Source organism: Phytobacter cepae (genome assembly GCF_054165735.1).
In genome coordinates this window covers 4,007,673-4,065,343 of record NZ_CM135107.1, presented here as the reverse complement: position 1 = coordinate 4,065,343, position 57,671 = coordinate 4,007,673, and the positions used below count along the sequence as shown (strand labels likewise).

The window sequence follows — 57,671 nt, the reverse complement described above, 5'->3', positions numbered from 1 at the left end:
GGCGCGGATAATCTGCTTACCGTCGTAGAGATATTCCGGCCCGATAAACCCGACCACCGTGTTGACCAGCAATGGGCTGAAGTGGCGCGCCACGGCGTAGGCGCGGGCTTCACAGGTTTGTTGGTCGACGTCGTAATGAGCATTGGCCGACAGGCAACTGCCCTGACCGGTTTCAAAATACATTACGTTATGACCGAGCGTGCCGCGTTTCAGGCTGAGCGCGGCTTCCTGGGCCTCTTTCAGCATCGCCAGATTGATGCCAAAGCCACTGTTTGCCGCCTCGGTCCCCGCCACCGACTGGAACACCAGATCGACCGGCGAGCCGCGCTCAATCAATTGCAACGTATTAGTGACATGGGTTAACACGCAGGATTGTGTGGGGATGCTGAAACGGTTGATGATGTCAGCCATCATATGGTTGAGCCTGTCCAGCACCGGCAGGCTGTCACTGGCCGGATTAATACCGACCACCGCATCGCCGGCACCATACAGCAGGCCATCAAGCATGCTGGCGGCAATGCCTTTTAAGTCGTCAGTCGGGTGGTTGGGCTGCAGGCGCACGCTGAGGTGGCCGGGCAGGCCGATGGTGTTACGAAAGCGGGTTACCACGCTGCATTTGCTGGCGACCAGAATCAAATCCTGATTACGCATCAATTTACTCACCGCAGCCGCCATTTCCGGCGTAATCGCTGGCGCCACCGCGCTCAGGACGGTGCTGTCGGTGGCATCTGCCAGCAGCCAGTCACGAAAATCGCCCACCGTCAGGTGGCGAATTGCGCTGAAGGCATCGGCGTTGTGCGTGTCGATAATCAGCCGGGTGACTTCATCGCTTTCATAAGGAATAAGCGGGTTGTCGAGGATCTCGCGCAGCGGGAGATCGGCGAGGGCTATTTTGGCCGCCATGCGTTCTTCCGCCGACTGCGCGGCCACGCCGGCGAGCACATCCCCGGAACGTGCCGGGGAGGCTTTTGCCATCAGTTCTTTCAGGCTGGCGAAACGGTATGTCCGGTGCGCCAGAGTTGTCTTGTACATTCCGTCTCCTCAGGAGAGAGCACGCAACTGCGGGTCCAGCGCAGCCCGTTCACGGGCGGACGCCGTTTTACGGAACCACATATAACCGCCGAGCATCATCAGCGCGAAAATTAGCGCCAGTAGCGTGTTGTACCAGACCATCGCCACCAGGCAGAGCACCGCCATGCCCAGCGCAAACGCCGGTGCAATCGGGAACAGCGGCGCTTTGAACGGGCGCACCAGGTTTGGCTCGCTGCGGCGTAATTTGAACAACGCGGCCATTGAGGTGATATACATAACAATAGCGCCGAATACCGACATCGTCACAATGCATGCGGTCAGTGGCATCCCGCTGATGGTAATCAGAGAGTCGGAGAAGATGGCGGCAATACCGACCACGCCACCGGCGAGAATGGCCAGATGTGGGGTGCGGGTTTTGCGGTTCAGGTTCGCAAGACTGGCCGGGAGATAGCCTGCGCGGGCCAGCGAGTAAATCTGTCGTGAGTAGCCCATGATGATGCCGTGAAACGACGCCACCAGACCAAACAGCCCCAGCCAGACCAACATATGCAGCCAGCCGCTGCTGTCACCCACCACGACTTTCATCGCCTGCGGCAGAGGGTCGTTGATGTTTGACAGCGTGCGCCAGTCGCCCACGCCACCGGCAAACATCATCACGCCCACTGCCAGTACGGTGAGAGTCAGGATGCCGCCGCCCAGTGCCCGAGGAATAGTGCGCTGCGGATCTTTGGCTTCTTCTGCCGCCATCGACGCCCCTTCAATGGCGAGGAAGAACCAGATAGCAAACGGAATAGCCGCAAACATGCCCGGCAGGGCCAGCCCGCTGAAACTGTCTGCGCCTGCCCAGCCGTGAGCGGTGAAGTTATCCCATGAAAAGCCCGGTGCGACCACGCCCATAAAGACCAGCAGCTCGAATATGGCAAGCAGAGTGACTATTAATTCAAACGTTGCCGCTATCCCAACGCCCAGAATATTTAACGTCATGAAAATCACGTACGCGCCGCAGGCGACCCATTTGGGATCGAGTGAGGGAAACTGCACGTTCAGGTAAGCCCCAATCGCCATCGCAATAGCCGGAGGGGCAAACACAAACTCTATTAAGGTCGCGAAGCCGGCAATAAATCCGCCGGTGGGGCCAAATGCCCGATAAGCATAAGCGAAAGGGCCGCCAGCATGGGGGATAGCCGTCGTTAATTCGGTAAAGCTAAAAATAAAAGCGCAGTACATGGCGGCAATCGCCAGCGCGACAATCAGGAAGCCCAGCGTCCCCGCCTGCGACCAGCCATAACTCCAGCCAAAATATTCGCCTGAGATTACCAGCCCAACGGCAATACCCCACAAACGGAAGCTGCCGAGTGTTCTTTTTAGTGTGGTTGATTCGGTGATCATCATTTACTGCCTCGCCATTAAACACAGTAATGGCGTAGGTGCAAAGGCGATGCCAGATTCAATAAATCTTGAATATTCATTAGGTTGTTTTTATTTAACTGGCGCTGCCAGGTAAAACAGGAACAGGATGCACCGCAGGCAGTCAGCGCCTGGTGCAGCGCGCCCTGAATTGGTGAAGGGCTTCCATCATCAATATTATGTGGGATGGGGGATCGTTTTGTGCGGTTTGTCAGTGCTTCTCTCCCTCACGTTTTACAGCGATAACATTGCTCAATGAGAATGAAACAGCCACCGCGATGACAGGGTCCGGCTGAAAATCGATGAAGCGTATCCGTAAGGCCGGGGCGACGCGCAGGGATGCGCGGCGAGGGCGACTTTACAGGGACGTTACCTTCGCCCGTCCCCGATAAGCCTGAAGGCATACGCTGACAAAATTGCCTGGAGCAATTTTGAATAGCGCTTGCGCTAGCCCTGAAAGGGTGAGCCCCAGGGATGGGGCGAATAGTGGACCGCGCCAGCGGCGATTTTCCTGGCCGGGAGCCCGGGTCGCCAGGGTGGTGGCGGTGAACCACCCTGGCACGTTCACGGGTTCTGGCGTGACAGAAAAGCAAAGAACATAAAGTGAACGGAACGACCCTCAGAGCCGCATGTTCCCCTTACCCTGGCGCTGCCAGGATAACTACACGCTCTCCGCCAGCTCGAACATACCGTAGGGGTGGATTTGCAGGTAGTAGCTATCCCCCACATCGGGTTGCAGACGCGTAGCATTCACCTGCAACAAAATACGCTGACCGTGCCACTCCACAATCACCTCATACTGCGGTCCCATATAGGCGACGTGCTGAATGACGCATTTCTGGCTCTCCTCGCCGTGCTCGCCAAGGGTGATGGCCTCCGGGCGTACGCCCACCGTCCCCGTACCCTGCGCGGCAAAATGGGTAGGCTTCGGCAAACGGTAACCGTAAATATCCACACTATCCTGCTGGAAGGTCGCCGGGAACAGGTTGGCATCGCCCATAAAGCTTGCCATAAAGCGCGATGCGGGCTGGCGGTAGAGATCCTGCGGCGAGCCCATCTGCATAATCTTGCCTTTGTTCATCACCAGTACGGTATCGGACACCGCGAAGGCCTCGCTCTGGTCGTGGGTCACATACAGTGAGGTGATGTTGAACTGCTTTTGCAGCTCGCGAATTTTATCGCGCATGCTGCGACGCAGGTTGGCATCGAGGTTACTCAGCGGCTCATCAAACAGGAGCACTTTAGGCTTCAGAATTAACGCACGGGCCAGCGCCACACGCTGTTGCTGCCCACCGGAAATCTGATCCACAAAGCGGTCTTCGAAGCCTTCCAGATCCACCATCGCCAGCGCCTCTTTGACGCGGGTTTTGATCTCTGCGCGCGGAACGCCAAGCATCTTGAGGCCATAACCGACGTTCTCGCCCAGCGACATATGGGGAAAGAGGGCGTAGGACTGAAACACCATGCAGATGTCACGCTGTTGAATAGAACGGTGTGTGACATCTTCGCCATCAATGAGAATTTGCCCGCCGGTGGGTTTTTCCAGCCCGGCGACCAGGCGCAGCACGGTGGTTTTTCCGCATCCCGAAGGGCCAAGCAGGCTGACCATCTCACCTTGTGGAATGGCGAGATTGATGCTTTCAATCACCGTGTTGCTGCCGAATTGCTTATTAACGTTGCGCAATTCAACGAAATGTTTTTGTGTCATGGTCATGCTCCGTTACGCCTGGTTCTTGGCTTTAGAACGGGAGATACGCGCCTCACCGATCAGCCAGTCAAAAATGAAGATGATGGCGAGCATCACCACAATAAGGATTGAGCCATAGGCAATGGCCACGCCATACTCGCCGTCTTCCACACGGTTCAGGATGTAGGCCGTTGCCACGCGGGTGTCCGGGGTGACCAGGAAGACGATGGCGCTGACGGTGGTAATGGCGCGAACAAAGCTGTAAATCAGCGCGGACAAAATGGCCGGGCGCAGCAGCGGCAGCAGGATCTGCGTAATGGTACGCAGTGACCCGGCGCGCAGGCTGAGCGAGGCTTCATCCAGCGATTTGTCTATCTGACCGAGGCCCGCGATACCGGCACGAATCCCCACCGGCACGTTACGCATCACCATCGACATAATCACAATCGCCGCGGTACCGGTGATGTAAACCGGCGCACTGTTAAAGGCGAGGATGTAGGAGACGCCTGCCACGGTGCCCGGTACGGCAAAGCACAGCATGGTGGTGAACTCGATGGTCTTTTTACCTTTGAACTGCTGGCGCACCACAATCCAGGCGATCAACAGACCAAACGCGGCGGTGATCGGTGCGGCAATACCGGCATAAAGCAGCGTATCAAGCAGTGAAGGCCATGCCCCGTCGCTCATTCCCTGGCCGAACAGTTTGATGAAGTTGTCCAGCGTCAGGGTGTAATCCACGCCCCAGTTGACGGTGAAGCTGCCGTAGAAAATGCTGCCGTAAAGCAGGGCATTAAAGGCCACCCAAATCGTCAGCAGCGCAATCACGGTCCAGACCAGGGTGACCGGCAGGGGCTGCACATCGCCACGGTAGGATTTCCCGGAGACCGTCACGTAAGAGCGTTTGCCAATCCACATGTACTGCACGCAGAACACCAGCAGAGAGAAGAGCAGCAGGAAGGCACCCAGCGTGCTCGCCGCCTGATAATCAAGCTGCGAACCGGTGATGTAGAAGTAGATCTGCGTTGCCAGTACGTCAAAGTTTCCGCCCAGTACCAACGGGTTACTGAAGTCGGCCAGCGACTGCACCACCACGATCAGGAAAGCGTTCGCCAGCGCCGGTTTCAGCAGCGGAACGAAAACGCCGTTAAAGGTCTGCCAGCGGCTGGCGCGCAGCGTGTAAGACGCCTCTTCCAGTGAAGGGTGTATCGTTTTGATGGCCCCGTCGATGATCATAAAGGCCATCGGGGTAAAGGCCAGCACCTGCGCCAGCCAGATGCCGGTAAAGCCATACAGCCAGTTGGTGTTGGTCAGTCCAAACCAGTCGACCATCAGCTCGGTCACGTAGCCGGAACGCCCCATCATCAGCGTCACGCCTAAGCCCACCACGAACGGCGGGGTGACGATAGGCAAAATGGAAAACACGCGACCAATAATGGCGCTGCGTTTGGCAATGCGCGTGGTGTAAATCGCCAGCACCAGACCGAAGAAAGTACAGCCGACGCCAACGGCCATCGCCAGCCAGATGGAGTTGAGGATCACCTGAATGATGTGCGCCTGCGAGAGCACGCTCATAAAGGCCAACGGGGCAAACTCGCCGCTGTCGGTGGTGAACATCGGAATAAATATGGCGATGCTCGGCCAGACGATAAAGATGCTGATCCCCGCCACAATCGTGATCAGCGAGCCAATGACGAAACGGTCACCGCCAAGCCACTCCAGACGGGTCAACGCCAGCGTCATCACCGCGCCTAACGCGACGAACAGCACGATGCTGGCATAGCCCAGCCCACGGCCTTCAACCGTGGCGCTGATCGCCACAAAGGCGATGCACAGCAGTGCCCAGGCAGCATCAAAGTAGTGGCGGCCGCGCTGCTCACGTTTCGCTTCACTGAGCGGGCGCAGCACCAGCACGGTGGGGAGCAAGTACCATAACCAGCTAACGTTAAGGTGTGACCAGCCGTAGGCCGCGAGAATTTCATCGGACGTTGAGTCGGTCAGGCCGTAATCCAGGCTCCAGCTCGGCAGCAGGGCAAACGCCAGCCAGCCGAGTAAAACCCAAAGGAAGACCGCATCCCGTTTTTTGGCGGGATGGAGAGTGAGTGTGTGTGACATAAGCGTTCCGGTGTTGTAGGCCGGGTGGGGCGGTTGCGCCTTCACCCGGCAAATGCTGCAGGTGTGGGTTTATTTGCCCATCTTCACATCGCTAACCCATTTATTAATCAGCGCCTTACGTACGTCCGTGGAGCCGTATTTATCCATGTCGTAACTGATCAGTTTCAGGTCATCGAGTTTCAGTGAGTTCGGCGACGTCTCTGCCGTGGTGTTGGTCAGAATCTGGTAAGACTTGCCTTTTTTCCACGCCAGTTCCTGTGCTTCTTTGGAGAGCGCCCAGTCAACAAACAGTTTGGCGTTATCAATGTTACGCGCCCCTTTCAGGATACTGATACCGCCGATTTCATAGCCGGTGCCTTCACAAGGCGAGATCAGCTCCAGCGGTGCGCCTTGCTCTTTTTCCAGTGAGTAATCATGCAGGAAGCCGATACCAATTGCCGTTTCACCACGGGCGGCGTTGCGCGCCGGGGCAATGCCGGATTTGGTGTACTGTGAGACGTTGCTGTTGAGCTGTTTCAGGTAATCAAAGGCCTGATCTTCGCCCCACAGCTGGACAAAGGTCGCCAGTGCGGTGTAAGCGGTGCCGGAGCTTTGTGGATCGGCAATCTGAATCTCGCCTTTGTATTCCGGTTTGGTCAGATCTTTCCAGCATTTTGGCACCGGCAGGTTTTTCTCTTTCAGGCGCTGAGTGTTCACGCCAAAGCCGAGAATACCAACGTACACCGCTGAGGAGAGGTTGCCTTTCACTTTCGCCGGGTCACGGAATTTTTCCATCACCTGATCAAGGTTCGGGGATTTATAAGCCTGCAGCAGACCCATTTCTCCTGCCTGAGATTGAGGGTCGAGGGTGCCACCGTACCAGACGTCAGCCTGCGGGTTTTTCTTCTCAGCATCGACCTTCGCCAGCGTGCTGCCAGAGCCGTTACGAATGAATGAGGTTTTGACGTTGTACTTTTCGCCAAAGGCCTGCGTTTCCGTTTCACACATTTCGTTGGTGGCGCTGCAATAAACCACCAGACGACCTTCTGCTTTGGCAACGCCGCTAAAGGCGGAAAGCGCAAGGCCGGTTGCAACCAGGGTAGAGAGTAGGGTGACTTTCATTATCTTTTCCTTCTTATGAGGTACCAGGACTGCGTGATGTTGCAATGCCCGCCATCAACAGCGGCATCAGTAATAAACCCATCAGTACGGCGGCGATGGAGAGCAAACTGAACATCCCCGACCAGCCGTAGTGTTCAATAATTTGTGACAGCGGCCAGCCCGCCAGTGCGGCCCCCAGATAGGCGAAAATGCCAAGAAAGCCGGTTATCGAGCCTGCCGCAGCCTTGTGTCCGCATTCGACGGCGGCAAGACCAATTAACATTTGCGGCCCAAAAACAAAAAAGCCCACCGTGAAAAAGCACATTGCCAACAAGGCATAGTGGTGTACCGGCGCCAGCCAGAGCGCGGTTACTGAGACAATCAGCCCCAGGGTAAAGAGCAAAATCATCGGTGCGCGCTGCCCGCTGAACAGCAGGTCAGAGCCCCATCCGGCAAACAGCGCCCCCAGCAGGCCGCCGATTTCAAACAGCATCACCGTGGCGTTGGCGCTCAGTAAGTTGACGCCGTGGCTTTCCGACAGCCAGAGATTGCCCCAGTCATTGAGCGCAATACGGATCAGATAGACCAGTACATAAGAGAAGCCCAGCAGCCAAATCAATGGGTTTCGCAGCACCGTCTCACGCAGCATCTGCCATAAGCCCATCGGTGGGCTTTGTTGCTCCTGGCGCAGCTCCAGCGGGTCGTGCCGCCATTCGCCTACGCTCGGTAGTCCCTCTTCCTGCGGTGTCCCCCGCAGTTGCATGGTTAACCACACGCCGAGTGCCATGCTGATAATCCCCGGTGTCAGCATCGCGGCCTGCCAGCCCCACCAATGGGCGGAAAAGGCACATATCAGCGGAATAATGGCTCCGCCAATGTTGATCGACATGTTCCAGCAGCCCCACCAGAAACCGCGTTCATTGCGCGAATACCAGTGGGTCAACAGTCGTGCGCAGGGCGGCCAGCCCCAGCCCTGGAAAAAGCCGTTTAACGTCCAGACAACCAGCAGCAACGGCAGTGAATCCCCAAAGGCAAACACCACGTTCAGCAGCCCGGTGGCAAACAGCCCGCAGCCCATAAAAGCGCGCTGCCCGTGACTGTCATGCCACAATCCTGCGGCAAATTTCGACAGGCCATAGCTCAGATAAAACAGCGACCCCAGCAGGCCGATGTCGCCTTTGTCGAGACCCAAATCACTTTGCAGCGCCGGCAGCACGTAGTTCACGCTTTTGCGCGTGAGGTAAAACGCGGCGTATCCCACCACCATGGAGAGCAACAGACGCGAGCGCTGCGTTCGGTAACGGTGGTCAATGTCAGTTGGCGAGATGGCGTGCATAACGGTCTCCAGTTGCGCTGACTATAGGTAAGCGCAGATGAAAGGGGATGAGAGAAACTCCCCAGGTGACTAAGACTTTTTCCTGGTCAGCGTGGGGTTTGTTGCAAAATTGTGGGCAAGTTAACAGTTACGCATGTTCCCTGGCGGGATTCGAGGGTCAGTTCACCGCCGAGAGCATGGACGCGCTCGCGCATGCCCTGAATACCAAAACCGGGCATTTTCTCGGCCGTGATGCCGATGCCGTTGTCATGCACTTCAAGGCATAAGCGGCCATCTTGTTCGCTAAGGCGGATGCGCACCTGGCTGGCGCTGGCGTGTTTACAGACGTTATTGAGCAACTCTTGCAACAGTCGATAGAGGGTAAAGACCAGGGTCTCGCTGGTGGGTGGGGCACTGAGTCGGTAATCAAAATGACAGTCAATGCCGCGCTCGGCGAAAGCAAACTCGTTAACCAAATGGTGCAGCGCTTCCTGTAAGGAGAGTTCATCCAGTACCGGCGGTCGGAGCTGGCGCAGTAACTGGCGGGTGGAGTGGTGGATGCGCCGGGCCAGCGCATTAATCTGTTCGGCGGCTTCCAGCGCCTGAGGCGTGTCGCCGGCTCGTTTCACTAACTGCGACTGGATTTGAATGGCGGTGATGTTCTGACCGATTTCATCGTGTAACTCACGGGCAAGGCTTTTGCGCGTATCCTCTTCCGTGTGAATCAATTTTTCCGCCAGGGCCTGGCGTGCGTGCAGTTCGCCTTCCAGCCGGCGGCGATAGTGGTCGAGATTAAGAGCCAGATGCTGCTGGCGGCTGATGGCGATCCCAAGCCCAATACCCAACAGCGCCTGGGTGGCGAGGAAAATCTCCAGCTCCAGCAAATCGGTAAAACCGACCCCGACCTGACGGGCAAGGGTAATGAGCATGCTGCCGAGCAGGCCCGACATGACGCCGCCCTGCCAGCCAAATTTCCATGCCATCACCACGTTGGGCAAGAACACCACAATCAGCAACAGGCGTTCTATCTGCGGTGAGAGCACCATCTGGGTGCCAATACCGATGATGAAAAAGAGGCTGCACCAGATAATCAGCGAGGTGCGCAGCGGCGGCGCGAGGGTGTCGAGCCCCAGCAGATGATGGCGATGCTGCTGGCGCAGGAACTCGAAAATCAGATAGGTAAAAGGGGTAAGCAGGACGCCGCCGGTAAACGAGGCCAGCCCGGCAAGCAGTATGGGGCTATGTAGAAACGGGGCCAGTAGCAGCGTATGAAGCAGCGCAGTCACGGTCACTGCTGCTAACACCAGAGTGAGTCGCTGCCAGTAGAGCGGGAATCGGTGCCAGTACCGCTGGGTGAAGAACGCCGGCAGCAAACTGATAAAGGGGGCGGCGAGCATCGTGAAACCGTTTATTAACTGTTCGCTGTAAAGCCAGAAAATCAGCGCCAGTTGCGGGAGCAACAGCGCAGGCCAGAAGCGGCGGGAAAGCAGAATTAACAAAGCCAGATAGACGCCATGGGGCAGGAACAGCACAGCCTGTTGACCGTTATGGGTCAGGTAGAAGCTGAGCGTCCACAGCATCAGCCAGCCCGGCCCCCAGGCCAGAATGATAAACAGCGATATGACGCCGTGACGCAGCGATCGCGACATCAGTGGCTGGCCAGAAGGTTATTGTTGAGCGCGAAATGCACCAACTCGATGGTGCTGTTGCAACTGAGTTTGCCGAGCACGTTAGCCCGATGGACATGCACGGTTTTGTGGCTCAACGCCAGTTTGAAGGCGATCTCTTTGACGCTGTCACCTTTCACCAGTAAATCAAACACTTCTCGCTCGCGAGGAGTAAGGGTTGAGAGGACTTTAACCGGTTGGACGTCACCACGTAGCGCTTTAAGGGCGTCGGCGCAGAGATAGTGACCGCCGAGGCCGACAGAACGGACCGCACGCACCAGCTCTTCGGGGCCACAGCGTTTTGTCAGATAGCCGCTGGCACCCGCGTCCAGTGCACTTTGCACAAAGGCGGGGGTGTCATAGATACTGAGAATGATCGCGCGAAAGTTTGGCCGCTGCTGACGCAGACGTTTTAGCAGGCTGAGGCCATTTTCATCCGGCATGGCGACATCCAGCACCGCGACATCAACATCGTCTTTCAATAACGCAGGCCAGGCGTCAGCGGCAGTGCTGTATTGTCCGCTGACGGTGAGATCGTCCTCAAGGCCCAGTAACTGAGCAAACCCGGATCTCACTACAACATGATCATCCACCAGAACCACACGTACCATAACGCACTCTCGCCAGCCGAAAGCTTTATCATGCCGTCTGGTTCAGGGCTGGCAACGTTCAGGTCTGCGATATGCAATCGATGTAACATAATTGCAATATTTACCGCTTCTTATACGGTAATAAGACCGCCCTCAGGCGGCCGTCTCGTCAAGATGCACGCCGATATAACGCTCATAGCGATTGGCTTTCAGGCGCGTTAAATCCACCAGTACCAGGCCATCTACACAATTATTGAAATCCGGGTCGCAGCCAAAGTCGATAAACTGCACGCCACCGGGTTCGCATAATTCAGAATACTGTTTGTACAGCGGCGGGATTGCGCAGCCAAGATTGCCCAACATCGATTTCAGACGGGTGAGATCTTCGGTGTAATCTTCGCCAGTAAATTGCGCCAGTACGTCCGGGAGGGTGGCAGGCCAGGGGCGGCGAGAAGCTGCCAGCGGCCAGCTTGCCGGGAACCAGAGGCGATAGAAGGCCACTAACAAATCCCGTGCGGCAGGCGGGAAGCCGCCGGATATCGACACCGGGCCGAACAGATAGCGATACTGCGGATACCGCGCCAGGTAAGCGCCAATGCCGGACCATAAATAGTCGAGGCCGCGACGGCCCCAGTAGCGCGGTTGAATAAAGCTGCGCCCCAGTTCGATACCGTGCTCAAGGACGTCGGACATCCGCTCGTCATAATGGAACAAGCTGTGACTGTAGAGACCCTCCGGACCGCGTTTTTCTACCTGACGCGCGGTCGGCATAAAACGGTATGCGCCGACGATTTCCAGATCGGTTTCGTCCCACAGGATCAGATGCAGATAATCATCATCATACTTATCCGTGTCGCGACGCTTGCCACTGCCCTCGCCAACGGCACGGAAGGCGATTTCACGCAGGCGGCCCAGTTCGCGCAGCAGCGGCACATCTTCCTGGCCCTGACGTTGCCAGAGGTAAATCATTTTGCCATCAGCGGTGCGGCCAAGGCACTCCGCACGGCTTAGCTCCCGACGCAATGTCGCTCTGTCTTCCGGGCGTGCAATCGCACACTCGGTTTTGAAGACGCCCGGCACCTTTTTGCCCAGTCGACGCACGTGTTTGCGGCATTTATCCGCTACGTCGCGCGCGGACAGGGAAGGGGACTGCCAGCTGTCCCAGGGAATGCGCTGGCCGATGGTAATCGGTAAGGGGGTGCCGCGGCGGCGGAACATCTGTTGCATGAGCAGCAGCATCGGCAGCGTATCGGAAAGCAATGCCGCGCCATAGAACAGCGGACTGTTACGCGCGTTGATCCACATCGGCAGCAACGGCGTGCGGAATTTTTTTGCCAGTTTCACAAAACCCGGATGCCATTTACCGTCGCGGATCCCTTTGCGGGTCAGACGTGATACTTCACCAGCCGGGAAAAAGATCAGCACGCCGCCGCTTTGCAACTGGTTTTCCATTTGCTGAAGAGAGGCTTTGCGCGTGCGTCCGCCCATGTTGTCGACGGGAATAAACAACGAACTGAGGGGTTCAAGATGGCTGAGCATCCTGTTGGTTACCACTTTCACATCCCGGCGCACGCGTGAAACGGCATACAGCAGCGCCAGTCCGTCCAAAGTGCCTGTCGGATGGTTAGAAACAATCACCAGTGGGCCATGCTCGGGGATCTGTTCGATGTCGTGGGCGGGGATGGTGCAGCGGATCTGCAAGTGCTCCAGGACCTGCTCAACCATATCCAGACCTTTCAGGTGCGGGTGGCTGGCGGCAAACTGCTGAAACTCTTTTTCGTATAACAGATGTCTGAGCAGATTTTTTTGCCAGGGCGCGGGTTTGGCCTGGGGCCAGAGGTCATCAAGAACGCTATCGAGACTAAACATGGTATCTCCTCCTGCCGTCTTGCGATGACAGTAGAAGCTGCGGATGACACTTACATTTCACCTTTGTGAATAAATGACCATCTCGTTAACCACATTAAGATGGCCCGACAGGTCCCGTCGGGCCTGAGGGCTTACAAAATCTTACGTTCGGCGAGGTCGAGGGCGAAGTAGCTGAAGATAAGATCCGCACCTGCGCGTTTGATGGCGCCGAGGCTTTCTAGGATCACTTTGTCTTCATCAATGGCGCCCGCCTGGGCGGCAAATTTGATCATCGCGTACTCGCCGCTGACCTGATAGGCCCCCAACGGTAAGGTGGTGCGTTCACGGATATCGCGCAGGATATCCAGATAGGCACCTGCCGGTTTCACCATCAGACAGTCTGCGCCTTCGGCTTCGTCAATTAGCGACTCGCGAATGGCTTCACGACGGTTCATCGGGCTCATCTGATAGGTTTTGCGATCGCCCTTCAGCGCAGTACCGGCCGCTTCACGGAACGGGCCATAGAAGGAGGAGGCAAATTTTGTGGAGTAGGACATGATGGCGGTATCGGTAAAACCGGCTGCGTCGAGCGCCTGACGAATGGCCTGTACCTGGCCGTCCATTGCCGCTGACGGAGCGATAAAGTCGGCACCCGCCGCTGCCGCTACCACGGCTTGTTTGCCGAGGTTTAACAGGGTGGCATCATTGTCGACGCCGTGGTCGCAGAGCACACCACAATGGCCATGCGAGGTGTATTCGCAGAAACAGGTATCGGACATGACGATCATCTCCGGCACCGCATCTTTGGCAATGCGCGACATACGCGCCACCAGCCCGTTTTCCTGCCAGGCGTCACTCCCCGTTTCGTCCGTGTGGTGAGAGATACCAAAGGTCATTACCGAGCGGATACCGGCATTAGCGATACGTTCAATTTCACGCGCAAGATGCTTTTCGGGAATGCGCATCACGCCCGGCATGGCGGTGATCGCTTTGTAATCATCAATCTCTTCTTCAACGAAGATCGGCAACACCAGGTCGTTCAGGCTCAGCGTTGTCTCTTCAAACATGGCGCGCAGCGAGGCGGATTTGCGCAGGCGGCGCGGGCGGGTGATTAAGTCTGTCATGATTTGCCTGAAGTCTTAGGAAACGTGGGGGATAGTGTATCTGAAAAAAGAAGGGTGTGTTTTACCAAAATCGCCTTTAACTGCGAGCAGGCTCGAAGGAATTGGCAGTGGCAGAATTATAGATTAGTGTGATATTTCTGTCTTGAATTAATGATGGTTTTTTATTTTTATTACAAATTACATTTATATATTAAATGCTTTTTGGTTTTAATCGGGTTTGCTTTGATATGTGTTTCGTTTTTATTAATTCATAAAGCCAGGGTGTTTCTTTTTATCTGCATGATAAATATGAGTTTTGTTATTTAAATTGCCAGTATTAATGACGGGTAAATGTAATTTGTCCGAATTCGGACTTTACGTGAACTTTAATTGAACCATTTGGTTTATGTACGGCATAATTTTCTCCGCAACGAAACTTGATTGTATTTGATGCATTAATAATTGATGGACCAACGATAATATCCCTGAGGAGGGATGACAAATGCACTCCTGGAAAAAGAAACTTGTAGTATCTCAATTGGCATTAGCCTGCACTTTGGCAATCGCTTCTCAGGCAAATGCGACGACTTACGATACCTGGAATTACATTGATAATCCTAAAACCGCTCTTGACTGGAGCAATATGGATGCGCCAGGTACAGCTAATGGCAACTATGTGAATTATAGTGGTTTTGTTTACCACAATAATGCTAATGGTGATTTTGATCAGACGTTCAACGGCGATACCGTGAATGGCACGATTTCTACCTATTATCTGAATCATGACTATACAAATGGTACTGATGGTTCAGATAACACATTGAACGTGACTAATTCAGTTATTCATGGCTCTATCACATCTCATCTGCCTATTGGGGTTGGCACTGATGGTAGTGCTTATCAGTACTCTGAATATGGTAGCGATCGTGTCATTGATGAAAACTGGCATGATGGCGATGTATTTACGCTGAATATTTCTAACTCTATCGTTGATGACGACTATGAAGCACTTTACTTCACTGATTCTTATCTTGATGGTGACGTCACGAAATCTACTCATGAAACGTTCACTACTGCGGCAGGTGAAGGTTATCCATATGAGTCAGGTCTTGGCCTTGCAGTAAATCTTGATGTTGAAAGCAATATCAATATTTCTAACAACTCTCGTGTGGCTGGTATCAGCCTGACTCAAGGTAATACAGTTAACAATACCTACACGACTGAATCCCATACCTGGGATAACAACATCAACGTTTCCAATTCTACTGTAACCTCTGGCTCAGTGACTTCACTGGAGACTTCAGGCTTCTACGGTCACTCTGCTGAACCAAGTGAATATAGTGGTAACGGTACCGCTAATGACGTTGCGCTGTATTTCAGCGATAGCGCAGCATCTAACTATTCAATGAAAAACAACGTTAACTTCGACAACTCTACGCTGCTTGGCGATGTTGTTTTCCAAAGCACCTGGAATGCGAATTTCTATCCTCAGGGTCATGATAGCAACGCTGATGGCGCGAAAGACACCAACGGCGGTTGGGCTGATGATGCGCTGAATGTTGATGAACTGAATATTACGCTGGATAACGGCTCTAAATGGACGGGTTCTGCAACTTCCGATTATGAAGCAATCGCTTCAGCGAACTGGTATGACGTTACAGGCAATAGCATTTATCCGAACTCTGTTATCGAAGGAAATGCCTGGAACCGAGTTATTGACAATGAAGTTTTCCAGAGTGGCGTATTTAATGTAGCATTGAAGAACGGCTCAATTTGGAACACCGTCAATGCGTCTAATATCGATACGCTGACTATCGATAGCGGATCTAAAGTTAATGTTGGTGATTCCTCACTCGTTTCCGACAGCATTAAATTAACAAATAACTCTCTGCTGAACATCGGCGAAGATGGTCATGTTGCGACCGATAGCCTGTCTATTGATAACAGTACCGTAAAACTGGCCGACGATATTGCCTCTGGCTGGAACTTTGATTCCGCAGCTCTGTACGCCAACACCATCACCGTAACAAATCACGGTGTTCTGGATGTGAATGTCAATGAGTTTGATGCTAATCCGTTCCAGGCTGATACTCTGAATCTGACCAGCACCACTGACACTCATCGTAATATCCATGCAGGTGTGTTCGATATTCATAGCAGCAACTATGTCATGAATACTGACCTGGTCAACGACCGCACCAACGGCAAAACCAAAGCTAACTATGGCTATGGTGTCATTGCAATGAACTCCGATGGTCACCTGACTATCAACGGCAACGGAGATATCAATGGCGGTAATGAACTGGATAACAGCGCTACTGACGACGTAACCGCTGCCAAAGGCAACTACAAAGTTCGTATCGATAACTCCACCGGTGCAGGCCGTATCGCTGACTATAAAGGTAAAGAAATTATCTATGTCAACGATAAGAACACCACTGCGACCTTCAGCGCGGCTAACAAAGCCGATCTGGGTGCTTACACCTACGAAGCTCAGCAGAAAGGTAACACCGTTGTTCTGCGTCAGCGTGAGCTGACCGACTATGCCAACATGGCGCTGAGCATTCCTTCTGCAAATACCAATATCTGGAATCTGCAACAGGATACCCTGTCTACTCGTCTGACTAATGGCCGTCATGGCATGACAGATAAAGATAACGGTGGTGCGTGGGTTAACTACTTCGGTGGTAGCTTCAACGGCGATAACGGCGTGATCGAATACGATCAGGACGTTAGCGGCATCATGGTCGGTGTTGATACCTTCGTTGAAGGCAACAATGCTAACTGGATCGTCGGTGCGGCGGCTGGTTTTGCGAAAGGTGACGTAAGCGATCGTTCTGGCAAAGTTGATCAGGATAGCCAGTCCGCATACATCTACTCTTCTGCACGTTTCGACAACAACATCTTCGTTGATGGTAACCTGAGCTACAGCCGTTTCAGCAATGACCTGTCTGCAACCATGTCTAACGGTCAGTATGTTGACGGTGATTCCACTACGGATGCATGGGGCTTCGGTCTGAAAGCCGGTTACGACTGGAAAGTTAACGACAAAGGCTATGTTACTCCGTACGCTGCTATCTCTGGCCTGTTCCAGTCTGGTGATAACTATCGTCTGAGCAACAACCTGAAAGCGGGCGATCAGGATTACGATAGCCTGCGTTATGAACTGGGCGTAGATGCGGGTTACACCTTCACCTACGGCAGCGATCAGGCTCTGACCCCGTACTTCAAACTGGCTTACGTCTACGATGACTCCAACAACACTGCGAAAGTGAACGGTGATTCTATCGATAATGGCGTTGAAGGTTCTGCGGTTCGTGTTGGCCTGGGTACGCAGTTCAGCTTCACCAAAAACTTCAGTGCTTACACTGATGCAACCTATCTGGGCGGCGGCGACGTTGAACAGGATTGGGGTGCTAAAGTTGGCGTGAAATACACCTGGTAATAAAAACTGGCAGGGAAGTTCATTTCCCTGCTATTTTCTGTTTATCAAATTCCCGCTACGGATTAGCGGGAATTTTATTTACAAGGAACGTAAATGATCTCATTAAAAAAGCCGCTTGCGGAATTCTATTCATTAGATAAATGCTTTTCCCCTCATGGCACACATTTTGAAATGCCAGAAAACACGCAGCTCTCTTTTCCAGATCGTAAACCTGACGATGTCACTCTTATTCTCTGTCAGGGTGAAATGACGATTGGCCGAAAATATAACGATATCCTTATTGGTATTGCTCAGGCCCCGTTTATCGATGGATTGAGCGCAGGTATGATTGAACGCCCCACGGAATATATTTACACCACACAAAGTTTGTGCACCGGTTATTATTTGTCTTCTCAGCGAGTGATGACGTTGCTGGATGAACATCAGCTCTGGCGCGAAGCATTTTCCTGGCTTACCTGGTGGCACCGTCTGGCGGAGACGCGAGACAACCAGCTTATTGGCAGCAGCTCATACGATCAGATTCGCTCAACGCTATTAACCATGTCTGACTGGGATGAGAATTTACGTTCACGCGTGGGAGTGATGCACTATATTCAACGTCGGACCGGGATTTCTCGCTCGGTCATTGCCGAGGTGCTTTCTGCATTACGCAAAGGCAATTACATAGAAATGTATAAAGGCAAGCTATTAAAAGTAAACCGCTTGCCTTTCGATTATTAAAATCGATGATTTAGTCAGGATGCAGGAACCACGATGGGTTTGTTGCTGCTCATTTCACTCACCAGATCGTTAACCCCATCGCTCATATTGGTAAATTTCGTCAACGGCGAGCGAGTGACGACCACAAATACGCCGACATTACTTTGCGGGATCATCGCCATATAAGTAATGAAACCACCACCGCCGCCGGTTTTCTGAATAATGCCAGGACGCCCGTCTTTGGGGGCCATATAGACCCAGCCCATCCCTAACGCGTCAGCCCTGCCCGGCACATCCATCCCAATAACACGCGTGAGTTGATGACGTTGATAAATCAGGGTCTGCATGCGGTCAGCCTGATTATTGCGATGGTAAAAGTCAGATGAAAGGAACTGTTGCATCCAGCGCATCATATCGCCTGGCGTGGAATACACTCCGCCGCTGCCAACGGCTGCCAGCGTGTTGTTACACGGGCTCGCGCCTTTTTCTGCAACCATCAGGCGCTTACACTGATCGGGAGACGGCGTAAAGGTGGTGTCCTTCATGCCCAAAGGGCGGGTGATTTGCTCTTCAAACAGCTGTGTATAGGGTTTGCCTGCCGCTTTTGCTAACGCATCCGCCAGTAGGTCAAACGCCAGGTTGGAATAGGCGGCCTGGGTGCCAGGACCGACCTTAAGTTTAGCAGTAGAAAGCCAGTTCCAGCGCTGCTGCTGCGTTGGCCAGACAAACACGTCTCTATGTGCAGCCCCGCCGGGCTGTTCACGCGGTAATGCACTGGTATGCGTCGCCAGGTTTAACAGCGTGATAGGAGATCCCTGCCAGGTCGGTACTACCGCACCGGGCGGCGCATATTTGCTTAACGGATCGTTCAGCTTGACGATGCCTTGATCAAACATTTTCACCAGCATTTCGCTGGTCATCAGTTTTGAAATCGACGCGATACGGATGACGGAATCCAGCTGCGGGCGAACGTTGGTCCCGGGTCGCGTTTCGCCAAAACTTCTGAATACTCGCTGGTTACCATCTATGGCAACCAAAGCCATACCGGTAGCGCCGCTGCCATAGAAAATATGATTGGCGTAACGATCGACAATTTCGGACGCAAAAGCCGGATCAGGGGACGTCTGCGCAGCATGGGTTGGCGTTAGCGCGCAGGCAAACAGCATGGCGGAGAAAAACAAACAACGTTTCAACGAAAGCATCCGTATCAGAAAGAGAGAGATAGAGCGTATTTATACTACCTGGCAGCGTATTGCAACGCACCGAAAAAGGCATATTTTCCGGAAATTACGTAACGATGCGTAAACATGAACTTTTTTCCTGAACATCATAGGGGCAGAGGCGTGTGGTAACCTCTTTTATTGGCAATAGAATGACGAACGGGAGCAAAAATGTCAGCTAAGCGAGTGGTGATGGTGGTGGATATGCAGCAAGGGGTGTTTGCGACCCCGCGCATTCGACGTGAACAGTGTGTAGAACTGATCAATAAACTGACGAACGCTGCGGACACGGTGATATTTATCCAGCATATCGAAGAAGGTGGACTGGAGGAGGGAAGTGCGGGTTTCCAGTTACTTCCAGAACTCTATCAGCCCGCCAGCGCGCTCTACGTCACAAAAACGGCTTGTGATAGCTTTTACAAAACGCGGCTTGAAGATGTGCTGCATGAACATAACATCACCGGGTTTGTCATGTGTGGTTGTGCGACGGACTACTGCGTCGATACCACGGTCAAAAACGGAGCCAGTCGGGGCTATGCCATAACCGTTGCCGGGGATGCCCACACCACGGCCCATCGTCCTGCGGCACAGGCTGAAACACTCATCGCCCATTACAATGATGTCTGGCGTAACCTTACCGTGCCGCAAAACCCCGTTTTTGTGAAATCCGTCGAAACAATTCTTAACGAGTGGCAGACGAACTAAGGCGCTACGCTCAGGTCTGATTATCCGTCTCTACTATGCTGGCTCCGGGTATTTTTATATCCGGGGTGAGCTTTGTCGTGTAAGCAATGCAAAAATAAGAAAGAGCAGGAGAGCATTATGTTTAAGTCTTTTTTCCCAACGCCGAAACTGTTTTTCCTCTCGGCTTTTATTTGGGCAATGATCGCCGTGGTATTTTGGCAGGCGGGTGGTGAAAGCTGGCTATTGCGCATCACGGGTGCGTCAGCGGATGTACCAATCAGCGCCGCCCGATTCTGGTCGCGCAATTTTTTGTTATTTTATGCGTATTATGCGTTATGCACCGGCTTGTTTGCGTTTGCATGGTTTTTCATCTCACCACACCGTTGGCAGCGTTGGTCCATTCTCGGGACCGCGTTGATCATTTTTGTCACCTGGTTTTTAGTCGAAGTGAATGTCGCCATTAACGCCTGGTATGCCCCTTTTTACGATCTGATTCAGACTGCCCTCAGTGCGCCTAATAAGGTCAGCATCGGCCAGCTTTATGGCGAAATAGGTACTTTCCTGTGGATAGCATTAATTGCCGTCACCGTGGCGGTGTTAAACAATTTCTTTGTCAGCCACTATGTCTTTCGCTGGCGCACGGCAATGAACGAATACTATATGGCGCACTGGGAGCAACTGCGTCATATCGAGGGCGCTGCGCAGCGTGTGCAGGAAGATACCATGCGTTTTGCGACGACTCTGGAAGATATGGGCGTCAGCTTTATCAATGCCGTCATGACCCTGATTGCGTTCCTGCCAGTGCTGGTGGCCCTCTCTCCACACGTGCCTGAGCTGCCGCTGGTCGGGCATGTTCCTTATGGTCTGGTGATTGCGGCGATTACCTGGTCATTGCTGGGGACATTTTTGCTGGCGGCGGTAGGGATTAAATTACCGGGGCTGGAGTTTAAAAACCAACGTGTGGAAGCGGCATATCGTAAAGAACTGGTCTACGGTGAAGATGATGCTGATAGAGCGAAACCGAACACCATGCGTGAACTGTTTGCTGCCGTACGTCGCAACTATTTCCGCCTCTACTTTCACTATATGTATTTCAACATCGCGCGTATTTTGTATCTGCAGGTCGATGTGGTTTTCGGCCTGATTGTGCTTTTCCCGACTATTGCGGCCGGCGCGATTACCTTTGGTTTAATGCGCCAGATAACCAACGTCTTTGAGCAGGTTCGTAGCTCGTTCCAGTATCTGATTGCCTCCTGGACAACGCTGGTTGAGTTGATGTCTATTTATAAACGTTTGCGCAGTTTTGAACATGAGCTGGATGGCCAGCCGGTCGCGCAAATGACCAACCATTTTAGCTAACGCAAGGAACACGAATGTCAGTTTGCGCGCCGCGTCTTCTCGCGACCACAATGACCCTGCTGGCGGGATGTATTCTCGCCGGTTGTACCACCAGTAAAAATACCACCACAACGCGTCCGGGGAATGCAGATCTCCCGGCGGCGCAAAGACCCCAGGACGTGGCGAGCGTGGTCCGGCAAAAAATGCCTGCCAGCGTAAAAGACAGAGAACAATGGGCAAAAGATTTGGCGACCACGTTCGACAGTCAGGGGCTGGATCCTACCCTTGAAAATATCTGTTCGGTGCTGGCCGTCGCGCAGCAAGAGTCAAACTATCAGGCCGATCCGGCTGTGGCAGGGCTGAACAAAATTGCCTGGAAAGAGATAGACCGCCGGGCCGCCAGGCTCCATATTCCGCAGTTGCTGGTCCATACCGCACTGCAGATTGAATCGCCGAATGGGAAGAGTTATAGCGAGCGCCTCGATAACGTGCGGACGGAAAAGCAGCTGAGTGAGATTTTCGACGATTTGATCGGCACGGTTCCCCTGGGGCAGAAGCTCTTCGGCTCTTACAACCCGGTGCATACCGGTGGGCCGATGCAAATCAGCATCGCTTTTGCTGAAAAGCACACCCAGGGTTACCCCTGGACGATGTCCGGAACCGTGCGTCAGGAGGTCTTTACCCGTCGCGGCGGATTGTGGTTCGGGACATGGCATCTGCTCAACTACCCGGCCAATTACAGTGCCCCTATTTTCCGTTTCGCCGATTTCAATGCGGGCTGGTACGCCAGCCGTAATGCGGCATTTCAGAATGCTGTAAGCAAAGCGACGGGAACAAAACTCGCGCTGGATGGCGACGTCATTTTGTATAACAGCAGCGAGGCAGGAAGCACGGAACTGGCCGTCAGAAAACTGGGGACTAAACTGGGCATGAGCGATCGGGACATCCACAGGCAGCTCGCCGCTGGGGACAGTCTCGCCTTCGAGAAAACAGCGTTGTACCAGGGTGTCTATCGACTGGCGGAACAGAAGACGGGGAAAAAATTACCGAGGGAAATGCTACCTGGCATTCAACTGGAAAGCCCGAAAATCACCCGCAACCTCACAACCGCCTGGTTTGCGAAGCGCGTCGACGATCGTCGGGCGCAGTGTATGGCCGGTCAGTGATGACGTCGCCAGCGCAGCACCAGGCCAATAACGCCTAAGATTGCGCTGCCGACCAAAAATGGCACCAGGCCAAAAATGGTACCAACGCCAAAGCCGATCTCAACCTGCGGTCGGCTGGCATCCTTTACCTGCATCAGGTGGTCAAAGACACCTGGCGCATGGACCAGCAGATTAAGCAGTTGCGCGCCCGCCCAGAAGCAGAGAAGAACAAATATCGCATAAGCAATGTTACCTGGCGTGGAGGCGTCGCGCGTTTTTTTACCCGTAAAGGGTTTCGACATTGTAAAGTCAGCCATAGAGACCTCCGCTTTATTCATTTTCCCGGCGCAAAGCCAGTGACACCTTGTCATTTTGACAGCACATAGAAATTGTCAACATCGGAATGGTGATAATTTCATTGCGGGAAGGTTTCCAGTTGAGTAAATTTTGTGAGTGCTCACATTTCCGTAATATTTTGATTACGTATTTAACATTTCAGAATTTCCGTATGCGACACAGACGGAACAGTGGAAATGTGCGACGATATTTTTTTTATTGCCGGAGTTGTCATGAAGCTACCCGCGAAAATACGCCGTGACTGGCACTATTATGCGTTCGCTATTGGTTTGATTTTTATTCTGAATGGAGTGGTGGGGCTTTTAGGATTTGAAGCAAAAGGTTGGCAAGAATATGCCGTGGGCCTCGTCACCTGGGTCATCAGTTTCTGGTTGGCCGGATTGATTATTCGCCGTCGTCCTGAAGAAGACGGCGAAGAGCCCGCAGTTAAAGAAGAAAAACCGTTGGACTAACCGTTCATCGAGCTTTTAAGTGCGCTGTCAGCCTGATGGCGCGCCAAAGCCAGTTCTATCAGGCGAGTGATTAAATCGGTGTAACCGATCCCGCTCGCCTGCCATAACTTCGGATACATGCTGATATTGGTAAATCCAGGCAGCGTGTTGATTTCGTTAATAATGACTTCATTTTCGGGGGTCAGAAACACGTCGACGCGCGCCATTCCTGCGCAGCCCAGCGTCTGATAAGCCTGAACGGCAATCTCGCGGATACGGTCATTAACCTCAGGCGTAAGGTTCGCCGGCACCACCACTTGTGCCCCGTTATCATCAATGTATTTGGTGTCGTAGGCATAAAACTCGCTGTTCAACACGATCTCACCGCAGGTACTGGCCACGGGATCGTCATTGCCTAACACCGCACATTCGATCTCCCGGCCGTTGATCCCGGTCTCGACCACCACCTTATGGTCGAACTCAAATGCGAGGTCTACCGCTGCGGCATATTGCGCTTCGTCAGTGACCTTACTGACGCCCACGGAGGAACCCTGGTTAGCCGGTTTAACAAATAATGGCAGCCCCAGTTTTGCCTGAATGTCCTGGAAAGAGAAACGGCGACGGTTGCTGCGCGTCAGCGTGACAAAGGGGGCGATCGCCAGACCGGCATCACGTAGCAGGCGTTTGGTAACATCTTTGTCCATGCAGGCGGCTGAACCCAGAACATCGGAACCCACGAAGGGGAGATTCGCCATGCGCAGCAAACCCTGTAGCGTACCATCTTCGCCCTGGGTGCCGTGGACGATAGGGAAGATGACATCGACCTGGGCGAAAGGCGAACCGTTATGGGCGTTGATCAACTGATGTGTTGTTTGCCCGGGAACCAGAGACACGCTCTCTTCTGAAGGATTCAGGGCAATGTGCGCGGGATCGCTGGCATTTTGCAGGTAATTATTCGCGTCATTGATATGCCATTGTCCCTGCTTGTCGATGCCCAGCAGCAGCACCTCAAAGCGCGACTTATCCATTGCATCGACAATATTTTTCGCCGATTGCAGCGACACTTCATGCTCAGCCGACTTACCGCCAAACACGACTCCTACCCGCAGTTTTGCCATCACATTCTTCACTCACATCAATCAGAAAGCACATACCATATCACTTCTGCCATACTGTTTTTAGTGATTAATGGAGGGGATGCGTGAAAGGAAAAAGCCTGATTGTGGTCTGCGTTTTGCTTGTTGCGGGGAGTGTGGGCTACCGCTATTTGCCGTCATATTACAACCCTTTTATGCCGCTCCGGTTAGACGATCCGCCAGGGCGAATCACGCAATATAAATTACGTCGACTGGCGCCGCACGAGTGTGCCGCCTTACTTGAACAGGCTAATCAAAGGCAAATGATCGCCTCAACACCCGTGGCTGACAGCCAGGGAGAGTGCCCGCTGACGGACGTAGTGCGGGTTCGAAACTTTGGACCCGTAAAGCTGAGCAGTAGCTTTTTAGCCAGTTGCCCGCTGGCGCTCAGTTCGGCGCTCTTTGTCGAGCAGCAGGTGCGTCCGCTTACCCGGCAATTTACCGGTCAGACGCTAACGCGTATCGATCATCTGGGCAGCTATGCCTGTCGCAATATCTACAATCGTGCCGAAGGGCGGCGTAGCGAACATGCCAGTGCAGATGCGCTGGATATTAGCGGTTTTCGACTCTCCAACGGTAATGTTGTCACCGTACTGCGCGGTTGGCCTGACTCAGCAACGCAGCCCTGGCTACGGGCCATGCTGAGCGCAAGCTGCGGTTATTACGGCAACGGTTTAGGGCCAGAATATAACGCCGCTCACGCCAACCATTTTCACCTCGGCATGCGTGGTTTTGGACTCTGTCGTTAAAGCATAACCTGCCGTTATAATTGGTTTTTTTGTTTGCGACGTCCGTCTGTTACAAAACACGAGGGATAAAACACTGAAATAACGGTAAACGCACCCCGTGTATGCTTTCCTGTCCGTCTTCTTGTTACTCTGTCTCTTCTTTACCAAAAACTGAAATATTGTTGCTGTCTATGGAATCCTGGAAGGTCAATCTTATCTCTGTCTGGTTCGGCTGCTTCTTTACCGGCCTTGCGATCAGCCAGATTTTGCCGTTTTTGCCACTCTATGTTGCCCAGCTTGGCGTCACCTCGCACGAGGCACTGTCAATGTGGTCGGGGCTGACGTTCAGCATCACCTTTTTGATTTCTGCTATCGTTTCGCCGCTATGGGGAAGTCTGGCGGATAGAAAAGGGCGCAAGTTAATGCTGCTTCGTGCCTCACTCGGCATGGCGGTTGCCATTCTCCTGCAAGCATTCGCCACCAATGTCTGGCAGTTGCTGATTTTGCGTGGCGTGATGGGATTAACGTCCGGTTATATTCCTAATGCGATGGCGCTGGTTGCTTCGCAGGTTCCGCGCGAGCGCAGCGGCTGGGCGCTCAGTACGCTTTCCACCGCCCAGATTAGCGGCGTGATTGGTGGTCCGCTGATGGGCGGCTTTCTGGCCGACCACTTCGGCCTGCGCACCGTCTTTTTTATCACCGCTATTTTGCTGGTAGTGAGCTTCCTCGTGACGCTGTTTCTGATAAAAGAGGGGGCCCGGCCTAAAATCAGTAAGGCGCAGCGGTTGAGCGGCAAAGCGGTGTTTTCCACGCTGCCCTATCCGGGCCTGGTGATCAGCTTGTTTGTGACCACGATGGTCATTCAGCTGTGTAACGGCTCTGTCGGACCAATTCTGGCGCTATTTATCCAGTCAATGACTCCGGATAGCAGCAACATTGCCTTTCTCAGTGGATTGATTGCCGCTATCCCCGGCGTCTCAGCGCTGATGTCCGCCCCACGACTGGGTAAACTGGGCGACCGTATCGGAACGGCACGTATCTTGATGGCGACGCTCGTTTGTGCCGTGGTGTTGTTCTTTGCCATGTCATTTGTGACATCGCCCCTACAGTTAGGCGTATTACGTTTTCTACTGGGTTTTGCCGATGGCGCCATGCTACCGGCAGTGCAAACGCTTCTGCTTAAGTACTCCAGCGATCAGGTCACCGGGCGCATTTTTGGTTATAACCAGTCGTTTATGTACCTTGGAAATGTGGTGGGGCCGCTGATGGGCGCATCGGTATCCGCTATGGCGGGATTCCGTTGGGTCTTTGTCGCCACGGCGCTGGTCGTACTGTGTAATATATGGCAGCTTGCCACCGCATTACGCAAAGCAAAACGCTAATCTAACCGGCTGGTCGGGAGACGCACTTCCGGCCAGACGATAAGTTTTCTTTATATCAAGAATATATTCTCGCTGAAATTTCCCTTCTTCCTTTTGATAATTCAAACGCGTTACAGCGAGAGAAACGTTTCGTTGAAAATGTTTTCATTTTGCGTATTTGCATCGGTCAAATTTTTGCTAAAAATAATAGTTGCATCTACTTTGCAACAACTAATGAGAGTGATAACGTCAGCGAATACCCCATAAGGAAATTGCGCTATGAAAAACCTCATTGCTGAACTACTGGTTAAACTTGCGGAGAAGGAAGAAGAATCCAAAGAGCTGGTCGCACAGGTAGAGGCGCTGGAGATCGTCGTCACCGCGCTGCTACGCCAGATGGCGCAACCGGAACAGCAGGCGCTTATTCAAAGTATCGAAGGCGCCCTGGACGGAGTGACCCCAGACTCAGATGTTTCCCTCCAGGATACGGAGTTACTGCAACAGTACGTAAAAAAGCTTTTACGGCACCCGCGATCCTAAGCGTTTTGAGATAAGTCACGTTGTCATCTCACTGTAACGCGCGCTGCCTATAGTCGCTCTGTTTTTTATTTCTTTTAAGTATTTTTACACGGAGAAAATAAATTGAAACAGAGCGCATTATTCATCGCTTTATTCCCCCTGCTGTTTACCCCTGTTATTCATGCTGATACCACCGCCACCCCCGTACTGGAAAATCGTGCTGCGCAGGGTGATATTACCACTCAGGGCGGTGCACGTCGTTTAAGCAGCGATCAGACTGAGGCTATTCGTGCCTCCCTGAATGACAAGCCGGCTAAAAATATCATTTTGTTAATTGGCGACGGCATGGGTGATTCCGAAATTACCGCAGCACGAAATTATGCTGAAGGCGCAGGCGGCTTCTTTAAAGGAATTGATGCCTTACCGTTAACAGGGCAATACACGCATTATGCGCTCGATAAAAAAACGGGCAAACCGGATTACGTGACCGATTCAGCCGCCTCAGCGACTGCCTGGTCAACCGGCGTGAAAACCTACAATGGCGCGCTGGGCGTAGATATCCATGAAAAAGATCATATGACGATTCTGGAAATGGCGAAGGCCGCGGGCCTTGCTACCGGCAACGTCTCTACCGCTGAACTGCAGGATGCCACCCCGGCTGCGCTTTTCTCTCACGTTACCTCGCGCAAATGCTATGGTCCGAGCGTCACCAGTGAAAAATGTGCCACTAACGCGCTGGAAAAAGGCGGTAAAGGCTCCATTACTGAGCAGCTGCTGAATGCACGCGCTGACGTTACCCTGGGCGGTGGCGCAAAAACCTTTAGCGAAACGGCAACCGCCGGCGAGTGGAAAGGCAAAACACTGCGTGAGCAGGCGCAAGCGCGTGGTTATCAGTTAGTCAGCGATGCTTCAAGCCTTGCGGCAATCAGCGCGGCGAATCAGGATAAACCTCTGCTGGGCCTGTTTTCTGAAGGCAATATGCCCGTACGCTGGGAAGGTCCGAAAGCCTCTCTGCACGGCAACATCGATCAGCCTGCGGTAACCTGTACGCCTAATGCTAAGCGTACTGATAGCGTACCGACGCTGGCACAAATGACCGATAAGGCGCTGGAATTACTGAGCAAAAATGAAAAAGGCTTCTTCCTGCAGGTTGAAGGCGCTTCCATTGATAAACAGGATCACGCGGCGAACCCGTGCGGGCAGATTGGCGAAACCGTCGATCTCGACGAAGCGGTGCAAAAAGCGCTGGCCTTTGCGAAGCAGGATGGCAATACGCTGGTGATTGTGACGGCTGACCATGCCCATGCCAGCCAGATCATCCCGGCGGATACCAAAGCGCCAGGCCTGAGCCAGTTGCTGAACACCAAAGACGGCACCGTGATGGCCATGACCTATGGCAACTCTGAAGAAGAGTCCATGGAACATACCGGCACGCAGATTCGTATCGCTGCCTACGGCCCCCACGCTGCAAACGTGGTTGGCCTGACTGACCAGACTGACCTGTTCTTCACGATGAAAGCAGCGCTCGGCCTGAAATAAAGCCTGCCCGACGGGAATTTCTCTCGTCGGGTGGTTTTTTCACCCGTACAGACCATTCTTAAGAAGCAACACTTCAAAAAGGATGGTGCTATGAAAATAACATTACTGGTTACGCTCCTGTTTGGTCTTGTGTTCGTCACGGCGCTGAGCGCTGCTGAGAAAACCCTTACCCCTCAACAACAACGAATGACCCTCTGCAATCAGCAGGCGAAAGTCCAGACGCTCACCGGTGAGGCGCGTAAGCGCTACATGAGCGACTGTCTGAAAAATACCAAAACGGAACCGGGGCAAAAAAGCCTGTCACCGCAGCAACAAAAAATGCGTGAGTGTAATTCACAGGCCACGCAGCAATCCCTTAAAGGTGAAGATCGCAGTAAATTTATGAGCGCGTGCCTGAAAAAAACGGGCTAAGCCGAACGGGTGAGCGGCTTTCTCTGCTCACCCGAAATTTCATACTTTCTCCCCACGCCCCCTCTCTATAATTTGGGAAATTGTTGCAGAATGTTCCCAAACATGATGAATGATAATAATTTTTATACCTCAGATGCGTCAGACAAGGAGAGGCACGCTCATCTGAGCGACGTGGACCATTACAGCGAGGGGCTGCAATTCGCAAAGCGAGAGAGGCTGCCGCGTGCTGCCGGGCTTGCCTGCCTGTTTTTCCCTCTGGCTGCTGAAATGGTGTCTAAGCCGACGGCAGGGGGCTGGTGGGTCTTACTGGTTCTTTGGATCTTCGTCTGGCCCCATCTGGCCTGGCAACTTGCTTCGCGCTCCAGCGATCCGCTGGCCAGTGAAACCCATAACCTGAAGGCTGACGCCATCCTTGCGGGTATCTGGATCGCGCTGACGGGGGTAAACCTGATGCCCTCCCTGGCGCTGGCAATGATGGTCTTTATCACCACCATGGGCGCAGGCGGGCCGCGCCTGTGTATTGCCGGGGCTATCCTGACGTTAGTCTCAAGCCTTGTGACCCTCAAGTTGACCGGGATCGCCGTGGATCCGGTGAGCCCTTTGCTGACTATCTGGTTGACCGTGCCGGTGTTACTGATCTATCCGCTGCTCTTTTCCTGGGTAAATTACCGCGCCGCGATCCGCATGGAGGAACACAAACGTCGATTGCAGGTGATGAGCATTCGTGATGGCATGACCGGCGTCTATAACCGCCGTCATTGGGAAACCCTCCTGCGGGATGAGTTTGACAACTGCCGCCGTCATCAGCGAGGGGCCACGTTATTGCTTATCGATGTGGATCATTTCAAAACCATCAACGACACCTGGGGCCACGATGTTGGCGATGAAGCGATCGTGGCGATCACTCGTCATCTTCAGCTTTGCCTGCGCGGTAGCGACATTATTGGGCGCTTCGGGGGCGATGAATTTGCCGTGATCATGGGGGGAACCTCGTGTGAAAGTGCGATCGCCGCCATGACCCGTGTTCACGATCGCCTGGCGACGTTCCGCCTCCCTAACACCCCTCAGCTTTCCTTGCATATCAGCGTGGGCGTTGCGCCTCTTACCGAAGAGATGGCGCATTATCGCGAATGGCTTAAATCGGCCGATCTGGCGCTCTATAAAGCCAAAAAAGCGGGCCGAAACCGTACCGAAGTCGCCGCCTGACTCTCCCGCTTTGTTGCCGAACGTTCAATCTCTGCCAGGCTTAAAGCGTCACCATTACCTTTTGTGGGTCTTTAATTTTCCTCGTGGTGTGCGCTGGCTGGCGTGACGACCGTATCTCCAACACTGACACGAGAGCAATGTGATGAGCTATCAATTTGTAACTGAACTCAACGCCTTACCCGAAAACCAACCGGTGAAATGCGAAGTGGCCGGTACTGCAATGATCCTTATCCGAACGCTGACTCAGGTCCGCGCCTTTCAAAGCAAATGCCCGCATGCCGGCGCGCCGCTGGAGAAAGGTGCGGTATGCGAAGGGCGGCTTGTCTGTCCGTGGCATAAGGCCGAATTTGATATCAAAAATGGGCAATGGCTTGAGCCGTTGGCGCTGACTAATTTGAAACAATACCCGGTACGCCTTGAGCAGAATCGCGTGCTGGTCAGCCCTCGCCCGATGTCTCCTGCAAGCTACCCGCAGATTCGTGGTGAACAAGAGCAGACCACCGTGATCGTGGGCACCGGTGCGGCAGGCAGCGCAGCGGCAATAACCCTGCGGGACGCGGGCTATACGGGCCGGCTGGTGCTGGTGGATAAAGAAGAAGATGCGCCATACGACCGTACCGCGTTGAGTAAATTTGTTCCGGCCGGAAAAATGAAAATCAGCGAGGTGCCGCACATTCTGGACGAGGCCTTCTATCAGCAGCCCGGCGTTGAGAGTCTGCGGGAGGAGGTCAGCGATGTGAACAGTCGCGCGCACAAGATAACCTTCGCCAGCGGGCGAGAATTGCATTTCGATAAATTGCTGCTGGCGACCGGCGGTCAGCCCGTGTGGCCCGAGATCGACGGTCATCACCTGACGGGTGTGCATGTGCTGCGCGATATCCAGCAGGCAGAGCAGTTGCTCAACGATGTTGAGCGCGAGCAGCAGTTGGTGATCATTGGCAACAGTTTTATTGCGATGGAACTGGCAGCAGCGCTGCGTAATCAGGATATTGATGTGACCGTTGTCTCTCGTCATGCGCTGCCGTTTGTGCCGCAATTTGGTGAAGAGATGGGGCGGCATTTTCTGGAATTACACAAACAGAACGGCGTGAAATTTGTCACCGGCGAACCTGTTGCCCTGCAGGGCAATGGCCGGGTCCAGCACGTACAGCTCAAAAATGGTCAGACGCTGCCTGCCCACGTTGTGGTGTTTGCTACTGGTGTACGCCCGTCTACCGACCTTGTTCATGACCTTCACCGCGAAGAGGATGGTAGCCTGACGGTGGATGAGACGCTGAGTGCGGCACCCGATGTGTGGGCAGTGGGGGATATCGCCAGCTATCCTGCGCCGGAAGGGCGTCGGCGCATAGAACACTGGCGAGTGGCGCAGCAGCAGGGCCATCTGGCGGCGTTGAATATGCTCGGAGAAGAGCGGGTGTTCAACCAGGTTCCGTTTTTCTGGACCACCCATTTTGGTACCCGCTTCGAGTACCTCGGTTATGCGCCGGAGTGGGACAGCATCACCATGCTGGGTTCCTTCGACAGTAAACGCTTTGCCGTGTTGTATGGCGAAGAGGGGGTGTTGAAAGCAGTATTGAGCAGTGGGGAATATACCGAAACGGCGGCCTTACTGCTGAAAATGCAGCAGCCGCTCAGTGTGCAGGCAGCCAGCGATATGCTGAACTGAGGCGGGTACGCCACGGGCCAGCATACCCGTGGCGCTTACTTTATTTACTCAGCGCATCCGATTTTGCCATGCAGGCCTGAATGGCATCGATGACCGCCGCGCGAAAGCCTTTCTCTTCCAGCACTTTTACGGCTTCAATGGTTGTGCCGCCCGGAGAGCAGACCATGTCTTTTAATTCACCGGGGTGCTTACCTGTTTCCAGCACCATTTTTGCTGAACCCATCACCGCCTGTGCGGCAAAACGATAAGCTTGGGCACGCGGCATTCCGCCAAGAACGGCAGCGTCAGCCATCGCTTCGATAAACATAAAGACATAAGCGGGAGCAGAGCCACTCACCCCCACGACCGGGTGGATCATTGATTCATAGACCACTTCCGCTTCGCCGAAGCTACGGAAAATGGTCAGCACATCTGCAATATCCTCTTCAGTCACCAGCGCGTTAGCGGTGACAGAGGTCATGCCGGCATTCACCAGAGAGGGGGTATTTGGCATGGTGCGAATGATTTTGCGATCGTGGCCCAGCGCGCGCGCCAGTTGATCCAGGGTGACGCCCGCAGCAATAGAGACAACCAGCGTCTCTTTATTGAGACTGGACGCCACATCACTCAGGGTTTTTATCATGATGTTCGGCTTAACCGCGCCGAAAACGATATCTGCAACCTGCGCCACTTCCTGCGCGCTCTGCGCGGCATTGATGCCATATTGATCGTGCAGGGCGGCGACTTTATCTGCTGATGGGGTATAAACCCAGATCTGCCCAGGCTGCACCTGGCCGCTGGCAATCAGCCCGCCCAGAATCGCTTTGCCCATGTTACCGCAGCCGATAAAGCCAATTTTTTTCTCCATCACGTCTGTCCCTCTGCTGATAGTGTGTTGTGGGTTATAGCTTAACGCATGACAGCCGTGCAGGGCTAAACCTTAACGTTATGCTTTGCGTGACCACGATTTAACGCCACAATGAGCGCAAATACGTAAGGGGGAACGATGGCGATTTGGGTTGATGCGGACGCCTGTCCGAATGTGATTAAAGAGATTCTGTTTCGTGCCGCTGACCGCACGCAGACGCAGGTAACGCTGGTTGCGAACCAAAACATACGCGTGCCGCCGTCACGGTTTATTCGCTCCGTGCGCGTCGCGTCGGGTTTTGATGTTGCAGACAACGAAATCGTTCGGCTTTGTGAGGCCGGGGATCTGGTCATTACGGCCGACATTCCGCTGGCTGCCGACGTGATCGCAAAAGGGGGCGTTGCCCTAAACCCGCGCGGTGAGCGCTACACGGAAGCGACGATTCGCGAACGCCTGACGATGCGCGACTTCATGGATACGTTGCGGGCGAGTGGCATTCAGACCGGCGGCCCTGACAGCCTTTCTCAGCGCGACCGGCAACAGTTTGCTGCCGAGCTCGATAAATGGCTGCTGGAAAACACCCGTCGACAGGCAAAGCAGTGATCTCGTCCACCCACAGATGAATATGTTACGCTAACCGCGCCTGTGGGCTTGTCAACGAACATTACTTTAAGTAAGGTTATCGCTACACGGGTTGCATTAAAATCTTTACACTCAAATCGGGCGTCGTTTCTGGAGTTAATCGAAGTGGAATGCGATTTATCTTTTCATGTGTAATTATTTATTTACAGCCACTCGACACCGGCAGGGTGAGTCAATATCCATTTTTCTTCTCTTTTCACCTTGCGATATCTGAGGGAACACCAGTTCATGACGCTACCCATCTTTTTAATCGGCGCGCGCGGTTGTGGTAAAACCACCGTTGGTCATGCGTTATCTGAGTTACAGGCACGCCAGTTCGTTGATACCGATCACTGGTTGCAGGAACAGGCACAAATGACCGTTGCTGAGTTGGTCAGCAAAGAGGGCTGGCAGGGTTTCCGCGCGCGTGAAACCCAGGCGCTGGAAGCGGTCACTGCCCCTTCTCACGTTGTTGCCACCGGCGGCGGCATTATTTTGAGCGAATATAATCGCAAATTTATGCGCGAACAGGGGCTGGTCATCTATCTGTGTGCCCCCGTGTCCGTGCTGGTGGACCGTCTGGAAGCCTATCCAAAAGAGAGCCAGCGCCCAACGCTGACCGGCAAACCGGTTCGTGAAGAGGTGGGCGAAATTCTGGCAGGACGTGACGCGCTCTATCGTGAAACGGCGCACCATGTTGTTGACGCTTCAGCAAGCCTCGACGAGGTGCTGAACGACATTCGCAACGCGATGCGCGTGGCCTGCGCCAGTTAGGAAACGATTGTCTATACCCGCCATACTTCACGTTGCCCGTGCGTTGCCGCCTGCCTGCAACGCGAAGTATTTAGGGTCTATACTTAGGGCCTGACGAGCAAAAAAGGAAAAGTCATGGCCAGTAAACCTCCCTATCCGCGTGAAGCCCGTATTGTTGCTATTGAGAAAGGCGCAACCGGGCAAACCGTCACCTGGTATCAACTGCGTGCCGATCATCCTAAGCCCGATGCGTTGATCAGCGAGCATCCCACTGAGCAGGAAGCCCTTGACGCCAAGGTGCGCTACGAGGATCCTGGCAAAGAGTAACGTCTTAATACTGTCTTAAGGTTGTCCTGAAAGTGCAAAAAAGAGGTCTGCGTCGCATTTTTCGCGCTGGCGAAGTCGGTGCAGACCGATAATAATCAGAGGTTATTAATTCGTTATTGGAAATAATAGGAATTTTGAAGTCAATTTTTTGGTATGAAATTGCCTGAAGTGGCCCAGGTTACCCTTCAGGTGCGTCGACGTGTACGTATAAGGCAGTGTTGCAAGGCGGAAAATAAATGAATGCAACGATGGCGATCCTCACCGTAGGTGTGGTGCCTGTTAAAGAGATCTTACCGCTCCTGACCGAGCATATTCCTGAGCAGCAGATTACCCATTACAGTCTTCTTGGCAAAATGGCACCCGAGGATGTGCATTCCGATTATCGTATCGAACCGGGCGAAACCCCGCTCCCAACGCGCTTATGCGATGACAGTCTGGCGATCGTCTCCCGCGAAAAGGTAGAGCGTGACCTGCAAAGCGTCATTGAGGTGATGGATAACCAGGGTTATGACGTCATTCTGTTGATGAGTACGGCGAATATTCGTGGCCTCAAGGCGCGAAACTCCATCTTGATCGAACCTCAACGCATCATACCTCCGCTGGTCTCCTCCATTGTGGAAGGGCATCAGGTCGGTGTGATTGTCCCTATTCCAGAACTGATGGCCCCCCAAAAGCAGAAGTGGAGCGTGCTGGAAAACGAGCCTTACTACGCGCTGGCACATCCGTTTGATGCCTCAGAGTCTGAACTGGTCGAGGCCGGAAAAACGTTGATTGACCAGGGCGCAGACGTTTTAATGCTTGATTGCCTTGGCTTTCATCAGTGGCACCGGGATTTACTCCAGAAATCCCTTGATGTCCCAGTATTACTCTCTAACGTCCTGGTCGCGCGACTGGCGTCCGAACTGCTGGTGTAGGTCAATTTCGCGTGACAGAAATGAAGTCTGGCCTCTATAGTGGATTTCCATATCTTATCTGAATATAAAAAGGGCCAGTTCATGCTTCAGAGTAACGAATACTTTTCCGGTAAAGTGAAATCCATTGGGTTTACCAGTAGCAGCACTGGCCGTGCCAGCGTTGGCGTGATGGCTGAAGGGGAATATACCTTTGGGACCGCACAACCTGAAGAGATGACGGTGGTGAGCGGTGCGCTGCATGTTCTGCTGCCCGGTGAGACAGAGTGGAAAACCTATTCTGCTGGTGAAGTTTTCAACGTGCCCGGTAACAGCGAATTTCATTTACAGATTGCCGAGCCGTCTTCCTATCTCTGCCGTTACCTGTAAGCCTTCTGCAAAAACGCCCGGTTTAACCGGGCGATTTTTTTGATAGCGGGGCTGTAGGCCCGATGCGCCATCGGGCAATACTTCATGATTAGCGCTGGGCTTCGCCGCCAAGCCCTTCCACCAGACTGTGAATCAGCGTTGATAGTTCGCCGGTCATCAGAATAAAGTCAGCGTCGAAACGCTGCGCGACGTCATCCCGATCGATGTCCTGATTCTGATCGCGGATCTCATCACCGAATTTCAGACGTTTGACAGAACCGTCATCGCAGACCATAAACTGAATACGCTGCTGCCAGTCGAGGGCGAGTTTGGTCACCACTTTACCGGCTTCGATATGCACCGCAATTTCGTCGCTGACCAACTCCTGTTTCTTGCAGCGAATCACGCCGCCGTCTTCCAGCATCGCCTTCAGCTCCGCTTCATCGAGCAACTGGAATCCCTGCGCGACCGTACCGGAACGGACCCATTCCGTCAGGGTCAGTTCAATGGGGTTTTCCAGCGTTAAGGGGACGACCGGCAGCGAGCCGAGGCTTTTACGCAGCAACGCCAGGGTGTCTTCGGCTTTTTTGGCGCTGGCACTGTCCACCATAATCAGCCCGTTGACCGTATCAATCCACATCATGGTCTGGCTGAAACGGCTGAATGCGCGAGGGAGCAAAGAGTGAAGCACTTCATCTTTCAATGCGTCTTTTTCGGTTTTTTTCAGTTTGCGACCCTGATCGGCTTCGAGGCGGGAGATTTTGGCTTCCAGCGCCTGTTTCACCACGGGAGAAGGCAGGATTTTCTCTTCTTTGCGCGCGCAAATGATGATCTGACCGTTGGCAGTGTGGGTCAGCGCATCACTGTGTGAACCCATCGGTGGAACCCACCCGGTTTTCGCCATATCCTGACTACCGCACGGGGTAAACGATAGTGGGGCAAGCTGTTTTTCCATCTCTTCCGCCTGCAACGCTACATCGCGGCTGAGACGGTATACCATTAAATTTTTAAACCACAGCATGAGTTTTTCCACGGCCTTGTCGTTAAATGCAGCGGGCATGATAACCAATTGTCGCCGCGCTTGCATATGAATGGTTGTCCAACTATGAGGAGCATTATGTGCGTATTGGTATTGATTTAGGTGGCACGAAAACAGAGATAATTGCGCTCAGTGATGAGGGGGACGAACTCTTTCGTCATCGTCAGCCGACACCGCGTGATTATCATCAAACCATTGAATTGATTGCTTCTCTTGTTGACCTCACCGAAAAAGAGACCGGGCAAACCGGGACGGTGGGCATGGGCATTCCGGGCTCAATTTCGCCCTATACCGGGGTGGTAAAGAACGCCAATTCGGTCTGGCTCAACGGTAAACCTTTTGATAAAGATCTGAGTCAGCGCTTACAACGTGACGTCCGACTCGCTAACGATGCCAACTGTCTGGCGGTTTCTGAAGCCGTGGACGGCGCAGCGGCGGGCGCGCAAACCGTTTTTGCGGTGATCATCGGAACCGGTTGCGGTGCTGGTGTGGCGCTCGGTGGCCGTTCCCATATCGGCGGTAACGGTACGGCGGGAGAGTGGGGCCATAATCCGCTACCGTGGATGGACGAAGACGAGCTGCGTTATCGTGCGGAAGTGCCGTGTTACTGCGGCAAGCAGGGGTGTATCGAAACCTTCATTTCCGGCACCGGTTTTGGCGCTGACTATCAGCGGCTGAGCGGAAAAACGCTCAAAGGGAATGAAATTATTCGCCTGGTCGAGGAACAGGACCCGCTGGCAGAGCTGGCGCTAAGTCGTTATGAAATGCGGCTGGCCAAATCGCTGGCTCACGTCGTCAATATTCTCGACCCGGATGTCATTGTACTGGGTGGCGGCATGAGTAACGTCGAGCGGCTCTATAAAACCGTACCGGGCCTTGTGAAAAGCTGGGTCTTTGGCGGCGAGTTTGAAACCCCGATTCGCAAAGCACTGCACGGGGATTCGAGCGGCGTGCGCGGTGCGGCCTGGCTATGGCCGCAGGAATAAGCATATTTATCTCCCGGCAATAATACTGCCGGGATTTTTTTATTTTGGGCACAGTATCAGCAAGAATAAGATTGTTTTTTTAAATTAGCTGATAAGATTAATTATATCGCCTCTTATCTTTGGCTGGCAAAGCCAGCTTTCACTAAAAATTATATTCTAATCTTTTTTGTAAGATGACGTTAATGTCTGTCTGTAACTGATTTTTCGGAATCTGCTCTTGTTTAATTTGGCTTTTAACAGTAACACATCATTATTTTGTACGATTTATCATCTGTTTTTAGTATCGGGTGTTTAATATTTATTTGCAAAATAAAATATTATCAGCATAAGTATTTCCGCTTTTTGACAGTCAGAAATAACCCGCGTATTAATCCCCACAGGTTTATGATCGTGCGAAAAGGAGTCTATGGTGATACGTAAATGGATATTACTGGCATGTTTGTTATCAAATGTAGCCGTCGCTGCGGGATTGACATGTACGGGGACCACACAGGTTGGTGGAGATTATAGATTACCCAATGCAGGAAGGAATATTACCCCACCCAACACCGGTAATGCGGGCACAATTAATGGCCCGGGTTATACCTGCACGACGACCACCTGCGTCGTTTTATTTACGGCTAAAACCAGACCAGGCTATGGAACGATTCCCGGCGCGAATAAAAACATGACAGAGTCCTGTACCGGTTCGTGGAAAACAGGTTATGCCGTAAAGGATGTCCCCGCAGGCACAGTTTATACGTCTCCAGACGGCTACCCCATATATCCCACAACAATTAAAGGTATTGGCGTTTCTTTTAACGAATCATCTGCGGGATCGTACTTATCATATCGTCGTTGGCCTGACGTAGCGTGGGTGTTTAACAACCGTGGGCAAATTGATACCTGGGTAGATATTAGAGTATGGAAAACCCCTGAATTTACTCAGCCTGGTAATCTTGACTTTACAGGCCCCGTGTTTATGCAGGTGCTAAGTCCACAAAATGCTGGAGATACAATTTCCAGTTGCCCAAATAATACTGCGGATGGGAAATTAGATGACCGCACCTGCGTCTGGCTAAGTCGTATATTAAAAGGCAGCATTGATTTTCAGTCAGGGACGTGCAATATGGTCAGTGCCTCGCGTACTGTTACAATGGGTAAATATGCTTCGAATATAGGGAAATCCCCGTGGCAGGATGCCAGTTTTAAATTACAGTGCCCGGTGGCATACGGCTATAATAGTGGCGTTTCAAACTCATATAATCAATATAATGCTGACGGCGGTTCCCTGACGGCCAATCAGACCAAAAACAACAGCGTTAAAATCCAGGTGGTGCCTTACACCACAGTAATTAATGCAGCTCAAGGGGTTTTCTCCCTGGATGCAGGCGGTGCCGAAGGCTATGGCATTCAACTGGCGTGGGGCATGCCCGGTGAACAAACCACTTCAGACACGCCAACCAAACCTGTGGCTTTTGGTTCGCGAATTCTGGCAAGCTCGCTCAACAGCAACTTTAAAAATGGCCCCTACACGTTGGGCGGAACAGCGCTGGCAACGGGAGCCGACGGTACCATCCGGATGTCTGCCCGCTATATTCGCACGACCGGCACGGTTCAGCCCGGGCCTGCTAACGGTAAAGTGGAAATTATTGCTGCCTATGAATAAGGTACAGTCCCGGCGTTGATGCTCTCGCCGGGCCCTGCTTACTTATCTACCGCAAAAACGTTATCCAGCTTGCTGTAGCCAAGACCATTAATCTTCCGCACTTTTATCTGCACCGGGATCCGCTCTTTCATCGCCTCAACGTGACTGATAACGCCAATGGTCTTGCCGGTAGCGTTCAGCGCATCCAGGGCGTCCAGCGCAGTATCCAGCGTTTCGCTGTCGAGCGTGCCAAAACCTTCATCAAGGAACAGTGAATCGATACGGGTTTTATGACTGACCAGGTCCGAGAGCGCCAGGGCCAGCGCAAGGCTGACGAGGAAGCTTTCCCCGCCGGAAAGCGTACGGGTATCGCGCACTGCGTCCGCCTGCCAGGTATCCACCACTTCAAGCTCCAGCGCTTCACTGGCCTTACGCTTAAGCAGGTAGCGCCCGTGCAGACGATTGAGCTGATTGTTTGCCAGCCAGACCAGATTATCGAGCGTCAGCCCCTGGGCGAATTTACGGAATTTATCGCCGTCGCGGGAGCCAATCAGCTGGGAAAGATGACCCCAGTCATCGCAGCGTACCGCAGCGTGTTCTATCTCCCTCATCAGAACCTGCTGGCGCTGGCGGTTTTCCGCATCCTGCTTCAGTTGCTGACGGAACTCTCCCTGACGGGTGGTATTGTCGCGGATCTGACTTGCCAGAAGGGTAAGCGCCTCCTGAGCGCTCTGTGCCGTAACACTTTCATCCATCACAACAGGTGGTTCGGCGATATGGGCATTCAGCGTTTGCTCAGCATTGGTCACTAAGGTCAGTGCCTGCTGGCACGCACTTTCCAGTTGTTGGCGCAGCTGTTCAAGGCGCAGGCGCTCTGCGTCATTGAGCAGCGCATCCTGAAATGCCTGCTGGTCGGTAAACTCGCTTTCTGCCAGCGCATCGGCAAACTGTTTCTCCAGCAGCGTCAGGCGTTCGGCTTCTACGGTAAGCTGTTGTTGCAGGGTTTGCCACTGACTTTGCAGTGAGACGCAGTCGTTATGCACCTGTTGCCAGTTGTCCAGTTTGACGGGCGTCTCATCAGCAAAATCGGGGTCATCCGGCAGGGTATCAATAATCGGTGAAAGGCGGGCAATGCTGTCATGCAGGGCGGTAAAGGCCGTCTGCTTTTCCTGCCACTGTTCTGCTTCCTGGGTGCGGGCAGCCAGCCAGGCAGTTTCTTCCCCCTCTGGCGGAACGGTGAGTTCCAGTGGCGCAAGCAGAGAAGCGAGATGGGCGCGACGGGCCTCTGCCGCCTGCTGATACTGTTCCACCTGCTGGCGCAGCTCATCGATTTGGTGTTGCAGCGTCTGCCGCTGGCTTAGCTGATAGAGCTGATGTTCATAGGCATCCTGCGCCGCCTGCCAGCTGGTGAGGTCGTGCTGTGGTTGCATGTTGATGCACAAGGCTTCACATAACGTGGCCCACTCCTGGCGCAACGTTTGCTCATCCTGAGAGAGGATTTTAGCTTCACGCTCTTCTTTCTCATACCGTTCCGCCAGCCCTTTCAGACGCTCGCTAAGGGCGACACCGTCCTCTTTTATCTTGCTGACCTCAAGCTCGAGCGCATCGCGACGAGCCTGATTCACGCCCGGAACAATAGCCTGATACTCGGCAATCGCCGGGTGCGAGGTTGAACCACAAAGTGGGCAGGGGTGGTCAGGCTCAAGCCGGGCGCGTTCACTCTCCAGGCTGTGAATGCGTTCTTCAAGTTTGCAGACGGTACGAATTTCCGTCAGCAACTGATTTTTTTCTTTATATTGTGCGCGCCTTAGCGTCAGTTCATCGTCGCGCTTTTTCCGTTCTGCTTCGAGTTCAACCAGACTTTGCTGGCGCTGAGCGAGGTGCTTTTGCAGCGGCGCAAAACGGGCGTGCAGCGCGTGCAGTTTCTGGCGCAACGGACGATGCTGCGCGCTTAAGGCCATCGCCGCCTCGACCTCTGCCGGGGTCATGTCCAGCGAAACCGCCTGCAGTCCGCGCAGCTTAAGCACGTTTTGCTCGATGCGGGTCTGCAATGACTGCCAGGGTTTTTTATCCTCTACCTGCTGGTTGAGCATGGCGCGCCAGCCGGCCAGTTCGCTTTGCCAGCGCTGGAAGCGGGCGTTATCGGCAAGCCAGGTCTTAAGCGTGACCTCCGAGGCCAGGAGCTGCGCATGCTGACTCAGGGCGCTGGCGCGAATGCACGCACGCAGCGTGCGCCTGTCATGTAAGCGAGTATTCACTTCTTCATTCTGCCGATGGCTGCTCTGCCACAGCGTGCGTTGCTCTTGCAGACGCTCCCAGAGTGGACGAAGCGCCAGGGCGGGTTGGGCACGACTGAGCAGCGCGAGCTGGGGCTGGGCATCATTTTGCGCCTGAACGGCACGCTGACTTGCCGCCTGCGCGTGCTGGAGGGCGAGACGCAACTCCTGGCTGCGATTCAGCCAGTTGAGCTGCGTTTGTGCGGTCTGCTGTCGGGTCAGCAGGCGCTGTTCCTCGTCAGTGAGTACCTGCAAACCTGCGGTGAGGGCCGTGCGCTGATCGTCATTGAGCAGCACTACGCCTTCTGCCTGAGCCTGGCATTTTTCCAGCGCCGTGCGGGCGATTTTATGTTTTTCAAACACCTCGGCAGAAATCTGTCCGTAGATCTCGGTGCCGGTCAGCTCTTCCAGCAGTTCCGCGCGCTCTTTGGGTTTAGCATTCAGAAAGGCGGCAAACTGGCCCTGTGAGAGCAGCATTGAACGGGTGAAGCGCCCATAGTCCAGCCCCGTCAGCGAGGCGGTAAGTTCGAGCTTATCTTTGACTTTATCCGCCAGAATTTTGCCGTCAGCACACTGCGCAAGTTCAACGCGCGGGACCTGCAAATTCCCGTCGGGCTGGTTTCGGGCGCGGGTCTGGCTCCAGAAGGCGCGATAGGCAATGCCTTTAACTTCGAATTCGACCTCTGCCAGGCAATCGGCCGTGTCACGGGTCATCAAATCATTTTGCGACTGCGAGACGTTATTCAGGCGCGGTGTTTCATGGTAAAGCGCGAGGCAGATGGCATCCAGCAGGGTGGTTTTACCCGCGCCGGTCGCCCCGGTAATGGCAAACAGACCGTTGCTGGCAAAAGGTTCGGCGGTAAAATCTATCTTCCATTCCCCTTTCAGGGAGTTGAGGTTTTTCAGGCGCAGGCTGAGAATTTTCATGCGTCGTGCTCCTGGTGCAGGCCGTGCAGTGTTTCTGCAAAGAGCGCCTCTAATCTGGCCTGTTGTGTCTCATCCAGTTCTTCCTGGGCCAGACGGCGCGCGAAGACCTCCTCCACGCTTAATTCGCTGAGGGTTTCACGGCGCTCACCGGCAAGAATGCGTTCACGTTGCTCCCGGCTGCGGCGAACCAGCAACACTTCTACCGGCAGTTCGGCGGTCAGCAACTGAATTTTCCGCTGCATATCGCTGAGGTAGTCGTCGGTGGCTATTTCGATATCCAGCCAGACGGGGCGCGCAGCATCATGATGCCGCCACTGTTCAAGCTGTTCGCGAATGGCCGTCAGGTCGCCTTTAATGACCCCTAATTGCTGGGTAACAGGCACTTCCAGTGCCGTCACGTCGGCCAGCTTTCCCGCGTCAAAGGTCACTAAATTGACATATTTACTTTTGCCGGTTTCATCAAAGCTCAGGGCGATGGGCGAGCCGCAGTAGCGAATATGTTCCTGACCGCCAATCTTCTGCGGACGGTGAATATGGCCCAGCGCGATATAATCGGCGGACGGGAAATTCTGCGCCGGGAAGGCGTCCAGGGTGCCGATATAAATCTCGCGTACGGCATCACTTTTACTGGCGCCTACCGTCGTGAGGTGACCGCTGGCGATGATAGGTAAGGTCTGTTCGCCGCGGAGTGTGCAGGCGGCATCATGCTGTTGCTGGTAGTAGTCGGTGATGGCGCCTAACAGATGCTGCTGCTTTTGCTGCCCGGAAAGCCCGGCCTGGCTGGTCACAATGTCGCGCGGACGTAAAAACGGTACCGGGCAGAACACCGCGCCTGGCGAGCCATCGCGCAACGGTAAATAGAAAGGGGCGCTTCCCGCGCTGGCGACGACGGTGGTTTTCAGCCAGGCCAGAATATCTTTTGATTCATTGAGTGTGGCGACGGAGTCGTGATTCCCGGCCAGCACAACCAGATGACAGCCGGTGTTTTGTAACTTCACGACAAACCGGTTATAGAGTTCGCGCGCGTAGCTGGGGGGCGAACCGGTATCAAAGATGTCGCCCGCGACAATGATCGCGTCAACCTGATGTTCTTCAGCCGTGGTCAGTAGCCAGGAGAGAAAAGCGTCGTGCTCGGCGGCACGGCTCTTGCTGTAAAAGTTCTGACCGAGGTGCCAGTCCGATGTATGAATGATGCGCATAGCGGTTCCATGGCAAAAAAGCGTAAACGGGATTATAACATTCAAGAGCCTATGAGCCGCCAGCGAAAGCGCTTAGCCGCTGTCATATAACGGAATGATGCGTCATCTGTTGGTCATTTGTTTCATAAATCTGTCACAAAAGTGACGCATACTGGCGCCGCGGTTGACTGATGACTTTAATTAAACAGGGCAAATTATGGCAAGACGCATTCTGGTCGTAGAAGATGAAGCTCCCATTCGTGAAATGGTGTGTTTCGTGCTTGAGCAAAACGGCTTTCAACCTGTCGAAGCGGAAGATTATGACAGCGCGGTGAACCAACTGAATGAACCCTGGCCCGATCTGATTTTACTGGACTGGATGTTGCCAGGCGGCTCTGGTATCCAGTTTATTAAGCACCTCAAACGTGAAGCCATGACTCGGGAAATCCCGGTGATGATGCTGACGGCTCGCGGTGAAGAAGAAGATCGTGTGCGCGGCCTTGAAACCGGTGCAGACGATTACATCACTAAACCTTTCTCCCCTAAAGAGCTGGTTGCGCGAATCAAAGCGGTTATGCGTCGCATCTCGCCTATGGCGGTAGAAGAGGTCATTGAGATGCAGGGGCTGAGCCTCGACCCAAGCTCTCATCGGGTGATGACCGGCGAGAATCCGCTGGACATGGGGCCGACGGAGTTTAAGCTGTTGCACTTCTTCATGACGCACCCGGAACGCGTCTACAGCCGTGAACAGCTGCTTAACCACGTCTGGGGAACCAATGTCTATGTAGAAGATCGCACGGTCGACGTGCATATTCGCCGCTTGCGTAAAGCACTGGAAACCAGCGGCCACGATCGTATGGTACAGACAGTTCGCGGCACGGGTTATCGCTTCTCAACCCGTTTCTGAAATCTGACAGGAGTGTGACGCGTGCTGGAACGGCTGTCATGGAAAAGGCTGGTACTCGAACTCATCCTATGTTGTCTACCTGCTGCACTGCTTGGCATATTCTTTGGTTACCTGCCGTGGTTTTTGCTGGCGGCAGTCACCGGACTACTGGCCTGGCATTTCTGGAATTTAATGCGTCTTTCCTGGTGGCTATGGGTCGATAAAAGCATGACCCCGCCCCCTGGCACCGGCAGTTGGGAACCGCTGCTTTACGGCCTGCACCAGATGCAGATGCGCAATAAAAAGCGTCGTCGCGAACTGGGCAATCTCATTAAGCGTTTTCGCAGCGGTGCGGAATCCTTGCCGGATGCCGTTGTGCTCACTACGGAAGAGGGGGCTATTTTCTGGTGTAACGGACTGGCACAACAGCTTCTCAATCTGCGCTGGCCGGACGATAACGGCCAAAACATCCTCAACCTGCTGCGCTACCCCGAATTTACCCGTTACTACAAAGCGCGAAACTTTGATCGCCCGTTGAATCTGGTGCTGAACAATGGGCGTCATCTTGAGATGCGCATGATGCCTTACAGCGAGCAGCAGTTGCTGATGGTGGCGCGTGACGTCACGCAAATGCACCAGCTTGAAGGGGCGCGACGTAACTTCTTTGCCAACGTCAGCCATGAACTTCGCACGCCGTTAACGGTATTGCAGGGCTACCTGGAGATGATGCAGGAACAGACGCTGGAGGGGCTACCGCGTGAGAAAGCGTTACATACCATGCGAGAACAAACATCGCGCATGGAAGGGCTGGTGAAGCAGCTCCTGACGCTCTCTAAAATCGAAGCCGCACCCATCACGCCGCCGAATGAAATCATTGATGTGCCGATGATGCTTCGGGTGGTGGAGAGAGAAGCGCAAACCTTAAGTCACAATAAGCACGAACTGGAGTTTGTGGTGGATGGTGCGCTAAAAGTGCTGGGCAATGAGGAGCAACTGCGCAGTGCGATTTCGAACCTGGTCTACAACGCCGTCAACCATACGCCCGCCGGGACGCACATCACCGTGCAGTGGCAGCGTGTGGCACAGGGTGTGCAGTTCAGCGTTGAGGATAACGGGCCTGGGATTTCAGCAGAGCACATTCCGCGTCTGACAGAACGTTTCTACCGCGTGGACAAAGCCCGCTCCCGCCAGACCGGGGGCAGTGGCCTGGGCCTGGCGATAGTTAAACACGCGGTGAATCACCATGACAGCAAGCTGGAAATCCAGAGTACACCGGGTAAAGGCACCCGCTTTAGCTTTATGTTGCCCGAAAGACTGATGGTGAAACACGCAAGCTGACACCCTGGGTGTCAGCTTTTCTTTCCAATTCTGTCAGAACCTCTCTTTTTTGACCCCGCTTTACATCCATTCATCGACAGAATATGGCTTTGCTGCTTTTTTGTTCGCATGATTAGCCATCCGTTTTTCTTATATACAGCATCATCCTCTGGTGTTTTTTTTAGATCTGGCATATCCATCTGGTTTTACGATCCCTTATTGCCTTTAAACGTTATAAGCGTTTAAATTGCGCCCCGTAGGTCGTCAGACCCACTGTATTTGCGTGGTAAATCGAAAAACTATTCTCCGCCACGCGAAGAGGGAAGTATTTCCCGCTTCGTTTCAGGACCTTGCCGCTGTAATGTTCCGCACGACAAGGCGAAAATTTCAACATTTGCATCACCACATCCACAGGCTGTAAACGTTTATGACCCATCATTTAAAACCACGAGACATTGTTGCTCTGGGCTTTATGACCTTTGCGCTGTTCGTCGGCGCAGGCAATATCATTTTCCCTCCCATGGTCGGTTTGCAGGCAGGCGAGCACGTCTGGACCGCATCCATTGGCTTTTTAATCACCGCCGTTGGCCTGCCGGTGCTCACCGTTGTCGCTCTGGCGAAAGTGGGCGGCGGGGTGGACAGCCTCAGTACGCCAATCGGTAAAGTCGCCGGCGTTCTACTGGCGACGGTCTGTTACCTGGCCGTTGGGCCGCTGTTTGCCACACCGCGTACGGCGACCGTCTCTTTTGAAGTGGGCATCGCTCCATTGACCGGCGAAGGCTCTCTGCCGCTGTTGATTTATAGCGTCATCTACTTTGCGTTAGTGATTCTGGTGTCGCTCTATCCGGGTAAACTGCTGGATACCGTGGGTAACTTCCTGGCGCCGCTGAAAATTATTGCGCTGGTGATTCTCTCTGTGGCGGCGATTGTCTGGCCAGCAGGTCCCATCAGCCATGCGATGGATGCCTACCAGCACGCGGCCTTCTCTAACGGCTTCGTTAATGGTTACCTGACAATGGATACCCTGGGCGCGATGGTGTTCGGTATTGTCATTGTTAACGCCGCCCGTTCCCGCGGTGTGACCGAAGCGCGTCTGCTGACCCGCTATACCGTCTGGGCTGGCCTGATGGCGGGCGTGGGTCTGACGCTACTTTACCTGGCGCTGTTCCGCCTGGGTTCAGATAGCTCTTCTTTGGTGGATCAGTCTGCTAACGGCGCAGCCATTCTGCATGCCTATGTTGCGCACACCTTTGGTGGTGCCGGCAGCTTCCTGCTGGCAGCGTTAATTTTCATCGCCTGCCTGGTGACGGCGGTTGGCCTCACCTGCGCCTGTGCTGAGTTCTTCGCGCAGTACCTGCCGCTCTCGTACCGTGCGCTGGTGTTTATTCTCGGTATCTTCTCCATGGCGGTGTCGAATCTGGGTCTGAGCCACCTGATTCAGATCTCCATTCCTGTTCTGACAATGATCTATCCGCCGTGTATCGCCCTGGTCGTGTTGAGCTTCACCCGCTCGTGGTGGCATAATTCGTCCCGCGTGATTGCACCGCCCATGTTTATCAGCCTGCTGTTCGGCGTGCTGGACGGTATTAAAGCCTCTGCGTTTAGCGATGTGCTGCCGGCCTGGACTCAGCGTCTGCCGCTGGCGGAGCAAGGTCTGGCCTGGTTGATGCCAACGCTGGTGATGGTGATTCTGGCTGCTGGCTGGGATCGCGCTGCCGGGCGTCAGGTGGCCTCCAGCGCACACTAAGTAGTGTGAAATGGTTTGCTAACCACGGGACTTATGGTCCCGTGGTTTTTTTGTTTTTTTGAATCCTGGAACGGGGAACGATGGAAAGTACGAACAAACTAAAGCGAGGGTTGAGTACCCGACACATCCGCTTTATGGCCCTTGGGTCGGCGATTGGCACCGGGCTGTTTTACGGTTCGGCGGATGCCATCAAGATGGCGGGTCCGAGCGTGCTGCTGGCCTACATTATCGGGGGTGTCGCAGCGTACATCATCATGCGCGCGCTGGGCGAAATGTCGGTACACAATCCTTCTGCCAGTTCGTTCTCCCGTTATGCTCAGGAAAACCTGGGCCCGCTGGCTGGTTACATCACTGGCTGGACTTACTGCTTTGAAATTCTGATTGTCGCTATTGCTGATGTGACAGCTTTTGGCATCTATATGGGCGTCTGGTTCCCCACCGTTCCGCACTGGATATGGGTGCTGAGCGTGGTGCTCATTATCTGCGCCATTAACCTGATGAGCGTAAAGGTGTTTGGTGAGCTGGAGTTCTGGTTCTCCTTCTTCAAAGTCGCGACCATTATCATCATGATTGCCGCCGGGTTCGGCATCATTATCTGGGGAATCGGCAACGGCGGCCAGCCGACCGGGATCCACAATCTGTGGAGTAACGGCGGCTTCTTTAGCAATGGCTGGATTGGCATGGTGATGTCATTGCAGATGGTGATGTTTGCCTATGGCGGCATTGAAATCATCGGCATTACCGCCGGTGAAGCGAAAGACCCGGAAAAATCGATTCCGCGCGCCATTAACTCGGTGCCGATGCGCATTCTGGTTTTCTATGTCGGGACGCTGTTCGTCATCATGTCCATCTACCCGTGGAATCAGGTCGGTACCAACGGCAGCCCGTTTGTTCTGACGTTCCAGCACCTCGGCATTACTTTTGCCGCCAGCATCCTGAACTTCGTGGTACTGACCGCCTCGTTGTCGGCCATTAACAGCGACGTGTTTGGCGTGGGCCGCATGTTGCACGGGATGGCAGAGCAGGGCAGTGCGCCAAAAATCTTCGCTAAAACATCGAGCAAGGGCATTCCGTGGGTCACGGTGCTGGTGATGACGCTGGCGCTGTTGTCGGCGGTGTATCTCAACTACATCATGCCGGAGAACGTCTTCCTGGTGATCGCGTCACTGGCGACCTTCGCTACCGTGTGGGTGTGGATCATGATCCTGCTTTCACAGGTGGCATTCCGTCGCCGTTTGTCCGCGGATGAAGTTAAAGCGCTGAAATTTAAAGTCCCCGGCGGCGTAGCGACCACGATTGTCGGTCTGCTTTTCCTTGTGTTTATCATCGGGCTGATTGGCTGGCACCCGGAGACGCGCATTTCGCTGTATGTGGGATGTGCGTGGATTGTGCTGCTGTTGGTTGGCTGGATGTTTGTGCGCAAGAAACTCGCATAACGCAATAATAAGCCCGGCAGGCGGTGACGCCACCGGGCAATCCTTTACCACAACCCCAAAATCTTCCACCACACCGCACCCAGTCCGAACCAAATCACGATGTTAATCAACATCACAATAAAGCCCAGACGCCACCAGTCACGCTGTGCCACATACCCTGCGCCATAGTAAATGACCGCCGGACCGTTGCCGTAATGGGAAATTCCGCTCATCAGGTTGGTCACAAACGCCAGCGACAGCGCCACCATCATCGGCGGTGCGCCGGTTGCGACCGAGACGCTGCCAAAGGCGGCATACATCGCCACCACGTGCGGCGTACTGCCGGCGAAAAAGTAGTGGGAGTAGCAGTAGACAATCAGCAGAACGGTGAGGGTGATCTCCCAAGGGATGCCATTGAACAGTGCAGAGGTGGTGAGCGCGAACCACTTAAACAACCCCAACTGGTTGAGCTTGTCTGCCATGCAGATCATGACCCCCAGCCAGACCAGAATATCCCACGCGCCTTTTTCCGACTGCACGTCCTGCCAGTTAATCACGTTGGTCATGAGCATCAGGCAGACGCCTGACAGGGCCACGGCCGTAGCATCCAGCCCTGTTAATTTCGAGGTACTCCACGCCAGTAATGAGAGCAGGAAAATACCAATGGTCATCCGCTCATCACGGGTGATGGGCCCCATCCTTTGCAACTCTTCACTGGCGTGGGCTTTCGCCTCCGGGGTGCGAGTGATGTCGGGCGGGTAGAGTTTGTAGATAACCAGCGGAATGGTAAGGAACGCAATGACTCCCGGCACCAGTGCGCTCAGCGTCCACATCCCCCAGGAGATATCAACAAACAACGTGCTGGCTGCCAGTGAGACAATCAGTGCGTTTGGCGCGCTGGCGGTCATAAACATGGAAGAAGAGAGGCAGTTGGAGTGGAACACGGTCTGCATCAGGAAGGCGCCAATCTTGCGCGGGTTTTGATCCGGCTCTGAGCCGAAGCTACTTGAGACACCCCGCACGATAGGGAACAGGATGCCGCCCGCGCGGGCCGTGTTGGACGGGGTCGCCGGGGCGATAATCATGTCGCTCAGCGCCAGGGTATAGCCCAGACGTAAAGAGCTGCCGCCGAAGCTGCGAATCAACAGGTAAGCAATGCGCCGTCCGAGCCCGGTTTTTATGAAGCCTTTGGCGTACAGAAAGGCTGCCACAATCAGCCAGACGGTGGTGCTGCTAAAGCCTTTCAGGGCTTCAGAGGTGGTCATCATGCCCGTCAGCATAATGATGCTGATGGCGATAAGGGCCACGGCACCGACCGGCAGAGGCTGGAGAATAAACGCCACAACGGTGGTGATAAAAATCGCGAGAATGTGCCATGTCAACGGGGTCAAACCTTCAGGCACGGGAAAAAACCAGATGGTGAGGGCGACGATGGCGCAGATAAGGACTTTCAGATAACGGTTCATATTCGATCCCTGTAGCAGTTCCCGCCACGGACGGCGGGAAGGCGAATCCTGTTTTCTGTACGGCAAAGTGAACCAGAAAAACGTTAAACAACCGGGGTGATGAGTTTGCCTTCAGTGAAGTAGTGAATAAGGTTATTGATGGTGAGATCGGCCATCGCCTGACGGGTTTCCACGGTATTACTGGCAATATGGGGCAGCAGTACCACGTTGTGACATGCCATTAAGGCCGCCGGAATATGTGGCTCTTTCTCAAAGACGTCGAGGCCTGCGCCGCGCAGTTTGCCTTCCTCTAGCACCGCGATGAGCGCCTCGGTGTCGACTACGCTTCCGCGCGCAATGTTCACCAGGATGCCGTCTGGCCCCAGGGCTTCCAGCACCTCGCGGTTAATAATGTGGTGTGTGTCTGCCCCGCCTGGCAGGGTCAGAACGAGAAAATCAACGGCGTTTGCCAGCTCAACCAGCGAGCGGTGATGCGTCCACGCAGGATTACGTGCGTTATTGGGGCTGAAATAATGAATCGGCATGTTAAAGGCCGCGGCGCGGTTTGCCACTTCATGACCAATGTTACCCATGCCCACAATGCCGCAGCGTTTGCCGGTCATTTTCCAGGCACTCTCAAATTGCGCGCTTCCCCACGCGCCAGCGCGCGCGAAGCGGTCAGCGGCGCAAATCTTACGCGAGACCGCCAGCATCAGCGCCAGGCCTGTATCCGCCACGCATTCGTTCAGGACGCGCGGCGTGTTGCTGACACGAATATTGCGCTGGCGACAGGTATCCAGATCGGTGGCATCGACGCCAACGCCAAAACCACTGATGACTTCCAGTGCGGGCAATTGTTCGAGCAACTCTTTTTTGATGCCTTTGGCGGCGCGGGTCAGGGCGCCGCGAATGGCATGCGCGTGTTCACGCAGAAATGACTGCGGGTCCTGCAACCAGTATTTGTGCACCACAAAATGCTGCTCAAGCACATCGATCATCGGCTGGGGAATTTCAGTGACGACAAGAATTTCAGGTTTGCTGCTCATGCTAAATCCCTTCTCACGCTATGGTTTTACCCAGTATAAAAAGGGGACAGAGGGGAGACTTCGGGCAATCGCACGAAGCCTGGTTCAAAATCCTCGCGCATATGCCCGGTAGAGATCCCTGCGGATCACATCGGCGTGTGGGAAAAAATGCTCAGCGTTAAATTTCTGCGCCCTGGCTCTCAACCCCATAAAAAAGCAGAAAAGATGAGTTTGCGGGTCTACATTTGTGCAAGAGTGACGCCATTTTTGACGAAGGGGAAAGTCGATGTTGCATGCCTGGCATTTGCCTGTCGCGCCGTTTGTGAAACAGAACAAAGACCAACTGGTCATTACACTCTGGCTCACCGGAAATAAGCTCCCATCCCGCGTCACGCTTCGGGTTGAAATTGATAACGAAGAGACATCGCTGGTGATGCGTCGGGTGCGTATCGCGCCGAAACCGGGTGTGACGGCCTGGCGGGCAACGCTCTCTCTGGAAAGCGGTCAGCCGCGTCGTCGCTACAGCTTTAAGCTGTTGTGGGAGGATCGCCAGCTGTGGTTCACCCCGCAGGGCTTGACGCGTTTTCCTCCCGCACGTCTGGAGCAATTTGCAGTGGACTCTCCTGATGACGGGCCGCAGTGGGTGGCAGAGCAGGTGTTTTATCAGATCTTCCCGGATCGCTTTGCCCGTAGCGAGCAGGGTAACGATCAACAGGATAAGGTCTATTTTCACCATGCGGCGAAGCAGGAGATCGTGTTGCGCGACTGGGATGCGCCGCTGACCGGAGAGGCAGGGGGATCCACATTTTATGGCGGCTGCCTGGACGGCATCAGCGAAAAGCTGCCTTATCTGCGTAAGCTTGGCATAACTGCGCTCTATCTGAACCCGATTTTTGTGGCCCCCAGCGTGCATAAGTACGACACGGAAGACTACCGGCATGTCGATCCGCGTTTTGGTGGCGATCAGGCGCTGTTTCGTCTGCGCCGCAATACCCATAAATTGGGCATGCGCCTGGTTCTGGACGGCGTGTTTAACCACAGCGGCGACTCACATGCATGGTTTGACAGGCACAACCGGGGCACCACCGGAGCCTGCCATAATCCCGCGTCAACCTGGCGTGAGTGGTACAGTTTTCATGATGACGGCCGTGCGCGTGACTGGTTGGGCTACGCCAGCCTGCCGAAGCTGGATTATCAGGCGCAAACGCTGGTCGAGGAGATTTATCAGGGTGATGACAGTATTGTGCGTCACTGGCTGAAAGCGCCCTGGAATATGGACGGCTGGCGTCTCGACGTCGTGCATATGCTGGGTGAAGCGGGTGGGGCGCGGAACAATTTGCAGCACGTTGCGGGCATCGCGAAAGCCGCAAAAGAGACCCGACCAGACGCCTATATCGTCGGCGAGCATTTCGGCGATGCGCGGCAGTGGTTGCAGGCGGATGTGGAAGATGCCGCCATGAACTACCGTGGTTTTACCTTCCCGGTATGGGCGTTCCTGGCGAATACCGATATTTCTATGGATCCGCAGCGCATTGATGCCCAGACCTGTATGGCGTGGATGGATAACTACCGGGCCGGGCTCTCCCATCAGCAGCAGATTCGCATGTTCAATCAGCTCGACAGTCATGATACGCCGCGCTTCAAAACCGTACTGGGCAAAGACGTGGCGCGCCTGCCGCTGGCGGTGATCTGGTTGTTCACCTGGCCGGGCGTTCCCTGCATCTATTATGGCGATGAAGTGGGGCTGGATGGCGCTAACGATCCCTTCTGCCGCAAACCTTTTCCGTGGGATAAAGCAAAGCAGGACAGCGGCTTGCTCGCGCTCTATCAGCGTATGACCCGCTTACGCAGGCGTAGTCAGGCACTGTGTCACGGCGGGTGTCAGGTGGTTTATGCTGAGGAAAACGTGGTGGTTTTCCTGCGTGTCTGGCAGCAGGAGCGCGTGCTGATTGCCATCAACCGGGGCGAGGCTTGCGAAGTTGTGCTGGCCGACTCTCCGCTGTTAGATGCCAAAGTGTGGCACTGTAAAGAGGGCAAAGGCACGCTTACGGAGGAGGTGTTGTCACTTCCGGGCGTTTCAGCAACGGTGTGGCAGGGTAATTAAATTTATATACTTTAATATGGGTGTAAATATTTATGCTCATATTTTAATTTATATTATTTTCTTGTTTCTTTATTTTTTTATAATTAAAGAGGTTTGAGTTTTTTTATTGTTTTTATAGGGGGTTTATTTTTTTGGGTTTTATCTTTCTGTTTTTAAAGGGTTATTTATCAGGCGAATTTTTTACTCTAAATTATATATGTTTTGTATTGTTAAGTGGCTTGATTTTTATTCAGGATTCCAGTATTTTTATTGTGCATTTAATATTCATGCGTATGTTGTGTGGCTGCAACTAATGTTACAAGGAGGTAGCATTGTTTAGGTTCTTTTTATTTTCAATTTTATTAATTGCAAATATTGCAATGGCGAATACGGTTTCGTGCAGCCCAGACAGTGGTTTGGCTGAAAGAACAATTACTGTTCCTCTGGGGGGAATTAAGACCACACCCTCTGAGAATTCTCAATCTCAGCCTTTATACACTTTTCGCGCCTATTTTATGGGTAATATCAAACTTGATTGCAATTCATCAGATGACTCAGCAACGCTAGCTTCAAGAACAGCATTTATTACCTCCAGTACAGGTGGTCTTCCCGAATTAGATATGAGAACTTTATACCCTCAATATATTTATCCTACTTCGACAGCAGGAATCGGTGTCTCATTTGCCTGGCATGAAGGGACGCTTGGACTGACGACTAAAAGCAATCCAACAACATTGAGTGCTTTTTTTGACAGTAATGGTAAATATTCATGGGCGGACAGGCTTGATATTACTATTTGGAAATTAGGCTCCTTCCCTGCAAGCGCACGCCCTGATAATAGCTACGCGATCAATAATACTTTTCAGTTTGTTCATACAATGGCCCTTTCAAACCCAACAAGCACATTTTCTACAGTACCCTTTCCAGAGGTAGAGATTGCTAATGATTGGGTTATTAATCGGGTAAATATCAATTTTAGCGGCGCAATGACAGTTCTTCGTGGGACATGTAATTTCCAGAATAAAACAGTATGGATGGGTAGCCACCCACTGAAAAATGGAAGTCAACCATCAACCTGGAAAGATGCAAGTTTTACCGTCCATTGTAATACAGCCTGGGGGCTGGGTCAGGTCGATAATTATTCAGATTCGCACGCCTATATTAACACTGAATTCAGAGTGAATGATTGGGGCTATCTGGTCACTGTACTACCAAGGACAACCGTTATTGATAATACAAATGGCATCATTGCTCTCAAGAGTGGTGGTGCACAAGGTTATGGCCTTCAGTTAGCATGGGGAAAACCCGCCTCTCAAACTGCATCTGGACAACCCGCAAATCCGGTGTTGTTTAACACCGAACTTTTTGGATTTTTAATACCCGACATAGGATTCCCTGAATTTGAACGCGGGGCGACGCCTCAGCAAGAATTCAATATGTCTGCTCGCTTTGTCCCCTTGCCGGGTGAGGAAGCACAGCCCGGTGAAGCTACCGCAAGTGTGGAAGTGGTAGTTACCTATCTTTGAAGTAGCAGGTGTGAAAAGGGAATTATCTATGCACTAAGTGCTCTTACTTGGCATCGCCAGTCGCATTCTTTATCTCCACATACGGTTAAGCGCAACGGATAGCGCAAATGTGTCAATTTGTGCCAAAGTATACTCACGCTCCGTAATGAAGGTGAGATCATGGATGAACTGGTGCTGTTAGCCTGTGTCGTGCTCTTTATGCTGCTGGTGGTCTGTCCGGCCCTGGCGGTGGTTGCATATCGAAGAAGTACCGCTGCGCAAAATGAGCTGTCGCAACTGCGACAGCGGGTGGCGACGCTTGAACAACGTCTTACCTCTGAGTCGGAAAGCCCGATGCCAGAGCCTCAGGTAGTGGCACCTTCTGCTGTTCCGACACCTGTTGAACCAGAGCCTCTGCCTGAGCCTGAAAAACCGGTCGAGATTGAACCCGCACCCGCCAACGTCTGGTCCAGGGGCACGCCTGTAACCGCGAAGCCGGTGAGGGCTCCTGCGCCAGTGGCGACGGCGGCAAAAACGCCAAACCCGTTAGGCGGAATGACCACGTCGCTGGTGCGCTGGTTTATGCAGGGTAACCCGCTGGCAAAGCTGGGTATTGTGCTGCTTTTCCTCGGGCTGGGATTCCTCTTCCGCTACAGCGTTGAAAATTCTCTCTTCCCGTTGTCTCTGCGTCTGGTCTTTGCCGCGGTGGCGTCGATGGTACTGCTGTTTATTGGCTGGCGGTTACGGCGTAAACAACCGGTCTTTGCATTAATCCTGCAAGGCGGTGCCACGGGTGCGCTTTATATGACCGTGTTCGGTGCCTTCCGGCTCTGGCAAATGTTGCCAATGCCCCTGGCGTTCGGTCTGCTGCTGCTGATTTGTGCGGCAAGCGTTGGGTTGGCGGTACTGCAGCGCGCCCTGAGCCTGGCGATGCTGGCAAGTCTGGGCGGGTACGCTGCACCGTTGTTACTCTCCACTGGCGGCGGTAGCCATATCGCGCTGTTCTCTTTCTATCTCCTGCTCTCCGTTGGCATTCTCGTTATCAGCATCTGGCAGCACTGGCGCGAGCTCAATCTGCTGGGAATGCTGTTTACCTTTGGGGTCGCGGGTGTCTGGGGTATTACCGATTACCGACCGGACTATTATCTAAGTTGTCAGCTGTTCCTGATAGCCAACCTGATCATTTTCGGCGTGCTGAGCGTGGCGCTGTCTCTTAGGGCGCAGAAGCGTGGCGAGCGGATCGTGGACGGCGTACTGCTGTTTGCGCCTCCGCTGATTGGGTTTGGCATGCAATATGCGATTACGCAGCATCTGGCGTATGGCCCGGCATTCAGTGCGCTGGGGTTCGGCGCCTTCTATTTGCTGCTGGCATTCGGGGCATTGAAGCGTTTTCCGGGCGCGGGCAAGCCGCTGGTACTGGCTGCTCTGGCGTTGGGCGGCGCATTCGCTACGCTCGCTATTCCGCTGGCGCTTTCCGCCCGCTGGACATCCATGGCGTGGGCGCTGGAAGGGCTTGGCATTCTGTGGCTGGGCGTTATGCAGGGGCAACGGCGCATGAGCTACAGCGGCACCGGCCTGCTGGTATTAGCATTGGGCAGTGCGCTGTGGGCACTTAATGATTCTCTGACGGCGCTTTCCCTCTTTGTTATTTTCACCGTGCTCAGCGTGAGCTGGCTGGCGGCCGCATGGCTGTGGCGAGGCATTTATCGTATCGGCAGTGATCTGTTGCTGGTCGGAGGGATCGCTTTCTGGCTTGTCGCGCTTTGGGGCGCTGCCTGGCTTGCGAAGCCGCTCGGCGTGGAAGAGGCCTTTGGCTTGCTCGCGCTGTTGAGCCTGTCGGTTTGGATCTGGCGCAGCGCCGGTCAGCGTCTGGGCTGGCAGCAGCTTCGAATGGCGGTATGGCTACTGTGGCCCGCGATGCTGGTTATCCTGTTCTGGCAGTTGGCGAACCATTCACATCTGCTGGCGGCCGGTTGGCAGAATCTGGCCTGGTGCGTGGCGCTGCCGTCGGCGTTGTTGCTGTTGCAACGTGAAGATAAACCATCATCGGGCCTGGTTTCGCAGGGGCTGCATCTCTCCTTTGCATGGATGGTGCTGCTGGCATTGGGAGCAGAAGTATACTGGTTTGCCGATGAACTCCCCTGGGGAATGGATGCCTGGCGCAGCGGTCTGCTGATGGCCGCTGGCGGTGGGGCAATCCTGCTCATGCTTGCCGGGGTCCGTCGCGCCTTCTGGCCGCTCCGGGTGTGGCCTGAACTTTATGGCACGCTGGCGCTCTTGCCACTGCTTCCGGTGCTTATCGTGCTGCTGGCGCTGGCGAATTTGCAGGATGGGCGGGTGATTCATACCCTTTATCTGCCGCTCATTAACCCGTTGGAAGAGGGCGCTGGCTTTGCCTTACTGGGATTATGGGCCTGGGCACGGTTCAGCGCCTCCCGTTTGGCGCGTTATGCTCCTTCGGTGCCCCCTGTCGTGCCACAGGTGCTTATCGGCCTGAGCTTCTGGTGGCTGAACGGGCTTCTGCTTCGCGCGCTGGCAAATTATGCAGGCATAGACTGGACGCTTGAGACGCTGTGGGGCTCTCGCTTGATCCAGACGACCTTCGCGCTCTTCTGGATGCTGGGTGCGCTGGTGGTGATGTTGATTGCTAACCGCCGTGGTTCACGACGCGGATGGCTGTAT

The 57,671-nt window shown here is 53.8% G+C and carries 46 protein-coding genes (2 of these 46 cut by a window edge); 27 read left to right on the top strand and 19 right to left on the bottom strand.

The genetic code is table 11. The annotated features are described in order from the left end of the window. The 10 genes from ACUY4Q_RS19170 to hemB form a co-directional block, all read right to left on the bottom strand. A protein-coding gene (locus ACUY4Q_RS19170) for an ethanolamine ammonia-lyase subunit EutB (RefSeq protein WP_458044290.1) crosses the window boundary here: on the bottom strand, positions 1-1,032 show its 5' portion. Its footprint begins 357 nt before the window's first position; only the first 1,032 of its 1,389 coding nucleotides appear in the window; the start codon lies at positions 1,030-1,032; its stop codon lies off the left edge, out of view. A gap of 9 nt (positions 1,033-1,041) precedes the next feature. After that, positions 1,042-2,421 (bottom strand): ethanolamine permease, encoded by a 1,380-nt coding sequence (eat, locus tag ACUY4Q_RS19165; RefSeq protein WP_458047392.1) that lies wholly within the window; start codon positions 2,419-2,421, stop codon positions 1,042-1,044. A gap of 679 nt (positions 2,422-3,100) precedes the next feature. Further along, positions 3,101-4,147, bottom strand: a complete 1,047-nt coding sequence (gene fbpC / locus ACUY4Q_RS19160) for a ferric ABC transporter ATP-binding protein (RefSeq protein ID WP_458044289.1) — start codon at positions 4,145-4,147, stop codon at positions 3,101-3,103. Positions 4,148-4,159: 12 nt separating this feature from the next. After that, positions 4,160-6,238, bottom strand: coding sequence for an ABC transporter permease (locus tag ACUY4Q_RS19155; protein ID WP_458044288.1), 2,079 nt, complete (start codon positions 6,236-6,238; stop codon positions 4,160-4,162). A 69-nt stretch (positions 6,239-6,307) separates the two neighbouring features. Next, on the bottom strand, positions 6,308-7,339 hold the full coding sequence (locus ACUY4Q_RS19150; protein ID WP_458044287.1) for an ABC transporter substrate-binding protein: 1,032 nt from the start codon (positions 7,337-7,339) through the stop codon (positions 6,308-6,310). A gap of 13 nt (positions 7,340-7,352) precedes the next feature. Continuing rightward, positions 7,353-8,654: an MFS transporter family glucose-6-phosphate receptor UhpC gene (gene uhpC / locus ACUY4Q_RS19145; protein WP_458044286.1), complete on the bottom strand. Its 1,302-nt coding sequence runs from the start codon at positions 8,652-8,654 to the stop codon at positions 7,353-7,355. Positions 8,655-8,740: 86 nt separating this feature from the next. Next, positions 8,741-10,282, bottom strand: a complete 1,542-nt coding sequence (locus ACUY4Q_RS19140; RefSeq protein WP_458044285.1) for an MASE1 domain-containing sensor histidine kinase — start codon at positions 10,280-10,282, stop codon at positions 8,741-8,743. After that, on the bottom strand, positions 10,282-10,911 hold the full coding sequence (locus ACUY4Q_RS19135) for a response regulator (RefSeq protein ID WP_458044284.1): 630 nt from the start codon (positions 10,909-10,911) through the stop codon (positions 10,282-10,284). The genes ACUY4Q_RS19140 and ACUY4Q_RS19135 overlap by 1 nt, the downstream gene beginning before the upstream one ends. Positions 10,912-11,043: 132 nt before the next feature. After that, positions 11,044-12,759 (bottom strand): bifunctional ornithine lipid synthase OlsF, encoded by a 1,716-nt coding sequence (olsF, locus tag ACUY4Q_RS19130; RefSeq protein WP_458044283.1) that lies wholly within the window; start codon positions 12,757-12,759, stop codon positions 11,044-11,046. A 131-nt stretch (positions 12,760-12,890) separates the two neighbouring features. Continuing rightward, entirely contained in the window at positions 12,891-13,862 is a 972-nt protein-coding gene (hemB, locus tag ACUY4Q_RS19125; RefSeq protein WP_458044282.1) for a porphobilinogen synthase, read from the bottom strand. Positions 13,863-14,343: 481 nt separating this feature from the next. Between hemB and ACUY4Q_RS19120 the strand changes: the two genes are divergently transcribed. After that, the gene (locus tag ACUY4Q_RS19120; protein ID WP_458044281.1) at positions 14,344-17,286 is read left to right on the top strand and encodes an autotransporter YaiT-related protein; all 2,943 of its coding nucleotides are present in this window, start codon (positions 14,344-14,346) and stop codon (positions 17,284-17,286) included. Between the two features lie 93 nt (positions 17,287-17,379). Further along, positions 17,380-18,006 carry a helix-turn-helix domain-containing protein gene (locus ACUY4Q_RS19115; RefSeq protein ID WP_458044280.1) on the top strand — a complete coding sequence of 209 codons (627 nt, stop codon included), beginning with the start codon at positions 17,380-17,382 and terminating at the stop codon, positions 18,004-18,006. A gap of 14 nt (positions 18,007-18,020) precedes the next feature. Here the strand turns inward: ACUY4Q_RS19115 and ampH are convergent, their stop codons facing one another. Further along, positions 18,021-19,178 (bottom strand): D-alanyl-D-alanine-carboxypeptidase/endopeptidase AmpH, encoded by a 1,158-nt coding sequence (gene ampH / locus ACUY4Q_RS19110; protein ID WP_458044279.1) that lies wholly within the window; start codon positions 19,176-19,178, stop codon positions 18,021-18,023. Between the two features lie 198 nt (positions 19,179-19,376). On the opposite strand from ampH, the gene ACUY4Q_RS19105 reads away from it, so the two are divergent. From ACUY4Q_RS19105 to ACUY4Q_RS19095, 3 genes are all read left to right on the top strand, one after another. After that, positions 19,377-19,910: an isochorismatase family protein gene (locus ACUY4Q_RS19105; RefSeq protein WP_458044278.1), complete on the top strand. Its 534-nt coding sequence runs from the start codon at positions 19,377-19,379 to the stop codon at positions 19,908-19,910. 117 nt (positions 19,911-20,027) lie between these two features. Continuing rightward, a complete protein-coding gene (sbmA, locus tag ACUY4Q_RS19100; protein WP_458044277.1) occupies positions 20,028-21,248 on the top strand; it encodes a peptide antibiotic transporter SbmA in 1,221 nt (406 codons plus the stop codon). A 14-nt stretch (positions 21,249-21,262) separates the two neighbouring features. After that, positions 21,263-22,393 carry a DUF1615 domain-containing protein gene (locus ACUY4Q_RS19095; RefSeq protein WP_458044276.1) on the top strand — a complete coding sequence of 377 codons (1,131 nt, stop codon included), beginning with the start codon at positions 21,263-21,265 and terminating at the stop codon, positions 22,391-22,393. On the opposite strand, the gene ACUY4Q_RS19090 is transcribed toward ACUY4Q_RS19095, so the two are convergent. Further along, positions 22,387-22,689 carry a DUF2755 family protein gene (locus ACUY4Q_RS19090; protein WP_458044275.1) on the bottom strand — a complete coding sequence of 101 codons (303 nt, stop codon included), beginning with the start codon at positions 22,687-22,689 and terminating at the stop codon, positions 22,387-22,389. The genes ACUY4Q_RS19095 and ACUY4Q_RS19090 overlap by 7 nt on opposite strands. A 252-nt stretch (positions 22,690-22,941) precedes the next feature. Between ACUY4Q_RS19090 and ACUY4Q_RS19085 the strand changes: the two genes are divergently transcribed. Next, positions 22,942-23,181 carry a DUF2754 domain-containing protein gene (locus ACUY4Q_RS19085; protein WP_458047391.1) on the top strand — a complete coding sequence of 80 codons (240 nt, stop codon included), beginning with the start codon at positions 22,942-22,944 and terminating at the stop codon, positions 23,179-23,181. On the opposite strand, the gene ddlA is transcribed toward ACUY4Q_RS19085, so the two are convergent. Continuing rightward, positions 23,178-24,278 carry a D-alanine--D-alanine ligase gene (gene ddlA / locus ACUY4Q_RS19080; protein ID WP_458044274.1) on the bottom strand — a complete coding sequence of 367 codons (1,101 nt, stop codon included), beginning with the start codon at positions 24,276-24,278 and terminating at the stop codon, positions 23,178-23,180. The two genes, ACUY4Q_RS19085 and ddlA, sit on opposite strands and share 4 nt — an antisense overlap. Positions 24,279-24,361: 83 nt before the next feature. On the opposite strand from ddlA, the gene ACUY4Q_RS19075 reads away from it, so the two are divergent. From ACUY4Q_RS19075 to ACUY4Q_RS19045, 7 genes are all read left to right on the top strand, one after another. Then, positions 24,362-25,045 carry an extensin-like domain-containing protein gene (locus ACUY4Q_RS19075; protein ID WP_458044273.1) on the top strand — a complete coding sequence of 228 codons (684 nt, stop codon included), beginning with the start codon at positions 24,362-24,364 and terminating at the stop codon, positions 25,043-25,045. Between the two features lie 170 nt (positions 25,046-25,215). Further along, a complete protein-coding gene (locus tag ACUY4Q_RS19070) occupies positions 25,216-26,406 on the top strand; it encodes a multidrug efflux MFS transporter (protein ID WP_458044272.1) in 1,191 nt (396 codons plus the stop codon). 258 nt (positions 26,407-26,664) lie between these two features. Next, positions 26,665-26,925, top strand: coding sequence for an anti-adapter protein IraP (gene iraP, locus ACUY4Q_RS19065; protein WP_458044271.1), 261 nt, complete (start codon positions 26,665-26,667; stop codon positions 26,923-26,925). Between the two features lie 102 nt (positions 26,926-27,027). Continuing rightward, positions 27,028-28,443, top strand: coding sequence for an alkaline phosphatase (gene phoA / locus ACUY4Q_RS19060; protein ID WP_458044270.1), 1,416 nt, complete (start codon positions 27,028-27,030; stop codon positions 28,441-28,443). Positions 28,444-28,533: 90 nt separating this feature from the next. Next, positions 28,534-28,854 (top strand): phosphate starvation-inducible protein PsiF, encoded by a 321-nt coding sequence (gene psiF / locus ACUY4Q_RS19055; RefSeq protein ID WP_458044269.1) that lies wholly within the window; start codon positions 28,534-28,536, stop codon positions 28,852-28,854. 90 nt (positions 28,855-28,944) lie between these two features. Continuing rightward, a complete protein-coding gene (gene adrA / locus ACUY4Q_RS19050) occupies positions 28,945-30,060 on the top strand; it encodes a diguanylate cyclase AdrA (RefSeq protein ID WP_458044268.1) in 1,116 nt (371 codons plus the stop codon). 142 nt (positions 30,061-30,202) lie between these two features. After that, complete coding sequence (locus tag ACUY4Q_RS19045) at positions 30,203-31,726, top strand: FAD-dependent oxidoreductase (RefSeq protein ID WP_458044267.1); 1,524 nt, start codon at positions 30,203-30,205, stop codon at positions 31,724-31,726. Between the two features lie 40 nt (positions 31,727-31,766). On the opposite strand, the gene proC is transcribed toward ACUY4Q_RS19045, so the two are convergent. Beyond that, positions 31,767-32,573, bottom strand: a complete 807-nt coding sequence (proC, locus tag ACUY4Q_RS19040; protein ID WP_458047390.1) for a pyrroline-5-carboxylate reductase — start codon at positions 32,571-32,573, stop codon at positions 31,767-31,769. 138 nt (positions 32,574-32,711) lie between these two features. On the opposite strand from proC, the gene ACUY4Q_RS19035 reads away from it, so the two are divergent. The 5 genes from ACUY4Q_RS19035 to ppnP all read left to right on the top strand — a co-directional run bounded on the left by ACUY4Q_RS19035 (position 32,712) and on the right by ppnP (position 35,554). Continuing rightward, entirely contained in the window at positions 32,712-33,176 is a 465-nt protein-coding gene (locus tag ACUY4Q_RS19035) for a YaiI/YqxD family protein (RefSeq protein ID WP_458044266.1), read from the top strand. A 267-nt stretch (positions 33,177-33,443) separates the two neighbouring features. Continuing rightward, on the top strand, positions 33,444-33,968 hold the full coding sequence (gene aroL, locus ACUY4Q_RS19030; RefSeq protein WP_458044265.1) for a shikimate kinase AroL: 525 nt from the start codon (positions 33,444-33,446) through the stop codon (positions 33,966-33,968). A 114-nt stretch (positions 33,969-34,082) separates the two neighbouring features. Further along, positions 34,083-34,274, top strand: a complete 192-nt coding sequence (yaiA, locus tag ACUY4Q_RS19025; RefSeq protein WP_458044264.1) for a protein YaiA — start codon at positions 34,083-34,085, stop codon at positions 34,272-34,274. A gap of 236 nt (positions 34,275-34,510) precedes the next feature. Then, complete coding sequence (locus ACUY4Q_RS19020; protein WP_458044263.1) at positions 34,511-35,188, top strand: AroM family protein; 678 nt, start codon at positions 34,511-34,513, stop codon at positions 35,186-35,188. Positions 35,189-35,269: 81 nt separating this feature from the next. Next, positions 35,270-35,554: a pyrimidine/purine nucleoside phosphorylase gene (gene ppnP / locus ACUY4Q_RS19015; protein ID WP_458044262.1), complete on the top strand. Its 285-nt coding sequence runs from the start codon at positions 35,270-35,272 to the stop codon at positions 35,552-35,554. Between the two features lie 88 nt (positions 35,555-35,642). Here the strand turns inward: ppnP and rdgC are convergent, their stop codons facing one another. Further along, positions 35,643-36,554: a recombination-associated protein RdgC gene (gene rdgC / locus ACUY4Q_RS19010; protein ID WP_458044261.1), complete on the bottom strand. Its 912-nt coding sequence runs from the start codon at positions 36,552-36,554 to the stop codon at positions 35,643-35,645. A 98-nt stretch (positions 36,555-36,652) separates the two neighbouring features. Here rdgC and mak point away from each other — a divergent pair, with 98 nt between their 5' ends. Next, the gene (gene mak, locus ACUY4Q_RS19005; RefSeq protein ID WP_458044260.1) at positions 36,653-37,558 is read left to right on the top strand and encodes a fructokinase; all 906 of its coding nucleotides are present in this window, start codon (positions 36,653-36,655) and stop codon (positions 37,556-37,558) included. A gap of 406 nt (positions 37,559-37,964) precedes the next feature. Further along, entirely contained in the window at positions 37,965-39,206 is a 1,242-nt protein-coding gene (locus tag ACUY4Q_RS19000) for a fimbrial protein (RefSeq protein ID WP_458044259.1), read from the top strand. Between the two features lie 38 nt (positions 39,207-39,244). Here ACUY4Q_RS19000 and sbcC read toward each other — a convergent pair whose 3' ends face one another. After that, positions 39,245-42,388 carry an exonuclease subunit SbcC gene (sbcC, locus tag ACUY4Q_RS18995; protein ID WP_458044258.1) on the bottom strand — a complete coding sequence of 1,048 codons (3,144 nt, stop codon included), beginning with the start codon at positions 42,386-42,388 and terminating at the stop codon, positions 39,245-39,247. Continuing rightward, on the bottom strand, positions 42,385-43,587 hold the full coding sequence (gene sbcD, locus ACUY4Q_RS18990; protein WP_458044257.1) for an exonuclease subunit SbcD: 1,203 nt from the start codon (positions 43,585-43,587) through the stop codon (positions 42,385-42,387). Before sbcD ends, sbcC begins: the two co-directional genes overlap by 4 nt. A 196-nt stretch (positions 43,588-43,783) precedes the next feature. On the opposite strand from sbcD, the gene phoB reads away from it, so the two are divergent. The 4 genes from phoB to proY all read left to right on the top strand — a co-directional run bounded on the left by phoB (position 43,784) and on the right by proY (position 48,952). Further along, on the top strand, positions 43,784-44,473 hold the full coding sequence (phoB, locus tag ACUY4Q_RS18985) for a phosphate response regulator transcription factor PhoB (protein WP_437433796.1): 690 nt from the start codon (positions 43,784-43,786) through the stop codon (positions 44,471-44,473). Between the two features lie 21 nt (positions 44,474-44,494). After that, on the top strand, positions 44,495-45,790 hold the full coding sequence (gene phoR / locus ACUY4Q_RS18980; RefSeq protein ID WP_458044256.1) for a phosphate regulon sensor histidine kinase PhoR: 1,296 nt from the start codon (positions 44,495-44,497) through the stop codon (positions 45,788-45,790). Positions 45,791-46,196: 406 nt separating this feature from the next. Then, positions 46,197-47,516: a branched-chain amino acid transporter carrier protein BrnQ gene (gene brnQ, locus ACUY4Q_RS18975; RefSeq protein WP_458044255.1), complete on the top strand. Its 1,320-nt coding sequence runs from the start codon at positions 46,197-46,199 to the stop codon at positions 47,514-47,516. Positions 47,517-47,596: 80 nt separating this feature from the next. Then, positions 47,597-48,952: a proline-specific permease ProY gene (gene proY / locus ACUY4Q_RS18970; RefSeq protein ID WP_458044254.1), complete on the top strand. Its 1,356-nt coding sequence runs from the start codon at positions 47,597-47,599 to the stop codon at positions 48,950-48,952. A gap of 44 nt (positions 48,953-48,996) precedes the next feature. On the opposite strand, the gene ACUY4Q_RS18965 is transcribed toward proY, so the two are convergent. Together ACUY4Q_RS18965 and ACUY4Q_RS18960 are read right to left on the bottom strand one after the other, a co-directional pair. After that, on the bottom strand, positions 48,997-50,397 hold the full coding sequence (locus tag ACUY4Q_RS18965) for an anion permease (RefSeq protein WP_458044253.1): 1,401 nt from the start codon (positions 50,395-50,397) through the stop codon (positions 48,997-48,999). Positions 50,398-50,480: 83 nt separating this feature from the next. Beyond that, positions 50,481-51,422, bottom strand: a complete 942-nt coding sequence (locus tag ACUY4Q_RS18960; RefSeq protein WP_458044252.1) for a 2-hydroxyacid dehydrogenase — start codon at positions 51,420-51,422, stop codon at positions 50,481-50,483. Between the two features lie 265 nt (positions 51,423-51,687). Between ACUY4Q_RS18960 and malZ the strand changes: the two genes are divergently transcribed. From malZ to ACUY4Q_RS18945, 3 genes are all read left to right on the top strand, one after another. Beyond that, on the top strand, positions 51,688-53,505 hold the full coding sequence (malZ, locus tag ACUY4Q_RS18955) for a maltodextrin glucosidase (RefSeq protein ID WP_458044251.1): 1,818 nt from the start codon (positions 51,688-51,690) through the stop codon (positions 53,503-53,505). 311 nt (positions 53,506-53,816) lie between these two features. After that, on the top strand, positions 53,817-55,010 hold the full coding sequence (locus ACUY4Q_RS18950; protein WP_458044250.1) for a fimbrial protein: 1,194 nt from the start codon (positions 53,817-53,819) through the stop codon (positions 55,008-55,010). Between the two features lie 159 nt (positions 55,011-55,169). Next, positions 55,170-57,671, top strand: the 5' portion of a protein-coding gene (locus ACUY4Q_RS18945) for a DUF2339 domain-containing protein (RefSeq protein WP_458044249.1). Its footprint extends 180 nt past the window's final position; the window shows 2,502 of its 2,682 coding nt (coding positions 1-2,502); its start codon is at positions 55,170-55,172; its stop codon lies off the right edge, out of view.

Coding starts and splice junctions, on each gene's coding strand:
- eat (WP_458047392.1), bottom strand. CDS start 2,421: ATGATCACCGAATCAACCACACTAAAAAGAACACTCGGCAGCTTCCGT.
- fbpC (WP_458044289.1), bottom strand. CDS start 4,147: ATGACACAAAAACATTTCGTTGAATTGCGCAACGTTAATAAGCAATTC.
- ACUY4Q_RS19155 (WP_458044288.1), bottom strand. CDS start 6,238: ATGTCACACACACTCACTCTCCATCCCGCCAAAAAACGGGATGCGGTC.
- ACUY4Q_RS19150 (WP_458044287.1), bottom strand. CDS start 7,339: ATGAAAGTCACCCTACTCTCTACCCTGGTTGCAACCGGCCTTGCGCTT.
- uhpC (WP_458044286.1), bottom strand. CDS start 8,654: ATGCACGCCATCTCGCCAACTGACATTGACCACCGTTACCGAACGCAG.
- ACUY4Q_RS19140 (WP_458044285.1), bottom strand. CDS start 10,282: ATGTCGCGATCGCTGCGTCACGGCGTCATATCGCTGTTTATCATTCTG.
- ACUY4Q_RS19135 (WP_458044284.1), bottom strand. CDS start 10,911: ATGGTACGTGTGGTTCTGGTGGATGATCATGTTGTAGTGAGATCCGGG.
- olsF (WP_458044283.1), bottom strand. CDS start 12,759: ATGTTTAGTCTCGATAGCGTTCTTGATGACCTCTGGCCCCAGGCCAAA.
- hemB (WP_458044282.1), bottom strand. CDS start 13,862: ATGACAGACTTAATCACCCGCCCGCGCCGCCTGCGCAAATCCGCCTCG.
- ACUY4Q_RS19120 (WP_458044281.1), top strand. CDS start 14,344: ATGCACTCCTGGAAAAAGAAACTTGTAGTATCTCAATTGGCATTAGCC.
- ACUY4Q_RS19115 (WP_458044280.1), top strand. CDS start 17,380: ATGATCTCATTAAAAAAGCCGCTTGCGGAATTCTATTCATTAGATAAA.
- ACUY4Q_RS19105 (WP_458044278.1), top strand. CDS start 19,377: ATGTCAGCTAAGCGAGTGGTGATGGTGGTGGATATGCAGCAAGGGGTG.
- sbmA (WP_458044277.1), top strand. CDS start 20,028: ATGTTTAAGTCTTTTTTCCCAACGCCGAAACTGTTTTTCCTCTCGGCT.
- ACUY4Q_RS19095 (WP_458044276.1), top strand. CDS start 21,263: ATGTCAGTTTGCGCGCCGCGTCTTCTCGCGACCACAATGACCCTGCTG.
- ACUY4Q_RS19090 (WP_458044275.1), bottom strand. CDS start 22,689: ATGGCTGACTTTACAATGTCGAAACCCTTTACGGGTAAAAAAACGCGC.
- ACUY4Q_RS19085 (WP_458047391.1), top strand. CDS start 22,942: ATGAAGCTACCCGCGAAAATACGCCGTGACTGGCACTATTATGCGTTC.
- ddlA (WP_458044274.1), bottom strand. CDS start 24,278: ATGGCAAAACTGCGGGTAGGAGTCGTGTTTGGCGGTAAGTCGGCTGAG.
- ACUY4Q_RS19070 (WP_458044272.1), top strand. CDS start 25,216: ATGGAATCCTGGAAGGTCAATCTTATCTCTGTCTGGTTCGGCTGCTTC.
- iraP (WP_458044271.1), top strand. CDS start 26,665: ATGAAAAACCTCATTGCTGAACTACTGGTTAAACTTGCGGAGAAGGAA.
- psiF (WP_458044269.1), top strand. CDS start 28,534: ATGAAAATAACATTACTGGTTACGCTCCTGTTTGGTCTTGTGTTCGTC.
- adrA (WP_458044268.1), top strand. CDS start 28,945: ATGTTCCCAAACATGATGAATGATAATAATTTTTATACCTCAGATGCG.
- ACUY4Q_RS19045 (WP_458044267.1), top strand. CDS start 30,203: ATGAGCTATCAATTTGTAACTGAACTCAACGCCTTACCCGAAAACCAA.
- proC (WP_458047390.1), bottom strand. CDS start 32,573: ATGGAGAAAAAAATTGGCTTTATCGGCTGCGGTAACATGGGCAAAGCG.
- ACUY4Q_RS19035 (WP_458044266.1), top strand. CDS start 32,712: ATGGCGATTTGGGTTGATGCGGACGCCTGTCCGAATGTGATTAAAGAG.
- aroL (WP_458044265.1), top strand. CDS start 33,444: ATGACGCTACCCATCTTTTTAATCGGCGCGCGCGGTTGTGGTAAAACC.
- yaiA (WP_458044264.1), top strand. CDS start 34,083: ATGGCCAGTAAACCTCCCTATCCGCGTGAAGCCCGTATTGTTGCTATT.
- ACUY4Q_RS19020 (WP_458044263.1), top strand. CDS start 34,511: ATGAATGCAACGATGGCGATCCTCACCGTAGGTGTGGTGCCTGTTAAA.
- ppnP (WP_458044262.1), top strand. CDS start 35,270: ATGCTTCAGAGTAACGAATACTTTTCCGGTAAAGTGAAATCCATTGGG.
- rdgC (WP_458044261.1), bottom strand. CDS start 36,554: ATGCTGTGGTTTAAAAATTTAATGGTATACCGTCTCAGCCGCGATGTA.
- ACUY4Q_RS19000 (WP_458044259.1), top strand. CDS start 37,965: ATGGTGATACGTAAATGGATATTACTGGCATGTTTGTTATCAAATGTA.
- sbcC (WP_458044258.1), bottom strand. CDS start 42,388: ATGAAAATTCTCAGCCTGCGCCTGAAAAACCTCAACTCCCTGAAAGGG.
- sbcD (WP_458044257.1), bottom strand. CDS start 43,587: ATGCGCATCATTCATACATCGGACTGGCACCTCGGTCAGAACTTTTAC.
- phoB (WP_437433796.1), top strand. CDS start 43,784: ATGGCAAGACGCATTCTGGTCGTAGAAGATGAAGCTCCCATTCGTGAA.
- brnQ (WP_458044255.1), top strand. CDS start 46,197: ATGACCCATCATTTAAAACCACGAGACATTGTTGCTCTGGGCTTTATG.
- proY (WP_458044254.1), top strand. CDS start 47,597: ATGGAAAGTACGAACAAACTAAAGCGAGGGTTGAGTACCCGACACATC.
- ACUY4Q_RS18965 (WP_458044253.1), bottom strand. CDS start 50,397: ATGAACCGTTATCTGAAAGTCCTTATCTGCGCCATCGTCGCCCTCACC.
- ACUY4Q_RS18960 (WP_458044252.1), bottom strand. CDS start 51,422: ATGAGCAGCAAACCTGAAATTCTTGTCGTCACTGAAATTCCCCAGCCG.
- malZ (WP_458044251.1), top strand. CDS start 51,688: ATGTTGCATGCCTGGCATTTGCCTGTCGCGCCGTTTGTGAAACAGAAC.